The sequence below is a fragment of the Paenibacillus vini genome, from assembly GCF_018403325.1.
In the GTDB taxonomy this organism is placed as follows: Bacteria; Bacillota; Bacilli; order Paenibacillales; family Paenibacillaceae; genus Fontibacillus; species Fontibacillus vini.
Map to the genome: position 1 here is coordinate 115,343 of NZ_BOSL01000001.1, position 57,501 is coordinate 172,843.

Genomic DNA, 57,501 nt, shown 5'->3' on the forward strand with positions numbered 1-57,501 from the left:
CGTTTCTATGAGAGTTTGACTTTAGCGGCCGTATTCTTTGAGAAGGATGAGAAAGAGCGCAAGCAGATCAGGCGGACCCTCCGCCTTCAATTGCGGAGAATGAAAAGTTGGAAAGGATTTCTTGGCAGTACGTCCTCGGCGTATCTCCTGATGAAGGCGGAAGTGGAACGCATTGCCGGGAATCCGATGCTTGCGGTACCCGGGTATATGGCTGCGATCGGGCAGGCGAAGGATGAAAAGTATTCATTAATGGAGGGGATCGCTTGCGAACGGCTTGCAGTCTGCTATAGAGACGATCTATTCAGCCGGACCGGAGCCGCGATCGCCTTGGTGGACGCCAGCGCTGCTTACGCTGAATGGGGCATTACCTCCAAGGTGACCGGGAGCAGAACCCAACATACCGAGATGGTGGATCGGGTTTCTACGCAGCAGGAGAGGCCAGCCTTGGGGAGGGAAATTAAAAGCGATCATACGCGTATGGATTTGCTCCGGCAAAACGCTCAAGCGGAAAGTATAGGAGCAGTGGGCGAAAGCGAATACGAACTTTTGCGGCAACTTGTTGACGGACCCGGCAAGCCCAAGCAGGCTAGCTGGACGACAAGTCTTCTGGAAGCGTCGCTTCAACAATCAGGCGCTGATCGAGTCCTCATGTTGAGCCACCAAGAAGGCGGGTTCGCTATTGAAGCGAATGGGATGAAAATACAAGGGAAGGAAGCGGCATCCGAAAAGTATGCAGAGAGCGTTCTGTGCCATACTGCGATGACGGGTGAGCCGCTTGTTATCGATGATGCAATCCGGAGTTTCTGGATCAAGGATCCCTATATTGAAGCACAACAGCCCCGATCGATCTTGTGTATGCCGATAGCAGTTCCAGGAGAGCGGATTTCTTACTTGCTCTACTTGGAAAACCGGCATTTGCCGGGTGTGTTTACGGAGCGGGATGTTAAGGTGTTGGAGCTTGCAGCAACGCGCATCATTTATGTCAAACTGCTGGAAGATGAAGCTGGGGGCGCCAAAATGGAGGGTGCCGAGGAAGCGGCCCCTGCTTCGGTCTCAACAGTCGATCCACAGGAGTTGACTGATCCACTGACCGAACGAGAGTATGAGATTTTAAGGGCGATTACGGAAGGATTATCGAACCGGGAAATTGCTGATCGACTCGGCATAGCTGAAACAACAGTCAAGACGCATGTATCCAGAATTATCAGCAAGTTGGACGTAAAGCGGAGGGGGCAAGCCGTCGTACGAGCGAGAGAGCTAGGATTGATAGAATGACAAACGAGGGAGCGAGCCTTATAGGGGCCGCTTCCTTCGTCTTTTTAGGGTGGAATCTCCATGCTGGATCTTTCTTTTTTTGCTGAATACTACTTTAGTAGGACTTAAATCACTTAGGATTGTATTACTATGTCTAAATAGTGTCGAATGATAGGGGATCCAGTAAGGAGATAAGCCTAACTGATGAGGTGAAAGGGGAACTATATGAGGAACATGTTTAGTCGTTTGTTAATCGCTGTTATGATTATGACTTTAATTGGAGGCACTGCTGCAGGGGCTGCTGGAATTCAAGACGATCCGTCTCGGGGTGGCCGTCAGGAAGCTCTGTCCAGAGTATCGGAATTTGCGGGAAACGGTAATTTTGACGATTGGGATGGAGCTGCATCAAAGGCTTCTTTCCGTGCACCTCAAGGAATTGCCGTCTTAAAAGATGGTTCCGTGCTTGTGGCGGACACTCAAAATCATCTCATTCGTCAAGTAAAGAATGGAGAGGTCTCTACTTATGCAGGTTTAGTGCTTGATGAAGACAACGTCACTCCTGAGGGAGCTTGGCAGGACGGGGCTAAGCAGGATGCCGTATTTAACGGTCCTTCGGGCCTAGATTCAGACACAAATGGCAACATCTACATAGCGGATACGGACAATCATCGGATACGAAAAATATCTAAAGACGGAATGGTCACCACGGTTGCCGGTGATGGCATCATCGGCGATGAGGACGGCACAGGTACAGGAGCGAGATTCTACCATCCTCAGGATGTGGCTGTTGCTGCAGATGGAACGCTGTATGTCGCGGATACGTTAAATCATTTGATCCGTCAAATCTCGCCAGAGGGGCAAGTGACCACGCTTAACGCCTCGTCTGACCGCGTGATAGAGGTTGAAGCCGGCTATGTGCTTCCTGTAGGGGACTATGCGGATGGTGAATTGTCGGCATCCAGGTTTAATGAGCCTACCAGCATTGCAATTGACCATAAAGGCAATCTTTATGTAAGCGATACAGGGAATCACGTGATTCGCTATATTGATCTGGCCAAAGGTATGGTTACTACCGCAGCGGGCTTGGCCCCGGGGGAGAGACCAGTATATGCGAATGGAAGCTTGTATGCCGAAGGCGGGTATGCGGATGGATCAAGTTCAGAAGCGCGTTTTCTGTTTCCTAAGGGAATTGCTGTAACGCAAGAGAATGGACTGGTGATCGCCGACAGCTTGAACCACACGATCCGTTATCTTGTTGATGGATATGTGAGTACAATTGCGGGTGTGCCTGCGCAGTTTGGTCAAGTAGATGGCATCAACGGTCACAACCTGCTTCACAATCCTGCCGATGTAGCGGTGCTGCCAAGCGGTAGTCTGCTCATTGCGGATAGTTACAATAATAAAATCCGCGAGCTTGAATATTATCAGCTTCCATCCAATCTGCCCCGCAATGAGCAGGTGAAGGTGGTGGTGGAGAATTCGGTCATCAGTTTTGACGCGCAGCCTGAGGTGGTAAAGGGTCATACGATGGTACCCGTGAGAGCCTTAAGCGAAAAGTTAGGCTACAAGGTTGGATTGTCGGATCACCAGCGTATCGAGTTGACGAAGGATGAGGTAAGCATTCAACTGCAGTTGGGAAGTGAACTGGTATCCATCCGGAATGCCGCAGAGAACACGGAAGAGCAACAGGTGATTGAGGCAGTGCCTTATACAAAAGATGGCCGTTTCTACGTTCCGGTCAGATTGTTCAGTGAAGTATTCGGAGCGGATGTGCAATGGGACCTCTCTACGAAAACCGTTATTCTGCGTGAAATTGAGGAAGCTGTCGATAAGTTGCCTGCCGTAGATCGCAATTCGCGCGTGGCGGTGCTGGATCAGATTAAAGGAACTGTCTGGATCAATCAGGCGGGAGGTTCATTGACTTATCGGGCCTACAATGGGATGAAGCTTCACCAAGGGGATCATATTGTCACGGAAAAGAATACGTCTGCGATCATCAAAACAGCCGACCGTGAGGATGAAATTACGCTTAGCGAAAACTCGAAGCTATATATTTCAAATTTGAGTTCAAGTAATACCCTTCATACTAAGCACACGAGCTTTATGTTATGGAGCGGGCTGGCTTCGGCCAATGTATCCTCGCTGGTAAATGCCAAGGATACCTTCAACATTCTGACGCCGACGGCTGTGACTAATGTTCGCGGCACAAATTTTATGGTGAGCATCGATCCGGTTACGGGGTTGCCGACGCTTTCGGTGAACAGCGGCCTGGTCCAGGCAAGCGGTAACGGATCCAGTCAGAATCCGGCACTTGTATATCCTGCGCAGCAGGTGAACCTTTTCCCGGGGCCAGATTCGACAATGCCAAGTCTGCCATCTATAGTTGACCCGGCTGATTTCGTTAATCAAGCCTCACCGGCTGTCATCGAAGCCTTATTAAAGGCTAAGCAGAAAATAGATCAGGAAAATGCGGAAATGTTGGAGAAAATGCGCAATGAAATTACCGGCTCTATATCTGGCGACAATTCGGGTGGCTTGACTCAAGATGATCTGGAACGATACCAGAATAACTTAGATAATCTGATTGCGAATATTTTAAGTCAGGCTCTTGATCAGAAAAAGATCGAATCAGGCCCATTGCAGGCACTTATCGATGAGTACAATAAACAATCCGGTAAAAAGATTGATTTAAATAATATCCAGCCGCTTCAATTGTCGGATGAGGAGAAGCTGGAGCAGGAAATGCAGAAAAAATTAGCAGAAGAACAAAAAAGGCGAGTGGAAGAGCAAAACAAGGAGCGTCAACTTGCCGAGCAAAAACAATCCCTGATCGCCAAGCTGGAAGCGGAAAGAAACCGGATCGAGCAGGAAAATAAAAAGAGACAGGAAGAAGCTGCTAAGAAGGCAGAGGAGGCGTATAAACAAAGTCTACCGGATGCTGAAAAGCAAAAATTCGAGGAGCAGCAAAAGGCTCTAGAGCAGAGAAGGCTTCAGCAGGAGCAAGCACGACAAACGCCGGCACCAACGCCAGCGCCTTCGCCGACAACACCGACAACGCCGTCAACGCCGACAACACCGACAACACCGACAACACCGACAACACCGACAACACCAACAACACCGACAACACCAACAACACCAACAACACCAACAACACCAACAACACCAACAACACCGACCAATACTGCCCCAGCGGTGGTTGAGCGTATATCCGATATCATGGTGAACGTTGATCTTCCTTACGAATTCAATTTAAGCGGGGTATTCCAGGATACGGATGGCGACGAGTTAACCTTCACAGCCCGTTCGAGTGATGAGGCAGTTGCAGAAGCAGCCGTGGAAGGAGCTATGCTGATCATTAGGCCGACCGGGAAGGGTTCTTCGGACATTCATATTACGGCTGATGATGGAAAAGGCGGAGTAGCTGAAACTTCCTTCCGTGTCGCGTACTATGGAGAAATCCAAGAGTTGAGGGCTGAAGTAACGTCAGATTTCATTGGACTCTATTGGGATGAGTATGGGGAAGAAGAGATAAGCTATATCATTTATATGAATGGCGAGCAAGTCGAGTTCACAAGCGACAATCATGTTTTGCTTACGGATCTCGTACCGGATACGGTTTATGATCTGCGTGTAATCGCAGTTATTGGTGACGATGAGATCCAGGCGTTCGGCGACTATTCGGTAAGGACAAACCCGCTACCCATTGACCCTGATTCTACGTCTTAACATTCACTAGCAGCTATTAAAGGGCACCCCTTCGGGTGCCCTTTTGCTATATACGCTCATGGAGCACTGATATCCGTGAAGCGAGAATCGTAAGAAGTTGGGTATAATGATATGATGTAGTAAGCTCGGCAGTACGGGCATCTAATACAATCTAATACATGCAAAGGACGTAAACGATCATGATCGATATCACTATTCCAACCCCTGATGTCACTATTACCAAAAAGGTTGACCCTCAGGAAAGCAACATTTACGGCTTCACCGAATTTCACCTGATCACCAGAGAGTTAGGTGGGATTTTCATGTTTTACAACGATAAAGATGAATTGTTGTTCGTAGGAAAGGCCAGAAAGCTAAGACCGAGAATCAAAAAACATTTTGAGGATTCCGTATCCCCGATCAGAATGCATAGAGACGAAGTAACGAAAATTGAAGTTTGTATCGTGGAAGATCCGGTCCACAGAGAAATTTATGAAACTTATATCATTAATGAAGGCAAGGCCAAGTATAACGAAGACAAAGTATTTTTCAGGCAGGCCTAAATGACAAGCAACTCTAAACAACGTTACCGTTTCAGTGAAGCACCGATCTGGCAAGTCCAACGGGAATATTATGAAGAGAAGGGAACGAAGGCCTGGAATAATGACCAAGTTCCCCAGTATATAACGAGTAATCCCATGATCGCTACTGCCTATGCAGAAATGATCTTTGGTTTTCTACAAGATCGAGTGAATAGGGGAAATGGCTCTGAGCCCGTGTATATTGTGGAGCTTGGGGCAGGAGCGGGGCGTCTTGCTTTTCATGTGTTAACCGAATTGTGTGAGCTGATCGACTACGCCGGGATCCCGCTGCCGTCGTTCCGCTATATCATGACCGATTTGGCGATGGAGAATATTATGGCATGGAAGGCGCACCCCGCGCTTCAAGCGTTTATTGCCGCGGGAGTACTGGACTTTGCGCGTTTTGATGCTGTGAATGATTCCGTACTGAACCTCATGGTATCAGGCACAACGATTAGCGAAGGAGATGTAAAACAACCATTAATCCTTGTGGCCAACTACTTCTTCGACAGCATACCGCAAGAGTTGATTTATATTGGCGATGGGAAAGTTTATGAAACGGACGTTTACATTGAACAATCCAAACACCATGATTCACTTAAACCAGCGGAATGGTTGGATCAAATCACTTTACGCTATGAGCATCGGCCAGCGCCCGAGTACGAACAGGAAACCTATCCTTACCGAGATGTAATATCCCTCTATCGCGAACAATTGGAAGACTCGCATATTTTATTTCCTGCTGCCGGTATCGCTTGTCTGGATCGTTTGAGCGGGTTATCCGAAGGCGGATTTCTATTGATAACCGCAGACAAGGGAGATCACTTGCTGGATAGCTGGAAATTTGCAGAGCCACCCGAGCTGATTTTACATGGAAGTTTTTCCTTAACGGCAAACTACCATGCAATGAACTATGTCTTTGAACAAAAAGGGGCTGCGGTGCTATTCCCTCCGCATCATTATAAAAACATTAATGTGGGCTGCATTCTCCATCTGGAACAACCCATGGATTATCCCAACCTGCGATTAGCTTACCGTCGTTCTATTGAACGTTTTGGCCCCGATGAATTTTTCAGTATGAAATGGTGGGTGGATCACCATCTGGATAGCATGGGGTTGCAGCAAATCTTAAGCTTTTGGCGTTTGGGCGGTTATGATGCGGAATTTTTCATTCAGAGTACAAAGCGGATTTCCAGCCTGTTACCTGAATCAAATGAAGACGAAAAGCAGGATTTGCTTAGAGGTATTCAACGGATGTGGTCCTCGTACTACGTCATGGAGCAACGATATGATTTGGCACTCGATGCCGGATTGATCCTGTTTGAGATGGATATGTACGAACACTCCAAATATTATTTGGAGATTTCGGTACACGAAGAGCAAGACGAAGTCGTATCAACGGTATTTTATTGTCTAGCCATTTGCTGTTTCGAGTTAGACTTAGTTGAAGATGCAAAGAGGTACTTACAAAAGCTGTTGGAACTTGAGCCTGAAAATGAAGAGGCATTAGCGCTATTGAGCTACTGATTCGGGGATCTCGCCGGCAAAAATTCCAAAACGCTACTGACATAATGTTGTCAGTAGCGTTTTTTTATAATTGGACATGAAATATAAAGGAGATGATATTTGTGAATTTCGCTTCTGTACGCATCATTACTGACGACGTGGATCGTCTCGTCGGGTTCTATGAGAAAGTCATGGGGGTCTCGGCGGTGCGGCCCGCGCCCGTTTTTGCCGAACTCATTGTGCCCTCATGCACCCTTGCCATCGGCCATTCCCAGACAGCGCAGCTATTCGGCGCCGGCTCCGTAGTGGCGGCCAACAATCACAGTGTTATCATGGAGTTCCGCGTCGACGATGTCGAGGCCGAATATGTGCGCTTGAAGTCGTTTGTCGATGATTGGGTCATGGAACCGACCACGATGCCGTGGGGGAACCGTTCTATGCTGTTCCGCGATCCTGACGGCAACCTTCTAAACCTCTTCGAGCCAGTGACCGGGGATGCGATTCAACGTTTCAAAGATAGAAATTGACGAGAACACCGGTTGCTAAATCTAAGATCCGCTGGGCAATCCAGATGGGTACCAATTTAATCGTCAAATAAACAATCCCCTACTTAAAGCTTTGGTCAGGCAAGTTGAGCTGTAGGCCGGACGACCAGCTCATTCACGTCGACGTCTGCCGGCTGCTCTATCGCGTAGGCGATGGCGCGGGCTATGGCAGTAGCCGGGAGGGCGTCGCGGCGGTAAGTTTTCATCATTTCCTTGGCTTCGTCGTCTGAAATACTCTCTGCAAGCTCGGACTCCGTCACTCCCGGAGAAACGAGCGTTACCCGGATGCTGCTGCCAACCTCCTGCCGTAAACCTTCCGTGATGGCACGAACGGCGTATTTGGTCGCACAGTATACTGCTGCCGTCGGTGAGACTGCGTAGGCACCGATGGAAGCCACGTTAATGATGTGGCCGGATTGTTGTTCGTTCATAATAGGGAGACCCGCAGCAATGCCGTGAAGAACGCCACGGATATTGACGTCGATCATTCGGTTCCATTCGTCGACCTTCAAGGCTGACAAAGGAGAGAGAGGCATCACACCGGCATTGTTCACTACTACATCTACACGACCAAAACTGCTTTGTGCCAAGTGGATGATTTCCTGCATTTGATCGATATTTGTAACGTCCAGCTGCTGATAAACGGCGGAGCCTCCCTCGGCCTCAATGAGGGATGCCAGGGCTTTCAGCCTCTCCACGCGCCTGGCACCCATGACGACATGGGCCCCTCGGCTGGCGAGAAGTTTCGCCGTCGCTTCGCCGATGCCACTACTTGCTCCTGTAATCAAAACTACTTTCCCATTTATTTCGGGCATTGAACATTTCCCCTTTTGAATTGATTATTTTTCACGGTAGAGAACCATGCCGGCGTGATAGAGCACCGAATCGCGGAAATCGCCGTCTGCTGTAAATCCTGTATCATCCACATACTCGATATGATCGCCTACGATGGTGTATCTGCCTTGGTAGGCGCTCTTCCGCTTTCCCCGGGCTTCGTCATACCGCCCGTTCGGCAGTAGTTCATGCCGGATGTAACCGTCTTCTGTCACCCACATACCGACATAGGGATGAGATTGTTCCTGTTGAGTACTCATTGAATGTTCTTCCTCCATTTTGTGATTCCAGGCAAAATTCTGCCCGTCATTCGTTTCTCGGTTGCCGTGGTTCGCACCTTTTACATGTTCATTATCGTTCTTTCGGCAAGAAAGGCGGTAGCCGGATCATACACAGTGATTGCCTAATCCTCCAGAAAGGAATAAAGTTTAGTTATTCTTATGGAATAGAAAGGGGAGAAAAGGATGGATGAATGGTTTGAGAAACAAAGGAGAGAAATGCTGCGGATCATCGAGAAGTTCACACCGGAGGACGGAACGCATGATACGAAAGTTCCCGGTTTGCGCTTGATTCGTTCTTCCCGTTTATCTGAGCCGGTATACTCTGTCTATGAGCCTTCCCTTTGCGTGGTGGCGCAGGGTTCCAAGGTGGTGATGCTGGGGCAAGAGGTGTATCAGTATGATCCGAGCAGCTATTTAACCGCTTCGGTACATCTGCCGATTACAGGGCAAGTGGTAGGGGCGTCGAGTGAGTCACCGTATTTAAGCCTGCAGATTCTTTTTGACATGAATCAAATGCTTGATGTCATTCAGGTATCCGGTGAGGTTATCCGGCCAGAAAAGGAGACCAGCCGGGGATTGAGGGTAAGCCGGGTGAACGATACGCTTCTAGACGCCGTGTTGCGGCTTTTGAAACTTGTCGAAACGCCGCGGGATATCCCGGTGCTTGCGCCTTACATTATGCGGGAAATCATTTACCGGGTGCTTCAGAACGAGAACAGCGCTGCGCTGATGCAATTTGCAATGACCGGAAGCCATGCACATCGAATTGCGGGGGTCGTTGAGAAGCTTAACCGCGAGTTTGCCCAGCCTTTGCGCGTAGAAGAATTGGCAGCGGAGGCTCGTATGAGCGCTTCATCTTTGCACGAATATTTTAAGCAAGTCACGGGGATGAGCCCGATCCAGTTTCAAAAGCAGATTCGATTGCAAGAAGCGCGCCGGCTGCTTTTCTCCGGATCGATCGATGCGGCCGAAGCTGCGTTTCAGGTCGGGTACGAGAGTCCGTCGCATTTTAGCAGGGAATATGCGCGGATGTTTGGGATGCCACCGGTTCGGGACGTACGCCGATTGCGGAGCTCTATTGTTTGATCAACATGCGATTTCACGGAGTCCATGATGGCATAAATTCATAAAACTTAACCAAGAGCACGCCAAAGCGTGCTCCTTTTTTATTCTCGCCGATAGACCCGTTGAGCTGATCTGATTTCAATTGTAATTAGTTTCCTAAACAGTATCATAATTTGGAATGATTAATGATTATTATAAACACATCAGATAGGAAACAGCATTTGCCCAAATCAAAAAGGCTTCGTATATGGGGAGATGTGGTTTCCGATTGTTAAAGATAAAACTAGATCAGAGGAGGAATAAAATGAGTATGACTATAGCTCATGAAAAAAATGCGAAAGTAGAATCACGCCCAGTTGGAAGGTTGACCGCCTATTGGACGGTTACCATTATACTCGCATTCTCAATTACATTAAGCGGTATCGGGCAACTGATGCGATATGGGGGGAATGTCGATCTAGTGACCGATATTGGTTTCCCGTTATATATCACGAACATTCTTGGAGCGTGGAAGCTGCTAGGGGTCATTGCAATCTTAATGCCAGGCTTGCCCCGACTTAAGGAATGGGCGTATAGCGGAATCTTTTTTCTAATGACGGGGGCGGCTTTATCCCATGCGTTCGCTAACGATTACGGCGATTACGGATTCCATATCATTCTCCCGCTGTTCTATGCCGCGCTTGGCATCGCCTCCTGGGTGCTGCGTCCGAAAAGCCGGAGGCTCTAAGGGACTAATGTTCAATATAGTTAAGCGTTGGCCGAATCATTCGGCCGCCATTAGGCGAAGGAGGCACCCGGCTGGGTGCCTTTTGTTTCGCTCTGCAGAGGGTAAGTTGTACGTTTTTCCCAGTCAGAGAACAAATGTTTGTGTTTTTCCTTTTCTTTTGAACAAATAATTTGTATCATGAAAGAAACGTGTACGAAAGTGGGGCCTTGCAAACATGATCCAATTGACAAACCGCCAGGCACGGCAATTTCTGTTGTTGAAGCATGGATTATTAGGCGAGTATAAATTTAGCGGGAAGCAAGGCGTATTGGACTTTACCCGGCAGGTTGGCTGCATTCAATACGACCCCATCGATGTTTGCGGAAAAAACGCCGAATTGGTGCTGCAGTCGCGAATTAAAGGATTTACCAAGGGAATGCTCGCCGGGTTGCTGTATGAGGATAGAAGCCTTGTCGATTATCCCGATAAGAATCTGGCCATTATTCCTGTCGAGGACTGGCCTTATTTTGAGCGATACAGGCAGGCCGCGAGGCAACATGCGGAACGCTATCCGGAAATGGAAGCGCTGGCAGAGCAAGTACGGGCTCATATCCTAAATCACGGTGTTCTAAGTTCGGATGATTTGAAATTGGATGGAGATTTCACTTGGCAATCGGCCATCCACTGGAGCGGCGGAAACAATTCATCCCGGTCGGTGCTGGAACAGATGTATTCGACGGGGGAGCTGGTCATCCATCATAAAAAAGGAACGCGTAAATACTACGACTTGGCCACAAATTACATACATCCAAATTTGCTGAATGCACCAGAACCGCTGGTGGATGAGCTCGAGCATCATAAGTGGCGGGTATTGCGCCGGATCGGCGCTGTCGGCCTTTTATGGAATCGTGCGTCGGATGCATGGCTGAATATATGGGGATTGAAAGCAGCACAGCGCAACGAGGCTTTTCGCCAGCTATTAGACGAAGCCCGCATTGTTGCTGTTGCCGTGGAACATATCAAGGATATGCTGTATTGCCGCGCCGAGGATTTGCCGCTTATGGAATCCGTCCTGCAAAACCCGGAGCCGAAATTCCGCTGCGAGCTGATTGCCCCGCTGGACAACTTGATGTGGGACAGAAAGTTGATCAACGAATTGTTTGGCTTCGATTACACCTGGGAGATTTACACGCCGGCTATCAAACGGAAATTCGGCTATTATGTGCTGCCTCTTTTATATGGAGAGAGCTTCATTGGACGAGCCGAGATCATCGTGGAGCGAAAAACCGGCACGCTCGTCGTTAAAAACATCTGGTACGAGAACGGAGTGAAGCAAACAACACAACTACGTACAGCCTTGAACCGTTGTCTCCAAAAGTTTGCGTTATTCAACGGGTGTGAGACGATTTTGGCAGAGTCTATAAACTGATATTTTTTAGATCGGACTTTGGAATCATTTTCCTCCCTGGACTTGCATGAATCGTGCGGAAATCTCTATAGTAGAGGGAACGACATACGAACGGAGTGGTAGGGAGAAATGGGGAACGAAAGCGTACTTCAGCAAAATTTAGATGAAAAAAGTGAATTTCAAAGGTTGTTCCAAATGTATCTGCTATTTGAGGAGAAGGTGGAGCGGCCGAATGCGGAAGTTGTCCGGAACGCGTTAGAATCCCGATGCGGAAAAACGGATACCGTGTCTCCAGACGACACCTTGTCCTCGTTTGCTGTAGAGGCTTATAAAGTAGCCTACCAGGAGGGGGAGTTGCCGGCTCAGGTCATGATGGCGGACGTGACTCCATTTAAACAGGAGACGATTACCGACTTGGAGCGAACCCAGTTTTGGACGATGCCGGATGCGGAGGACGTCCTGCAGGAATGTCACTATAAGCTGCTGATCAGCGACTTTATGGCGGCGGGGCTGGACTATAAATCGCGCAGCGCCTTATTGGCGGATTGGCTGGAGGCAGCCGTAAGCCTGTTCCCAACCTGCAAAGCGGTCTGGATTCCATCCAGCGGGAAATTGCTGTACCCGTCCGAGGTTACGGATAACCCATTCGAGGGTGCTGCTAGGTTCTTGCAGTTCGGCATGAATATCCGTTATTTTACGATCCATGGGACCGAAGACAGCTTGATCGATTCGCTTGGCCTCTTTGCGCTTGGCCTTCCGGATGTCCAGTACCATTTTCACACCTTGGATCCGAACGAAGTGTCCCAACATGCCTTCAATGTCGCTGCCTACTTGTTTGAAGCGGAGGTACCGGTGAGCGACGGGGAGACGATCGCCGGCTTGCTGGACGGGGAGATGGCGCCGGATGTGCAATGGCCTTGCAGATTTGAAATGTCGCTGATCCAGCCTTCGAGAGAAGTGATGGACGTCTGTCCGGGCGAATATGCGGCAGGAGAACGAGAATAAAGATAGGGGAGCATGCGGCATGCTTAAACGGGTATTGGGCAAAGAAGAAGAAACCATTCGGGCGTTCGCAAGAGAGCTTGTTGATTCCATCGCTGATGGAAGGTATGAGCATATTGCTCAAAAAGTTGACGATATGCAGGATTGGAACGTTGAGCTGTTAAAAGAGGTCATCGAGGGTTTTAAGGAAGATAATGAGCTGGAACAGATCGATAGGTTTGATGTGGAATGTACTTTCAGGCCTGTTTATAAAGATGGCAGTGTCTATCAACAAGAGTCTTTTTACCACTTTAACGATGGAAGCGGAATTGCCTACGAATATGCACTGACGACGGATGGCGAACCCAATGATTTGACGTTGAGTGTTGAGTTTCGCTTTGAGGGTGACGATTTGAAAGTCATTTTTGAGAGTGGGATTACCGTGCTTTAATGACTACGTATTTGATGTTAAAACTCTGCAAAGGAGTTATAAGGATATGCCTTTACAGCTTCATAGGGACTCGATGAAGTACCTGGCGACGGCTTCTCTTCGCGAAAACGATCCTAAGTTTATCTCTGCAATAAATAATATAGACTATGAGTTTTTAACAACGGAAGAGGCAAAATGGATAGAGCAGCTGTATTTGAAATTGAAAAATATTGCGCTGCGAAATAAAATTCTGTATGATCTCATCCACTGCAAGGAATTGGAGCTGGCCCCTTTTTTTCGAAACGCCTATAAAAAGGAACGCTACCTGGACATGAGACTCCTCGCGATCCGTGGACTGGCGCATTATGCCTCGGAAGAAGAGATCAACAAGATCGTCGATCATTTCCTTAAGATTTTGATCAAAAGGCCGGAGACTACCCCCTATAACTACCAAGAATATGAGTTTTTAAGATCTGCTTTCGGGCTGCCTTTCTTAATTAAAACCTACGGATATCCCTGTTTTGAAAAAGCACTTCAACAAGTCGAGAAGCAGTATGAGGATATGCCGGAAGCATTCAAGGGGCATTTTACGTTTGATGAAGACGGAAAGGCCGTACAGTTGAGAAGTCCACACGAAACGAAAGTAATGATGGAGCGCTTTTTTGCGTCACAGTCCAATCACTAATTTTTAAGAATAAGCTCTCGGAATTGTGTTTTTTCTATTCCAAAGCATGCTTTGAGAAATAAGGACTTTTCGAAAGTAGTGTATGACTGGCAATGCTGCTGAAGGCTAACCTTAGTAACGATGAAAAATAGGGAGTGGATGCACACTCCCTATGATCTAACAGGTCTGTTATCAAAAGTCTACTTAACTTGCCGTCTTATTGACAAAATCAATCTCATTTCTGATCCCTTTGTGGGCGTCATTCCACAGGCCCTTTGTCAGGCGAATGCGTAGCAGACATGTGTTTGGGTCTTCGTCGTTATTGGCTTCGTAATACCACTCGGCAAATATTTTGCGCAGCTTTGTCATCATCTCCGCGTTTTTCTCGTCACACACCCAGCCCAGGTTTTCACCGATTCCATCGGCCGTAAAGTTTTCGACGATAATACAAACGGCGACTTCTGGGTTTTGGGCGATCTGCTGCATCTTGTTGGAAGTCGCGTAGGTGACAGTGTAGAACGCGCCGTCTTCATAATAGGCATCCACAATGCGGGCGGCGGGACGGCTTTTGCCATCGGCCCCCGGTTCAAGCGCGATGGTTGACAGAGTGATCAGGCCGTCCTTGTTGCCCACTTGATCGTCCAGCAGCTTCATGGCTTCGTCGTACTTGCTCACTTTATTACCTCCCAAAGTGTAATAAGGTATACATGATTAAACATATCATTGTAAAATCTTATAGCATGTGAAAAATAATACGATAAACTGCAATAAGGCTATGGTGGGTTAATGAAGAATCCCGATAATGGGATAATAAGTGAGTAGAAAGGAGCATCATCCTATGGAAGTAACCGCACAGGAAGTGGCTGAATGGATGGTTAAGGAAATCAGGTCTGCGGGAACGCTATACCAGACCGATGCGATTGAATATGTGAAGACCCATTTCGGCGAACAATTCGTATTCGTGAATGAGAATGGAAATACATCGCTGTCTAAAGAGGTGAAGAAGGCCTTCCGCAAACTCCACGGCGGCAGAATTGCTTGGGACCGCGACGGATTCTTTTGGGCTTGGACCTGAGGAGTATTGTGCCGATTAATTAGCGCTGATGAGCTACTGATACGGGGATCACAAAGTCTAAAATCACGACAGAGAGACAAAACAGAGGAGGCGAAAGGTCGGCCACGTGAGTGGTCCGTTCGCCCTTTTGTGGTCTTATTAAAATCTATACTTCAACGGTTGTATCATACTTTAGCAACTTTTGTTTACTATATATTTTTTCGAAAAGAATTCCTGTTAAATAATAAAATACGAGGCCAAAACAAATATGAATAAATGTAAATTTAAGACCAAATGATGTGAATTCATACACTAAAACTGGTAATTTCACTGTTGACCAAGCCCCTAAGAAAAATACTATATAGCGGACGCTAGCCCCCTTTTTCAATAACAGAACTGCAATTGGAAAAGCTATATAAAGGGGACCTGCTGCTACTGTTGCTAATATTAAGGTGAATATGACACCATATATACCTGATTTTTCGCCCATATATCGAATAAGTGTTTCTTTCTTTACCCATTGATCCAATAACCCGACTAATATGAAGATAGGAGGAAGAAGAAGCAACATGTCTAAGATACTTTCACCAGTTAGCTGAACTGTTTTTATAGCGATAGCTTGATTCATAAATGCAATAAAAAGTAATCCTAATAATAAAATGAAAAAAAGACGATATCTTTTTAGCTTTATCATGTCAACACCACCCAAATTATCAATGCAAATAGAAGAGACATTAATATGGAAGAAATATTTCGAGCATAAGCAAAGCTTTTTCCAAAAGTTTTTTGCTCCATAGCTAACGTCACAAGTCCTACAGACATCATAGTCGACATTAATACGGCTACTTGTGGAAGGGCGGCTCCATTTTGAACTAAAGTATGCCCGAGAGGAAAGACTATAAAGCTTGGAACTAAAGCAATTGAGCCAATAATTGTAGAATAGATGATACCTAGAAAACCAGAATTTTCACCAATAATTGAAGAAATGAATGACGGTGTCAATAAAGATAATGCCAGCCCGATAAATAACATGATTGCTAATAAATCTGGTATAACATTGAGAAACATTTTCCATGATTTTATTAATGCCGTTTTTGTTTTGTGTTTGTCTTTTATGAAGGAAATTCCCAAATATATAATGGCTATACTATAGAGAACGATGCCACTAATCATTGTTTTGAACCTTCCACTTCGTATATTTCTCTTGAAAAAATGCTAAATTTCTCATTTTTTCTTCAATATCTACTTGAAAATCCTCCAGTCTGTCCTTTCCAACTGTAGTGATTTTATACATCCTTATCGGTTTGTCTTGAGTAGTTGTATTCAAATAGGATTCAACAGCGCCTTCTTCCTCTAATTTTTTTAGTGTCCGATATAATATGGCACTATCAATAGGGTTGACGGGAAGCTCTTCCTCACATTTCTGTAGAAGTTTCCCCCCATAGTTATCTCCCTCTGTTAAAAACAGCAAAAGAAATGCACCTGTATGTCTCCCTGTATGTTTCATAAAAAATACCCCCCCCTAAATTTAACGAAAGTGATTTGTGGAAACTGTCATTAACAGTTTAGTGTCAATAACACTATACTGTCGATAACAGTATAGTGTCAATATTTTATATTGCAGCTGGATATAGAGGATCATGAAGATGGGGAATAGGAACTATTAATTGCTCATTTGATGGCAGATAGAAGGAGTTGGTAAAAAAAGCAAATGAAGATCTATTCGTTTGTGCTAAGTGCCAACAAGTGTTTTAGGTTATCATCAATAAATTGATTATCGGCACGATTGATGCCGCGACCTGCAAAGTGACCCCAGATCGACGGGATGGGCTTAAGGATAGCATTAGGTATTAGGTTAGCTTCGTATTGATTATCATCCGCTGTGCAGAAGAGATCCGTGCTCCCGGGCATGATGCAGGCAAGAGCGCTGATGCTTTTAAGCGCCTCATGGAAATCACCGTTATAGGAGGGGTTAGCGCTAATATCTGCATGTTGGCCTGTCCATAACATGGCCAGGACATTGTGCGGATCCATCTTCATAAAGCTAGCTTCCCACACGCCAGTAACAAAATCCTCCAAGGAGTCAAATCCCATCTCACGATAAAGCTCCTCTCGGTAAAACGCATGCGACAATCCCCATCCCGCATATACGCGGCCAACGGCCCGCATGTTTTCAGAAGTCAGCTGGTCTAGCCTGCTTAGATCGAAGCCAACTGCAGACATCAGCGAAGCTTTCAAACTGTCCAGAACCACGAATGTATGAGGCCAAGGCTTGGCTATTCCCGCGAAAGGTGCAATGCGTTCCACCATTTCCGGATAGCTTGCTCCCCATTGATATGCCTGAATACCTCCCATAGACCATCCAACGACCAGAGCAATTTTTTGGATGCCGAATTTTTCGGTCACCAGCTGATGCTGGAATCTTACGTTGTCATAAATGGTAACCTGCGGAAAATGGGCCCGGTCGAATGGCGGTGGTGTATTGCTGGGAGACGAAGATAATCCGTTACCCAACAGATTGGGAACAATGATGAAATACTTTTCAGGATCCAGTGCCATCCCGCTGCCAATCAACCATTCATTTTGAAAGTGCTGATCGCCAAAAGCAGTTGGATAGACGATGACATTGTCTTTTTTATCATTTAAACTTCCATACGTCTTATAAGCAAGAAAAGCGCCGGGCAACGTCACTCCTGATTGTAAGGCTACGTCCCCCAGATCAAAAATTTCATAATCCATCGCAGGATCACTCCCTTCCAAATGAAACCACACGTTCATCGGATGATTTCTTGTACTTAGTATAGATCCGTGGTACTTTCAATAAAAGTGAATGAAATTAAAGATAGCATTCAATAATATTGAATTAAAAGGGAGGGAGTAAGATGGAGTTGCGCCAACTGAATACATTTCGCACGGTTGCAGCAACATTAAATTTCACTCGGGCTGCGGAAGTGCTGAATTACGTCCCTTCCAACGTCACGATGCAAATTAAAGCATTGGAGGCTGAGCTCGGTGTTCGTCTCTTTGATCGCCTGGGAAAGCAGCTCGTTCTTACAACCGCGGGTAAGCGCTATTTAACTCATATCCAAGGCGTTCTTGATAAATTGGACGAAGCTCGCAGCGACGTTCATAACAATGAAAATCTAAGCGGCACCCTAACGATAAGTGCCAATGAGGTGATTTGCGCCTATCGGCTTCCGGCTGTCTTTCAGCGGTTTCGTTTGCAGCATCCGGGCGTTCGTCTGATCTTCCGCTCCGTTCCCAATCAAGAACTCAAGCAAACACTCTTTGAGGGAACTTCGGATATCGTTTATATGTTGGATGAATCCATTCGCTCAAACGGTCTGACCGTGGAACCGTTGTTGGAAGAAACTTTCCGCTTGTTCGCTCCTCCAGACCACCCGCTCGCAAAACGAACTGTGCTGCAGTTGGAAGATTTTCACGGAGAAGTGTTCCTGACGAATGAAAAGGGGTGTCCCTATCGGACCATGTTTGACCGGTCATTTGAAAAAGAGGGCATTGACAGCATTACGTATTTAGAATTTCAAAGTGCCGAAGCCATTAAACAATGCGCAATTTCGGGGATCGGTATTGCCTTTCTTCCTGATATTGTAACAGCAACCGAAGTTGAACGAGGAGAACTTGTTGCCCTTCCTTGGCAGATTCCGGACCTACACGTGTATACACAGATGTTGTGGCATAAAGACAAGTGGCTTTCACCAATCATGTTATCTTTCATAGAAGCAGCTAGGGATGTGCTAAAGCAATAGCCTTATCCCTTCTGCTCCCGCTGTTACGAAAAAGGGGGAAGGATCGATCTTTTACCCGGTTTAACTCTTGCTCCTTATGGGATACTACTCTATGGTACGCACAAACCCGAAGGGAGCTTCTATATAATGAAAAGGCTGATATTCAGCAGTATATTTTGCATACTCCTCTTGCTTCACACACTTTCTATGGAGGCTTCAGCAGGAATTTTGACATCAAGACCAGCGGACCCCTCGTTGCTAAGTTCACTTCGTCAGGGGGGTTACATTCTTTACGTTAGGCACGGAGAAGCAATCGTAGGAGAGGACTCTCCGAGCCTTGATTTCAAAGATTGTTCTACCCAAAAAAACCTTTCAGAGACGGGGAAAAGGCAAGCTGAAAAGTTCGGTGAGGCGCTACGCAGTTTGCAAATTCCCGTACAAACCCCGGTTCTAGCGAGCCCGTTTTGCCGAACAAAGCAAACTGCAGCATTGGCTTTTGGTGAGGACAAGGTGGAAACCGATCCGTTCTGGGTGAAAATATATAATTTAAGTGATTCCTTGCCTCCTGCCGAACAACAAGGGATATTAAACGACTTCACTTCCGTATTGGAGGAATTACCTCAACCTAAGACCAACAAAGTTATCATTGCTCACAGTTTCCCTCAAGGTATTGGTCTGGGAGAGATCACCAACCTAGGAACCGTAATTGTGAAACCAAGAGGACGGGGCCATGGTTATGAGGTTGTAGGCCGGTTAACTTTAGATGAATTGACAAGCTTACGTTAAGAAAAGAAAGAACTTGTGAAACCCGAAAATCGGACACTTCAGCGGCATTTCGGCTTAATCACAAGCTTACAACCTTCGTCATGGACATAATTATATAGCACTGCTATAATGGGAATATGAACACATATGACAAAATATTGGCGGCTGCTCTTAAGGTACTCGAGGAGGAGGGCGGAGCCCAATTCTCGACGCGAGCCGTAACTGCGATCGCGCAGGTCACAGCTCCTACACTCTACCACCATTTTGGCAATGCCGATGGACTCCTGAGTGCAGCTATAGTAGAAGCGTTCAAACAGTTATTTGAAAGCAAGATTGCCGCTGTGGAATCGACCATTCCAGAGATGGCTCTTCGCCAAGGATGGGATGACTATGTCCGCTTCGCGGCAGCCCGTCCCCGGATTTATGCGGCGATGATGGGGCGATTGCTCGAGGGTGCCCATATCGAGGCGGCAGATCAATCGTACCAAGCACTAGTGCAAAATATTCAGAGAGTCGCCGACGCAGGCAAACTGGCTGTTTCAGCCCAGACTGCGGCAGATCTGGTCTGGGCTTCCGCCAATACGGCCTCATGGCTGTACGTGACGGCCCAAATTCGCAAAGCACCTCCGCCCAAGCCCGACGTCGTTGATCTCATTCGGGAAAGTGTAATGCAGATTATTTTGATCCCAAGGCCGGACGCCGATTCAAAATGAGGAATTCGATGACAGATCCTGGAAACGCCAGGCAAGCCTTAATTTAGAAGACGCTTAAGAAAGATCGTTTATCCAACCTGGACCTCCAGGAGGGTGGCGATCTTTTTTATGTTTGAAGGCAACGCCCGCCAAAACGATGTTCAGACCGCAGGACAACACGTTAGAAACTATATAGCACCGCTATAGACAGTTCAGTATATCGGTGCTATAATACCGGTATAGCGGTGCTATACAATGATTCATATCTTTTCAAACTTAGGAGGGTTACGATGTCATCCAAAACTCAAGAAATGGTCGTTGTCACTGGTACGTCCAGCGGCATCGGTAGGGCTACCGCGGAACAACTCGCCGCTCAAGGCTTTCACGTATTGGCGGGGGTTCGTCGTCAGGAAGATGCCGACAAAATCAAACGCAATAATATTGAGCCGGTGATCGTCGATATCACCAATATCGACACCCTAAAGGCGTTGACCGAACGGGTGGAACAAGATCCGCTTGGTCGTCCTTTGCGGGCGGTGGTCAACAATGCCGGTATCGCCGTTAATGCACCTCTCGAAATGGTTCCTCTTGATGAATTGCGCCGCCAGATCGAAGTCAGCGTGATCGGACAGGTGGCAGTGATTCAGGCGCTCACTCCTGCCTTGCTGAACAGCGGCGGACGCGTAGTCAATATCGGATCCGTTGGCGGTAAAATCTCGATGCCCGGTTTCGGGATTTATTCAGCTGCAAAGTATGCGATGGAAGCGATCAATGACAGTCTCCGCAGAGAGATGTCCTCGTTTGGACTCAAGGTCATCATGATTACTCCGGGTGGTGTCAGCACCAGCCTGTCGGAGAAAGGGATTACGACTGCGGATCGGCTGTCCAAGTTGATGACGCCCGATCAGCACAGACGCCATGATCGTCTTTTTGGCGCCGTGAAAGCTCAGGCTGAATCGTGGGCAACGGACGGTATCCCTCCTGAGAAAGTGGCGGAGGTGGTCTCACGGGCCATCCACGCAAATAAGCCGCGCACCCGCTATACGGCCGGCCGCGATTCGGCACTGCTGACCCGACTGGTCCGTATTCTCCCGGATAAACTTCTCGATCGGATGCTCCGCAGCCAGATGAATCTGCAATAACGAGCATTTTTGAATAAAGACACTTGGCATGCACGATTATGAATTCGATCAAACGGTATCCCATTTGATAATAAAGTCTTTAAGTAAATGAATTAGGAGGAATCAGCATGAACGATACAAAGGACCGTTACGTTACCGTACTCTGGGAGGCGAGAGCTAAGACAGGAAGAGAAGCCGAGATGAAGGCATTCATGACGGCTGCCGTTACCCCGTCTCGCAACGACCTTGGTAACATTGACTACGAGGCTCACGAGGTAGAAGGTCAGCCTGGCACATTCATCATCTACGAGCGCTGGGAGAATCGGGAAGCTCTCGATCGGCACCTGAACGCCCCACGGATGCACAAACTGGTGCCCCGGCTCTTAGAACTGATGGAAGGATCCATTGAGGAAGGGATTCGTATTCTGCAACCGTTCCGCCCAGCACAGTAAAATGTAACGTTGGGTGGTCCGAGTTCAGGGGGAGGCAAGACCGTGGCAACGATTGATGATTTTGCAGCACTGGATATTCGTGTCGGAACGATTAAGGAAGCGGAGTTTTTTGAAGAGGCAAAGATTCCGGCGATCAAGCTTAAGATTGATTTTGGACCGGGGATCGGGTTGAAATCCTCAAGTGCACAAATCACTAAGCGTTACAAGGTGGAGGAAATGGTAGGAAAGCAAGTGATAGGAATCGTCAATTTCCCTCCTCGGCGCATTGCGGGATTCAACTCGGAGGTATTAATTTTGGGAGGAGTCCCGGCAAAAGGAGATGTGGTTCTATTAAAGCCGGATATTAACATACCTAATGGTACTCCTATTGCGTAAAAATAATTAGGCTATAATCCAGCTTGTATAGTGAAAGAAACGTGAACGAAAGAGTGGCCTTCCAGAGTAGTGATGGTCGTCTGTCCGGGCGAATATGCACTGAAGACGGAATAAGCAGTACTTTTAAGAAGTCCACCCAGTCCGATCACTAATCGTGTCCTCCAAACAATAAAGAGCAGCACGGGAGCGTCAATCCCACGTGTTGCTCTCTTTTCTGAACCTGACGTTGCTTCGACATTCAGTTCAGGATCAGCTTGATTTCATTTGCCTTCTGGTCGAGTTTATGTGCAGCTTCCTCGATGCCCTGGAATTCTCCCACGGCTTGCTGAAGCCGTCGATGGCTTTCAGCGGCAACGAGGCGGTTGCTTTTGGTGCTTCTTCCGATTTCCCGGACGCGTACCTCAATTCCTTCCACGTATCCATTTGCTTCTTTGGTCGCTTGTTCGACTTGAGCTGCAAGCTTGCGAACTTCGTCTGCAACGATCGCGAACCCGCGCCCGTGTTCCTTCGCGTGGGCAGCCTCGATCGCCGCGTTAAGGGCAAGAAGGTTTGTCTGTGAGGCAACGTCTTTAATCGTCCGTACGATCCCGCGAATGGAAGCGGACTGGCGTTCCAGTTGGAGCAGAACGGCCATATTCTCCTCAGCACCGGTTACAACATTGTCGACGGCTTCCTCGATTTCTTTGCTGCGCGCCATGCCTTCTTCGGAACGAGTTAGCAGTTGCCGGGACAATTCCAATAGATCCCCCGTCAACCGGTTAGCCATCTGTTCCCGTTCGTCGATGTTCGTCGCAATTTTCAAGATGCTTGCCGGTTTCCCTTGTTCATTGAAAACCGGTGTATAGGTTGCCTCGAGCCAAACATGACGGCCATCTTTTCGTACCCTTTGAATTTTGTCCTGAAATGCCTTACCCTGACGTAAGCCTTCCCATAGCTCCAGGTATTGCGGGCTGTTTCTATATTCAGGCGTACAGAATAAGGAATGGTGCATTCCTTGCATATCGGATGTTTGATAACCCATAGTCCGCGCAAAAATATCGTTGGCATATTGCACGCGGCCCTCCAGATCGAATTCAATCATGGCGAAGGAGCTTTTGATAGCTGCCATCATAGCATAGAGCTTGTTTACCTCGTTCGTTTCTGCCAAAGCGGTTGTATGTTCACGATTCATCATATTGAACTCCTCATGTATGTATAGATTTTATGGATATAATTATACAAAGTCTATACAAGTTTAGCAAGTTCATAGGTTGAAATGAGACTAACCGAATAATTTTTGCCTAATATCTCCTCTTTTTGTATCAATTATGTATAATTAAATAGAGGAGGGAATGTAGAAATGTATAGTATGAAAAAGGCTTCCGAGCTGTTGGGCATCCCGGCGGTGACGATTCGTGCCTGGGAGAACCGTTACGGAGTCATTACTCCAAGTCGGAGCGTTGGAGGACACCGCCAGTTAAGTGATAAAGATTTATCCCGGCTTCGCTTTCTCAAAAATCAAATCGAACAGAATGGATTAAAAATCAGCGAAGCGGTCAATCTACTCCAGCAAAGCGAGTCTATCCCTCCAAAGCAGGCTGCTGAACAAGAAGAGGGCAGCCGTTCATTCGACGGTTTAGTCGACAAGCTATATATGGATTTAACTCAATTTAATACCACACAAGCAGACCATACGATAGATCTGGCCTTTGCACTATATGATTTCGAGGAGACGTTTCGCCATATTTTCGTTCCTGTTTTATATCGGATCGGAACCGATTGGGAGGAAGGAAAGATCAGTGTATCGCAGGAGCACTTCGCCTCAGAAACGATTACCAGGAGATTATCCGCATTGTTTCGGGTGTTCCCCGTTAATCCCGCTCTGCCTGTGGTAGCAGCTTTTTGTCCGGAAGGAGAACGCCACCATCTCGGACTCATGTCGTTTAGCCTCTTTTTGCGTAAGCGCGGGATCAATGTATTGTATTTGGGGCCGGATACTCCACTGAGGGATTTGGACAAATTAATTGAGAGTCAGCACGTATCGTTCATCGCGGCTTCCGTTACCAATGTACGTTATGCGGGCAAGCTTATCGAGTGGATCAAAGCGACCACCATAAATTACCCCCATTTGCGGTTTCTGCTTGGAGGGGCGGCCTTCGACCGGGTGGAAGAGCGTCTTGTTCAAGCTAATGTGCGCTATCTTTCTGCAGATCAATGGGACGATTGGTACAATACATAAATGAGTTTTTGTCGATGAATGGCTTGGCGGCGTCGGTATTCAAAATCAAAGACAATGGACTAAACCAAGGTTAGGTAAAAAAGACCCCAGTTCGGGGTCTTTATACGTTATCGGTAAAAGTGATACGGGGAGCCGTATTCTTTGCAGATAGTTTGTCAATCGTCTCCAACAGCCAATCCCGGTCACAGCGGAATAAAGCTATGCGGTGCTCAATGGTGAGATTTACGCCAATGGCATGCTCGACATGTTTAGGAATATTTTCGTAGGTGAACAGGAGTTTCTCAACCGCTTCTAATTTTTTCTTTAGATATCCAATCACTTCCTCGGTTGGCAACTGGTCGATAAAGCATAATCCGATATCCCCCCGTGGGAGATAATCGTCCACATGAACGAGAGATTGTCGCAATAATTTATAGAACTTCTCTTCCCCCGTTGGAGTAATGGAATATACCTGCCTGGATGGGCGGTTCCCCTCTTGCTCGGTTGTGGCCTCAACTAAGCCCTTCTCATGCAGCTTTTTCAATAAGGAATAGGCGGTGGCCTTTTTCATATCGGATACTCGCCCCAAGTTACGCTCGATAAAATCGTTGATTTGATATCCGTGCTGGCTATTCGATTTCAATAATCCAAGAATTAAAAGTATACGCTCGTCCAAAGAGATCACCTTCACATTAATTAATCATTTGCAATTAGTCACGTTTGACTATCTAAAATAATATTGCTAAAATGTAATCACGAATAAATAGTCACGAATGACTATATTCTTTTATTATACACAGGAACCCAAGGGTTCTCAATATTCATATCCTGAATGGGGTGGGAGTTATGAAGCGTGAATTAAAAGCGAGTTTGATCATTTTCGCCATTGGTGTGTTTATGGCAGCGCTGGATAACGGGATTATTACTGCGGCTTTAACGACATTAACCAAAGCTTTTAACGTATCTCCGACATGGGGTGCATGGTCGATCACGGTGTATACATTAGGTTTGGCCATCAGTGTTCCGATTATCGGGAAACTGTCCGATCGATACGGGCGTAAAAAGCTGTTTATTCTGGAAGTCATCTTATTTGGTTTAGGGTCGTTGCTAGTGGCCCTCAGTCCCACCTTTACCTGGTTTTTAGTGTCCAGATTCTTTCAATCCATGGGCGGAGGCGGTATTTTCATAATTGCTAGCTCCTTTGTCCTCAATACGTTTCCCAAAGAGAAGCAAGGTCAGGCGCTCGGTATGCTGGGCGGAATGAACGGGATTGCAGCCATACTTGGCCCAAACATCGGCGCGTTTATTATCGATATGACGGGAAGCTGGCATTGGCTGTTCCTCATTAACGTACCTGTGGCTATTTTACTGTTACTATTCGGGGTCAAATATATTCAGGAAGTACAAACCCTTACCAAATCGCGTATGGACTGGGTCGGCGTATCGGTGCTCAGCTTAGCGATGTTATCCATGATGTACGGTTTAACGATGCTGGATGGCGTAAACTTTGTGGACAGTTTGACTTCACCTGCTTTCCTCGGATTTTTCGGCGCTGGGGTTGTACTGCTGATCATTCTGTATTTTGTGGAAAAAAGGGTGGAAAAAACTTCGATCGACCCGATTTTGCCGACGTTTTTGTTTAAAGATAATTCCTTCCGTTGGACGCTTGTCTTTGCGATGTTCTCGGGTGCCATTATTGCGTCAATTATCTTTGTTCCGGGATTTGTGGAGCAGTATCTCGGCGTGAGCACGGCGGAATCGGGCTATTGGTTTACGCCGCTCGCACTCGCTTCCGGACTTGGGGCGGCTTTCGGTGGACGATTGGTGGATAAGAAAGGTGCTGTCTTTACGTTGCTCGCTGCGAGTGCTATTGCTACAATCGGATTCCTGCTATTCCCGCTATGGGTAACGACGAAATGGGAAATGGTGATTGCCAGTCTCTTTGTCGGCGTAGGTTTCGGTTCGATGATGGGAGCGCCGGTCAATGTGTTAGCAACGGAGAAAGCAGGGGAGAACAAGGGGGTTGCCCTCTCGACGGCTTCGCTTGCTCGCCAGATCGGCATGACACTGGTTCCAACATTGCTTGCTGGATTTATCGCCCGTGCGTTTATGAATATGGGAAATGTCATTCAGAGTAATCTGAAGGAAGCAAATATCCCTTCAACCGGTTCGGATATGATGATGCAAATGCCGGCTCAAATGGATTACAACTCGCTGCAAGCCGGGTTCGATCAGATCCCGGATCCAACGATAAAACAGATTATGCTAGATTCGCTTCATCAGGTCGTAGGGAATGGCTATAGCGGATTATTTATGACCTCGGCGATGATTTGTGCCCTATGTATTGTGCTGGCTGCGATTATTGGGTTGGTACGTAAAAAGGAAAAGAAGGTTGGTTTGAAGGCGGAAATACCTGCAAACCAGTAATTTATATTATGAAGAAGCAAGTGGTGATCATTCACCGCCTGCTTCTCTTTCTTTTTCGCGCAATGACCCGAGGCTTTCTTCTAGGGCGTGCCGGCCGGCGCCGTCTTCTCCCCAGCAAGGGGCTTGGCTTGAGCTTTCGGCTTCGAGAAGAGCTTCTCTGTTCCGTGAAAGGTAGCGTTGGCGTTGGGGGCTGGATCGGTACGTCCAGGGAGCGGCGTCTTCAGCGGGCAGGGGAGCGATAGTTTCGCCTTTGCGATGTGGGAGCTGGGACTTCCGCATAGGGATGTTCTCTCGCAGCCAACCGTGCCATTGCAATACCTTAGTTTACGCCCGGAGACAGGCCGAAGTCGTCGGCATTGATGATCAGGTGTTTCATGATAGGATCGCTCCGTTCTCTAATCTGTTGTTTTCCATATTGAAATGCAGCGGCTCGGCGGATGGATTGAAGCAGATGTCTGTTAAATCGAAGAGCATGCCCATGCGGTTTCAATCCTCACGAGTCTCCCGGAAAGGACAAATTATTTTAAAGGCAGTAAAAGGAAACCAGAGTCTGTCATCGAATCCAGTTACATATGGACTGGAAAAAAACGTTGTTCAAGTATAGTATGCGGATAACAGGCAACCGGTGGGATGCCGAGGACTTGACTCAAGATGCACTCTTGAAGGTCACAGAGGCGGTCCGCAAAAATCCGGAGAGACCGGTTACAAAGGCTTATTTATACCGTATTGCAAAACATGCGTGGATTGACGGGCAAAGAGCACAAAAAATTAGAACGGTGCCCTATGACAGAACGATGGAAGCGGCTGCTCCCGATTTTATGTTATCCAGCAGAGAATTGTTGGAGCAGCTGGCGGAGCGCCTTTCTCCCCGTATGGGTGTTATTGTGCTGCTAATGGATGTGTTTTACTTTACGGCAAAGGAGACTGCCTCGATCCTTCGGTCGAGTGAGGCGGCAGTGCAAGTTGCTATAGGAAGAGCTCGGCGACGTCTCAGAAAATTAGCTGCAGATTCAAATATCACGAAGCCTCTTGTTCATTCAAAAGGCGAGGCCATTGCTGATTTTGATGCGTTGGTGGATGCTTTTCAGAGAGGCGATCCGGAGGGGATGTATCGGGCCTACATCGGGTTGGCGCATGAAGGCGTACGGCTAGACCAGCTTAAGATGCAAAACGGCAAATTGTATTTTACGTTCAGAGATGTTGATGGCAACCTTTTTCACGTCATTTCTAAATAATTGTTGAGGACCTGTTTGGTTTATACAAGATTTATCGTTCATTAATAAGGTAGGGATGATAATAAAGCGAAGGGATGATCAGAATGTCAGTAATTCAAGGAAATGCTCTGAAGGCGGTGTGTTCAAACTATGTGCCCGTGAAAGATCCGTTGAAGTCGGCGGCGTGGTGGCAGCGAAATTTTGGTTTGGAGTTCGCGGTTCCATACAATGAGGCAGAAGCTCAAGTCATTTTAAAGCTTTCTGACGGACAATGGCTGCATTTGGTGGAAACTGAAGGAACGATCGATAATCAGTTCCCGAACAAAGCAGGGTATGAAATGTTTAGGTTGACCTTTGAGGTGCGGCAAATTGAAGTATTGTATGATCATCTTAAAACAAATGGAGTGACCGTCGAAGATCTGGAGGATCGTGACAGCTGCGGCATCAACTTTGTGTTTTCTGATCCCGACGGCAACAAATTTGATGTAAACGAATGTATCGATGTTCATCGCTCACCTGAAGAAGCAAACCGGGTCAGAGCTCACTTGTTCGATATTGTGAGTTGAAGTTGTGCAGCCCAATAACATGCGGTTGAAATATAAGTAAGAACGTTAGTAACAGCATGCTGAGTCAGACCACAAATAACGGCAAGCTTCTAAACAAGAGGGTAACTGTGGCTTTAAAAGTCAATGATCACGTTACCCTTTTTACGTTCGGTCTCTACATATTTGTGGGCGTCTGGCAGATGCTCCAATGGATATCGACGATCGATCACGGCATTCAATGTTCCATTGTTGGTGAGCTCCATGAGATACGTTAAGTTTGCTTTGTTTTGCATAAGCCCGGCTGTGGCCAGAATAGCTCTTTTGCCTTTAAACAGAGATGTCCACATCATTTGCATTAGGGTAGACAAGTTGGGTGAGGTAGTCAGATACAGTCCCTCGGCCGTAAGCACACGCCTACATTCCGGGAAAGAGCGTTTGCCTACAGCATCAAACACGACATCATAAGCTTTGTCTGCTTTCGTAAAATCCTCATGGGTATAATCAATAACGAAGTCCGCCCCTGCATTTCTTACCAGACTCTCATTAGCACCAGAGCAAACACCGGTTACTTCAGCGCCATAGGATTTGGCCAATTGTACAGCGTAAATACCGACGGCCCCGGAGGCTCCATTAATCAGCACTTTCTGGCCCTCCCGCAGTTTTGCCTTATCTCTATGAAACGTTAATGCCGTGGCGCCACCGTCACAGACGCCGACGGCTTCTTCAAAGGTAATATTGTCCGGTATAACCGTAAGGGGGCTCTCTTCGGAAAGACACTTATATTCGGCGAAAGCACCGAAGCTTTTGACGCTCATTCCCAAGATGCGATCCCCTGGCTTAAAATGCTGTACTTCCTCCCCGACCGCTTCGATCACACCAGCTAATTCGGTTCCTCCGATTGCAAACTTTGGTCTGGATAGCCCATATAGCAGTTTAATCATAAACGGATTGCCCTTGCGAAAAGCACAGTCCGACGGCCCTACTTTGGCAGCATGAATACGTATGAGCAGCTCTTTGCTTCCCGGGGACGGTTTCGGGATTTCTTGCAGAACAATCACTTCCGGTGGACCATACGAAATTTGAACCATGGCTCTCATGGGTTTCCCCTCCTAACGGTAATTTGACTGCAATGGACATTTACAAGAGGCTTCTTAACGTAAGAAAATAGATAGAGCAGGTAGAAGCTGAGAAGGAGTTGAAGGCAAGAGACAATGAAAGATATTCTGTACAAATACATGTCGAGATGGACTTCTCTTAGCAAGGAAGATCAGCAAGCCATAGTGAACGAAATCCGTGTGGAAGAGTTTGCTAAGGGAACCGTTCTCTTTAACCAAGGAGATAGTCCGACAGCATGCTATTTCATCTTGAAAGGCTGCGTACGGCAGTATTCGATAGATGAGGATGGCAGAGAAGTTACGTCTAATTTTTATACCGAAGAGCAAGCCATCGCGATTTTCAATCAACATAAATCAGATAAATCTTCCGATTACACTTTCGTGTGCGTAGAAGATTCGGTTATGGTCGTTGGCGCTCTGGATAAAGAGAAGGACATGTACACCAAACACCCTCAATTGGAAACAATGACCCGCAGGATGATAGAGGAGAATTTTAGCCAAGTCCAAGAGGAATTCGCTGCATTTATCGCTTCCTCTCCAGAAGAACGCGTCAAGACACTATTAATGAAACGCCACTCTCTTATTGACCGGGTACCCCAACATCAACTGGCCAGTTATCTCGGCATTACTCCAGAGTCGTTAAGCCGAATTAAGAAGAGAATCCAGTAAGATCTTAACTAGTTCTAACACCATAATTGTAAGCAGGGGGAGGGTTCCTTGCATTGACTTAAGTCAATAGCCGAGTGTGGATGGGAGCTGAGGGAGTAAGAAAGCTTTGCTTGACGAGATGAAGGACTTTATGCAAAGTTACTAGTGTCGCAAAGATACTAAAGACATAAGCGAGAGAGGGTGATACACCATGAAGGCGAATCGGATGGAGGCATTCAGCGACGGGGTACTGGCGATTATCATTACGATCATGGTACTGGAATTTAAAGTGCCGGAAGGCTACGACTGGTCTGCGCTGATCGAGCTCGGCCCAAAGATCCTTAGCTACATTTTTAGTTTCGTATATATCGGCATCTACTGGAACAATCATCATCATCTGCTGCACATGGTTCGAACGATGAACGGACCGTTGATGTGGCTCAATTTGCTGCTTCTATTCTGGTTATCCCTTATCCCGTTTACGACAGCCTGGATGGGAGAAAGCCATTTTGCAGCCACTCCTACTGCGTTGTACGGTTTTATACTTCTACTCGCTGCATTGTCGTACTGGCTGCTTCAGCGGGCGATTGTTAATCAGCATTCCAGCGATTCCTCCTTCTTTTTGGCAATGGGGAAAGACTGGAAGGGGAAATTATCCCCTATACTCTATTTAGCTGCAGCTTTGACCGCTTATGTGACTCCTTGGATATCCGGCTTCTTTTTTGTACTCGTTGCCTTGATCTGGTTCATGCCTGATAAACGGATCGAGCATATTCTGAAAGGCCGCTAAAGCGAAGAGAACAGCCTGCAGGCTGTTCTCTTTATTTATGGGCTTTAGCCCGATGAGTGCGCAATTCCTTCAAATGCACTTCTAACTAAACTCTCCACGTAGGGGTCGTCCAAGGATTCACCTGTTACAAGCAAACGATAGAAGATCGGCCCGTAAATGAGATCAATGCATGTGCCAATGTCGAGATTGTTTTTCAGTTCCCCGCGTTGAACCCCTTTTTCCAATAGACCTCTTGCCTCAAGACGGCGCGGACGGAAAAACCGATCGCGATAGGCCTCCGCCAATCCCGAATCGAACTGTCCCTCACCTAATAACTCCTTAATGATAGCCCCCTCCCGGCTTGTCAAAAACCCGGTTAAATTCGTGGCGTGAATTACAATATCATTAAATGTTGTGCCTGTATCAGGCACGGGTAATCTGTCCGTGGCGGCATGCAGGAAACCATCCATCACCACGGAAGCCTTGTTAGGCCACCATTTATATATTGTGGCTTTACTAACTTGGGCACGATCGGCAATTTTATCCACTGTCACGGCTTGAAAGCCATTTTCCAGCAATAATTCGTAAGATGCGGAAAGAATAGACTTTTGAGCTTCTAGATTACGCGGCCGGCCTCTTTTTCCATTCATCGTCATCATCAACCTCTTTCGTCATACCTATCTGATCACGAAAAACAAACTATACGTTCAGTATATCAATTGGACATCAAAAAATAAATTGTGGCTGCCTATTTACAAAACTATACGTTCAGTATATTATTCAATTATAAAATTACTAAACTGTACGTACAGTATTTAAAATGGAAAAGGAGCTGCTTAAATGCCTACTTTAAAAAAGCAAACGGTCGAAAACAACATTTCAAAATGGTTAACTCTGCTTCTGGCTGCCGCATGCGGCATCATTGTAGCAAATCTTTACTATGCGCAGCCCTTGGTTGGGGTCATCAGCTCTTCCATCGGGTTGTCCGCAAACAGTTCCGGCTTGATCGTGACATTAACACAGATCGGTTATGTAGTCGGCTTGTTATTTATCGTACCTTTGGGAGATATCGTTGATAATCGGAGGTTGGTTGTGACATCTTTACTTCTGACAGGTGTGGCTCTTGCAATCACGGCAATGTCAAAACAAGCTGCGCCATTCCTGGCGGCTTCGTTTGTTATCGGGATAGGGTCAGTCGCCGCGCAGGTACTTGTGCCTTTTGCGTCATATCTTGCATCTGATTCTTCACGCGGCCGTGTTGTCGGCAATGTCATGAGTGGTTTGTTGCTGGGCATCATGCTCTCGCGTCCGTTGTCGAGTCTGGTGGCCGACTTCCTGGGCTGGCATGCCGTATTCGCTTTGTCTGCCGCAGCGATAATTATTTTGGCAATCGTACTGTCAAAGGTGCTGCCAGCAAGAAAGCCCATGACGGACACACGCTATACCGCTCTGCTTGGTTCGATGTGGCACTTGCTGCGCACAACCCCGATTTTACGCCGCCGGGCTGCTTATCATGCATTTGTGTTTGCGACTTTCAGCTTATTTTGGACAACAGTTCCGTTACTGTTATCCGGCCCGGTCTTTCACTTTTCACAGATAAACATCGCGTTGTTCGCGCTTGTTGGAGTCGCCGGTGCAATAGCCGCGCCTATAGCAGGGCGGCTGGCCGACCGCGGCTGGACGAAGCCGGCTACGTGGATTGCACTCGCCACTGTCGCCGGTTCGATGTTGTTGCCTCTTGTAATCCGTACGGGTTCAATTACCGGAATTGTGATTCTCGTCGTTTCAGCTATTTTATTGGACGCCGGCGTATCCGCAAATCTTGTGCTTGGACAACGTGCGCTCTTCTCGCTGAGTCCGGAAATTCGCAGTCGGTTGAATGGGCTATTTATGGCTATCTTCTTTTTTGGCGGTGCTATCGGATCTGCAATTGGGGGATGGACCTATGCTACAGGAGGATGGAGTGCCGTGTTATGGATTGGAATGGCTTTCCCGATCGCAGCTCTCCTTTATTTTGCGACTGAGAAGAAGTAAATCTATTTCACTTAGCACTGGTAAGACCTAAACTGGTTCGAACACCATAATTGTAAGCGGGGGATGTTTCCTTTATTAGTGTTATAAGATCCTAGAAACGGCGCAATCCAAGAATAAATGCAGCCAGAGAAGCCAGGGAAGCGATCGTCCGCACATGATTCCAAGCTACCCAGCGAGATAGATAGTGCTGCCAGACTTCCGCACCTTTTGCGCTGTCGGGATTGACGGCGGCGAGCGCATTGTTAAGGGGCACGTTAAAGACGATCGTGGCGAGAAACGCGCCGACGAAATAGAGCAGGCTGCCGATCAGCAGGTATATTGCGCCAGGCGTATCGAACCGATAAAGCGATACGCCGGCCAGGACGAGAGAGGTAAGCGCCGTCCCCATGAAAACGAAACTGAAAAACGTCTGCAGGATGGTCGTGTTGATGGACTGCATTGCGGCAATTCCTTGCGCCGCCGGGAGCCGGGCAAGCGCGACCATCACGAAGGTTGAGAAAGCAAAGAAAATGCCAGCGATCAACCCCGAGCCGAGCGCTGTGACATAGGTGAGGATGATAATCCAATTATCCATGAACATTCATCTCCTTTTCAGCCCTTCGATTTCTTGCAGTCCCAATTAGCATAGGAATGGAGATCAGAAGACTGATTACAATCGGAATAATAGATCCCTCGAGTCCAAAGTCGCCCCCTGTGAGAAGTGCGGGACCGTGAACCTTAACCGTAAATAGACCGGCAGAAGGGTGTCCGGAAACAGGGATACCAAGCAAGCCTTCGACGGCATTCCAAGCAAAATGCAGTCCCATGGCAAACCACAAGTTCCTCCGCCACAAGAAAGCGGCTCCGAGCAGAACACCTGCTTCCAGGACAATGGCGAACGCGCTCCATAATGTTGCCCCTGTATTTCCGAGATGGGCAACTCCAAAGAATAGGGAGGTCACAGCAAGGGCGAGCGTTTTCCCTCCTATTTTATCAATGGCTTGAAGCATAAGTCCACGAAAGATAAGCTCCTCGACAATAGCAGCTGATAAAGCTGGTGTAATGGAGAATATTAGAATAGAACTCGTATCCGCAGAACTTGCCCACTGAAAGGAGTACCCTCCCAGAGCCATAATAATTAAAGCGGACCCTATGATAAATATGGACCCTGTCAGTACGCCCAGAACAGTTTCCATCCCTGCGCGGTGTATTGATATTTCCGGAGTGGACCGCCGGGCCAGGTATGTCAGCGTGAGCTTATATACTAAGATGGCCAGGCAACCCATCACTAGTGTAGATATGAGGGAAGCTATACCTTCTGCTTGCTCTGTCAGCTGCCGGAATAACGTATCTATGAGAATAATACCGATAGCCCCCGCAATCATCCAGACGATGGGGAAGCGCCAAAATAAACCCCAAGCACTTAACTTCCTGCCATCCTGCAGTAACTCGTTATTTCCAGACAACTTTTTCTTCATGACTCATATCGCCTCTTCCGTTGTTTGATGCTATGAGTATAGGCTGAAAAAGTCATAGAGAGGCAGTGCGCTTTAGTCATAATATATTTTTAATGATCCATGATTCCTGAATCTCGGGCTTTACGGGTGGCTTCCCGCCTTCCTTTTACGTTAAGCTTCGAATAGATCGTTGAGATGTAATTTTTAACCGTCCCTTCACTGAGATACAACACCTCGGCAATTTCTTGATTACGCAGGCCGGCAGCCAGCTTATGCAATACATCTACTTCACGGGCAGTGAGCCCAAATTCATTACTTTTCGCAGGGGTGGTATTGTTCATGTTCTTGATCATTTTACTTGCCATTTCCTGCGAAATTAAAGTTCCTCCCGCCTGAACCACCCGTATGCCTGCAGCCAGGTCCTTGGGATGAATGGCTTTGAGCAGATAACCTTCTGCGCCATAGCTTAACGCCGCTAATACATATTCCACTTCTTTATAGGAGGTCAGCATGATGATTTTGGTGGCAGGTATTCGCTCTTTAATCAGAGCTGTTGCGGCTACGCCGTCCATGACTGGCATGTTGACATCCATCAACACAATATCCGGCTTCAACTGCTCGCAGCCTTTTATGGCTTCTTCTCCATTTTTGGCTAAGCCGACAATTTCCAAGTCCTCTTCCATGGACAGCACGATATGTAAGCTCTCGAGAATTAACTCTTGGTCATCCGCAATCAGCACTTTAATCTTCGCCATGCGGTATCACTCCTTTTAACGGGATTTCGCATCTGACTTCGGTCATTACTGGAGTTTCCTCCCCGGATGATAGCAGCAGGCTGCCTCCCAGCCGCTCAACCCGATGCTTCATCGTGGTCAAGCCGAAGCCATAATTTAAGCTGTCGATCGGTATACCGTTATTTCGAACGGACAATTGCAGATGGTTCTCAAAATAGGTAAGCTCCAGATGCAGTTGAGATGCTTTTCCGTGTTTTAGCGCATTTGTAAATGACTCCTGGATGACCCGCAGAACCGCTTGCCGTACTTCAAAACGTAGGGGACGCTCTGTCTCCGGCAGACTCAAAGTCAGGGCTGTACCCGTGTGCTCCCGGAAACGGACCGCAAGGGATTCAACCTGTCGGATCAGACTGGATTCCTCTTCTTCCCCCATCTCGTGTACGATGTTTCTCATTTCATCCAGATTTGTCTCAGCCAATGTTCTTATGCGAATTAACCGATCTTTGGCCTCGGCGGGCTTGCTGTCCATAAGGGAAATAGAAGCATCAAGGCTCAGAATGAGGGAGATAAAGGAATGCCCTAATGTATCATGAAGCTCCTTGGACATGCGGTTGCGCTCTTCAAGCAACGTCATTTTCTCGATCTCGGCCGAGTAATGAGTGAGCAGCTTATTTTGCTGTTCCACTTCGGCTACCAGTTTATTTTTCTGATGATACGCATTGGCGACGAAGCTTGCCCACATACCGATGAAGCAGAACAGCAGATTGTCTGTTCCGATACTTAGGGTTTGCTCCCAAGGTAATCTTAGGTAAGACTGAAAGGAAAAAGGAATCGAAACAAGCAAGGGAATGATCCAAAGGGTTTGCTTGGTCAATAAGTACCCCATTGTAAGACTCGGCAGCAAATAGTCCGCTTTTGAAGTCAGATCCGGATCAATAACTGAATTCACATAATAAGAACCGCCAAGCACCAGCTCCAGGATGCAAAACCAGACTTTGTTCATCCGGCGCCCAGGAAACCAGAATAGCAAAGGGACGACCAGGGCTAAGCTCAACCAGATCAAGTTTAATAACGTTCGGTTCGAAAACTCACTTACTGCCAGGACCCGAAGTAACAGCAAAATATAATGGTATGATCGAAGAGCGAATATACCCCAATCCATAAAAGATAATATTTTTTTCATAGCATCATCATACAGGAAATCCCAAAAAATAGGGTAAAATTTTAGGGATCCCGTGCTCTATAAGTAAGACATTTTCAGATATCGGGGCTACGATTGCTGATAATTTTAATGTAACCATGCCACGGTTTGGCCAGAGTCTTCTGCAGGCGCTTAGATAAACTTGATATGATTTTCAAAAGAGGGGCATGTGGCCTCTCTTTTTTGTTGTGTTGCATTTCGGCACCGAAATATCTACAATTACGTTTAAGAGATTAAACCAACGAACTAATAGGACGGGTGACTCGCATGAGCCGGCAAACCGAAGAGATTTTACAGCAATTCAAAGCTTGCATCCCTTTATTGGAAGTACTGACCGATGAAAACCGTCAGGCTATTATTATGCTGTTAGCGCAAAACAAACAGGGTCTTAATGTTAATACCATAGCAGGCCATATCAATTTATCCAGACCGGCAGTATCCCATCATTTAAAGGTGTTGAAACAGTCCGGTTTTATCAAATCCGAGAAAAAAGGCGTAGAGAACTACTATATACTAACTGTCCGTGAACCGCTTGGTCAGCTTAAATCATTAATTACTGCCGTTGAAGACGAATGCAATGGGCCTCAGTGATTTTATTTACTCCAATTGGTTCGTTTGTTTAAACTAATAATCATAAAAGGGGCGATATGAGATGAAGGCTATAACCATAGAGAAATACGGAAAAGAAGTTCCCTTAGTAATGACAGAACAACCCATGCCGAATATCGGAGAACAGGATGTGCTCGTGGAAATTCATGCAGCCAGCCTAAATCCAATTGACTATAAGATCAAGGAAGGAAAAATGAAGCTTCTATTGAATTACCGGTTTCCTTTAATTTTGGGAAATGACTTCTCCGGAGTTGTAGTTAAGATTGGCGATCGGGTGACTACATTTAAACCCGGAGATGAGGTTTACGGCAGACCCCGCAAGAACAGAATCGGAACATTAGCGGAGTTTATTGCTGTTCATGAGGAAGATATTTGTCTAAAACCGCAGAATCTAACCTTTGAAGAGGCGGCATCGATTCCGCTAATTGGACTTACGACTTACCAAGCTTTTGTTGATATACTGCATCTTCAAAAAGATCAAAAAATATTGATTCACGCAGGGTCGGGAGGCGTTGGAACCTTCGCCATTCAATTGGCCAAGCAGATGGGTGCTTTTGTTGCCACAACCGCAAGCGAGAAGGGCTTTGATTTGGTCAAATCGTTGGGGGCCGATCAAATTATAAATTATAAAAAAGAGAATTTTGAAGAGGTCCTTACCGGATATGATGCTGTTTTTGATACTTTGGGGGGAGAAGCCTTGGAAAAATCATTCCGCGTCCTGAAACCTGGCGGACAAGTTGTGTCCATCTCCGGCATGCCCAACGCCAGATTTGGCAAGGAAGCGAAACTGGGCTGGCTGAAGACAACCCTTTTGTCCATCGTGAGCCGGAAGATCACAGCCATAGAGAAGAAGAGCCAAACCAGATATCACTTCCTTTTTATGAAACCAAGCGGAGAGCAATTGAAGGTTATCAAGGAATTTATTGAAGGAGGACTCATTAAGCCTATTATTGATAAGGTGTATCCTTTGAAAGATGCCGGGCAGGCCTTTAATTACCTGGAAAGCGGAAGAGCCAAGGGAAAAGTAGTCATTAAAATAAAATAGATGGAAGAGACCGTCCATAACCGGCTTCCCTATCAATCATATTGGCCTCTAGCTTTCTCATGATTTAGCAGCCATTCTTTGCGTGCGACTCCGCCGCCATACCCACCGAGTCCGCCGTCGGAGTTGATCACGCGGTGGCAGGGAATGACGATCGCGAGCTGATTGGCCCCGTTCGCTTGCGCTACAGCGCGATAGGCAGTAGGCTTACCAAGCGCCAGTGCGATGTCGGCGTAGGATCGAGTTTCTCCCGGTGGAATTTGTCTCAGCTGTTCCCACACGCTCTTCTGAAAAGGCGAGCCCATAAGATGGAGAGGCGTCTGGAACTCGGTAAAAGATCCATCGAAGAATTGAGTCAGTTCTCGCTCAATAGACTGAATTGGTGCTGTTTGTCCGGGGATAATGGCCGCTTTTAATCGTGTCCGCAGCCTTTCAACTTCGCGTTCTAACCCTCGACGATCTACAAATTCCAAGAGATAGAGCTCCTTTTCATCCGCTATAGCAACCATAGGGCCGAGTTGCGTGTCCAACCATGTTGCTTTAAGAATACGACTATCATCCAACAGCGTAGGAGGTGCGCCCATAATGCGGGAAAATGCATCCCGAAATCCGCTGCTGGAATCATAACCTGAAGCTAATTGTGTATCAATAATTTTCCCTCCTGATCGGATGCTCTTCAAAGCCAAGCCCATTCGACGGGCCCGAGCGTATTCCACAAAGGTCATGCCGAAGCGCTTTTTAAACTGACGGCGGGCCGTTGATTCATCGATGGATAGAGCCTGGAAGTCCCTTGCCTTCCATCGCTTTTCGGGGTTTACCTCAACCGCTTCGACGAGTAAGCGAATGATATCCGAGACTTGATTCGGATGGGACAAGGGCTGGCAGCGCTGACAGGGACGGAAGGAAGCCAGAAGAGCTTGCTGGGCTGTCTCGTAAAACTCGCAGTTATCGTACTTCGGCTTCCTGGCCGGACAAGTAGGTCGGCAAAACACGCCCGTGGACGTGACGCCTACATAGAAGACACCTTCGTAGTCCGATCTTTTTTCGATAAGTGCTTTATAGTATTCGGCCTTGCGTTCCTCGTTAAGGATCATAATTCCACCTACATATTAAGATTGGGATGAGTTTATTATATATCGCCCGGACGACGGCCGTAGCCGAAAATCAGGCATCTATTTTTTTGATTGACAAAGGGAAAATGAAGGAAATAAAATACGGATAGTACCCGATTGGTATTTCAAGTACTATTGGAGGATCCGGATGGATAAGGATAGTAAGAAAAGAAAACGAATTTTGGAGTACGCCCTGCAGCAGTTTGTCACTGTCGGTTACTCTAAAGTTTCGACATCACAGATTGCGTCCGACCTGAAAATGAGCAAGTCGACCTTTTATAAATACTTTACAAGTAAGGAAGAGCTGCTGTTTGCAGTAATCGATGACTTTTACAATTTATTTGAGCAAGAAGTCCAAAGCATTATTAACGACGACAGGGTGGAGATCACTGAAAAGGTGCAGTTGTTTATCCTAAGTGTCAGGAGGCGGTTTAGCCAATTGCACGTCTCGGTGGTCGAAGACTTACGACGGGCCGTCCCGGAAGCCTATGCACATCTTGAGGAACGCCGGAAGAGCATCATAACGGGTACGCTCATCGGCATGTTCGAACAGGGGGCGAGGGATGGATTTTTCCGTTCCGATATTCCGCCGGTTATTATCGCGAACGTCTTGATTCAAGCGATGCAGCATTTGGAGCATCCGGAGGTGATCGGCCGGCTGGAATACAACTTCGTTGATATGTTTCACCAAGTGTTCTCGGTCATTATGGAAGGCAGCTTATCGGAGGAGGGGCGTGAACGTTTCCGTTCATGATCTCTATTATTTCGAAGTTTGGCGGAAAGTGGGGAGCTTGAGATGAAGGCAATCATTATCGGTGCGGGGATCGGCGGGCTGTGTACAGCCATTGCTTTGGGTAAAATCGGGATCAATGTGAAAGTGTTCGAAAGCAAGCAAGAAGTACGTTTTGCAGGTGCCGGACTCGGAATCGGGGCGAACGCCGTCCGGGCATTGCAGAAGCTTGATGTAGGCGAGCAAGTTCTTCGGGCAGGGAAGCTGTTGGAAGAGCTGCGCATCCTTACGCCCGCAGGGAAAATACTGCAACGCACGGCTACAGCCGCCATTAGCCGCAAATACGGACCCGATAATGTTACGATTGAACGGGGAAATCTGCTAGAACTGCTCTTGTATGCTTTAGGTCCGGAGCAGATTGTTCATACCGGGAAGACTTACAGGCATTTTGAACAAGATGATTCCGGGGTGAAAGTGTAGTTTGAAGACGGTTCGACGGAGGAGGGGGATTTCCTGGTCGCCGCAGACGGTGTTCATTCCCGTATTCGCGAGGCTCTGCTGCCGGACGCAAAGCCGCAATATGCGGGGTACACTTGTTGGAGAGCGGTTGTACAGGCAACCCAGGACTTGCCTTCCTATAATCCGGATATATTTATAGAAACCTGGGGCCGCAGAGGACGATTTGGTCTGGTTCCCTTGCCGAACAACCGGATTTACTGGTTCGCCTGCTTGAATGCCAAATCTCCGAACTCCCAGATAAGAAGCTATACTACACGGGACTTACTGGAGAGATTTGAGGGATATCATGAACCGATACCTCAATTACTGGCGCAAACCCCAGATCATCCATTGCTCCAACATGATATTTACGATCTGCCGCCCATTCGCCGTTTTGCGTTCGGACGCATCGCTTTACTCGGTGACGCGGCACATGCCATGACGCCCAATATGGGCCAAGGAGCCGGGCAGGCTATTGAAGATGCTGTCATCCTGGCAAATCACTTGAAACACAATTCTGCCATTACAACGGCGCTGCAAGGATATGAACGCGAACGTGTCGGCCGAACCGGGAGAATTACCAGAATGTCCAACCGGATCGGAATGGCGGCACAGCTGCAGGGACGCGTTTCGGCCGCCCTTCGGGATGCTCTGTTTCCAGCTATTCCGGCAAGAGTCTTGGAGAAGCAGCTGGAGGATCTATATGAAGTAAGACTTGGAGAATAATTTGAAATGATTCACTTTTAAAAATATAAATAGAACAGCAGGAGAAGAGGGAGAAGAGTGAGTCAAGAAGGGGTTCGAGTAAAATCATTTACGGCCACAGAAGATAAAGGCAGCTTTCTGCAGGGAGTGAAGGATTGTATTCCAACCTTGCTGGGTTATTTGAGCATCGGATTTGCGGCGGGTGTTCTGGAGAAGACCGCGGGTATGAGCATCATGGAAATCATACTGCTGAGTGTATTGCTGTATGCAGGCTCCGCACAGTTTATTGCGGCCGGAATGATTGCTGTAGGGAGCTCGGCAACAGCGATTATAATCACGATATTTTTTGTGAATTTACGGCATATTCTGCTCAGTGCGGCGCTGTCACCCTATTTTCGGCAGCTTACCATGTTTAAAAATATGCTGATCGGCTCACTTTTAACGGATGAGACCTTTGGTGTTGCGATTAATGAGGCTGCAAAAAGAAAGCAGATTCATGAAAAATGGATGCACGGTCTAAATCTGACAGCGTACCTCAACTGGATCGTCGCCAATATTGCAGGCGCCTATTTGGGGCAATGGATTTCCGACCCGGAAAAATTCGGGCTGGATTTTGCTCTGCCCGCTATGTTTATCGGTTTGTTGATCCTCGCGATGGTTAGCCGTAAAAAGGTGAAGCTTGATGTTATCGTGGCGATTTGTGCGGTGTTCATTACGGTAGGCGTTGCGCTGATATTCCCGGGAAATGTGGGGGTTATTGTAGCTACGGTAGTCGCTTCTACGATTGGAATGGTGATAGATAAATGGAAGTAAGATGGGATGTCTTTTTGATTATTATCGGGTCTGCGCTGGTGACATTCTTACCTCGGGTATTGCCACTTATGGTGTTGAGTCGAATGGAGCTCCCGGAATGGGGAATTCGCTGGCTGAACTACGTTCCCATATCCGTCATGGCGGCATTGGTTGGACAGGAGTTACTGTTGCAGGATGGGCAGTTTTCTCTAATGAACAATATTGAGCTGTTGGCAGCGATCCCTACGGTTCTTGTCGCTATGAAGACGAAAAGTCTGCTCGGAACAGTAGTGGCTGGGATGGTTTCGATTATGGTTTTACGTTACTTCTTATAACAGGATAGTCGCAGAATAGATAGAAATTTAACGAGGGGGACAAGAACCGGCCCCTTCGTTTTTTTGTTGGATGGGGCCGGATGCCGCACAAACCTCAATCGTTGTCACCTTCCTCCTCCTCAATAAAGTCTTTGGCCGCTCAAGATACCTCTCACGCTTTCCGAACAAGGGGCGAGTAAAATACGTCACTATGCATATGCTGAATTCTACCCCAGTTACCGGGATTGGTCGTGTCCGGAGAGCGGCGCTCAAGAATAGCCTGATATAGATCGGTTTTTTCTTCCAAGTGGGCAACGTGCCGTTTGGCTTCTTCGAGCTTGGCGAGAGCCGCTTCTTTATGCTCCATCATGAGTTTGTAGCGTTGCGGAATGGTTGAATCTCCTTCGAGGCATAAATCGACGTACATTTTAATGACTTCAATCGGCATACCGGATTGCTTGAGGCATTTGACGCCATGCAGCCAGTTGATGGATTCTTCATCGAACATCCGGATATTATTCTCATTGCGCTGTACGCTTGGCACCAGGCCTTTATCCGTGTAAAAGCGCACGGCGTGCTCGGTAAGTCCCGTGATCTGGGCAGCTTCTTTGACCGTATGCATGTAAAATCCTCCTTGGAAAATAAATTTCTAAAGACGCTTGACTTCGTGTAACACGAAGGTTCTAAGCTGATTGTATTGTAAATCGGCTGCAAGCGGAACCCCAATTTGCAGTATCAATCTCCCGGGGTTGGCGTCTATTTGCAGTTATACATTTAAACAATAGGAGGAATTACCATGCAAACTGTAACATTGAACAACGGAGTGAAAATGCCGATCATCGGCTTCGGTGTCTACCAAGTTCCGAACGCTGAAGAATGCGAGAACGCCGTATATGAAGCATTGATGGCTGGTTACCGCCTGATCGACACCGCCGCTGGTTATTTAAACGAGGAAGCGGTCGGACGCGCGATCAAGCGCAGCGGCGTACCGCGTGAGGAGCTGTTCATCACGACCAAGCTCTGGGTTCAGGATGCCGACTACGAGAGTGCCAAGCTGGCGTTTGCCAAGTCTCTGAAGAAGCTGCAGCTCGACTACCTCGATCTGTACCTGATTCATCAACCGTTCGGCGATTACTACGGCGCTTGGCGCGCGATGGAAGAACTGTACCGGGAAGGCAAGATCAAGGCGATCGGTGTCAGCAACTTCCTACCCGATCGTCTAATGGACCTCATTGTGCATAACGAAATCGTACCTGCCGTCAACCAGATCGAAACGCATCCGTTCTACCACCAGGTCGAGAGCGCCGCTTTTATGAAAGAGCAAGGAGTGCAGCACCAGTCATGGGCACCGTTTGCTGAAGGACGGGGCAACATGTTCGGCAATGAAGTACTGGTTTCAATCGCCGAAAGACACAACAAGTCCGTCGCCCAGGTCGTGTTGCGCTGGCTGGTTCAGCGTGGAGTCGTGGTCATTCCAAAGTCGGTGCGCAAAGAACGGATCGTTGAAAACTTCGACATATTCGATTTTGAGCTCAGCGCGGACGATATCGAACAAATTTCCACCCTCGATACGCAGGAAAGCCTATTCTTATCGTACCGTGATCCGGAAGTCGCCAAGATGATTGGCAACTGGAGAGTCGAACTGTAAGCCTTGAACGACTGAAAGGACAGGTTGCGTACCTGTCCTTTTTTTATCCCTATTTACAAGGGTGCGATATTGCAACTATTTGTCTCTTTTGATGGATATGGGATCACAGATTTTATGGGATAGAATCCTGGTATTTGTCGATATACAGCGTGCCGTCCAATTGGAGCTCTGCATAAAATACTTGATCCAAAGAATCAATTTTGGCTTTCTTTAGTTGTCTATCGAGCCAGACCTCGGAGACATCCAATTTTTTAAGATTTTTTTCTACGATTTTACCATCAACGACAAGCTCAGTCGGGATTCTTTGAATAGGCGTAATGTTTGCTTTTATATCTTTTTTTGTTGAGGGCAGTAGTTCTTCTTTCTTCAACACGCTGAGTTGACCATCAGGTTCCAGAATTGCAAATTCAACTTCTTCGGGTGAAAAGACGTCCTTGTTCCGAAGCAACATGCTTAAATCGTCGATGTTGAGATGCTGCTTTGCCAATGCCTTTTCCAGAATCATTCCTTGTTTGATGAGAATTGTAGGCTGGCCGTCCAGAATTTCACGAGCTTTGACGGACTGCAATCCGATCCATGCGATGAGGAACGCCAAGAGTGACCATAAGACCAGGCTGGATATTCCCTGCAGGAGCGTGATGTGTCTGTTGACGATAATCTCGGCCGTAGTGGAGCCAAAGGTAATCCCTGTTACATAGTTGAAAAAAGTTAAATGTCCGACCTGTTTCTTACCGAGCAGGCGCGTCAAAACGAGTAAAGCAACGAAGGATATTGCCGTACGAAACAGAATTTCTCCATACGTCATGTGCTGAGCTCCTTGCATAACAGATAGTTTAGATTGGCCTTCATTTCCATTTCTTATACTTGCAAGTGAAGGGGAACCTACTATTTGGAGACAGCGCAGTGAACTCATAATCTCATTGATGGAGGATAATGGGAGTTGCTATAATAGTTCTATGTCAACCTCAATAAACACCACCAAATTATATATCCCTGCGCTTCGGTCGAGGACGGTACTACGCCAGCGTTTAACTGAAAGATTGAACAAGGGTCTGCACCGCAAATTGACCCTAATCTCTGCACCGGCGGGCTATGGCAAAACGACTTTAGTCTGCGAGTGGCTAGCCGGTTGCAAGCGGCCGGCCGCGTGGCTTTCGCTTGAACAGGGAGACACCGAACTAACGCGCTTTTTAACGTATATGATTTCCGCTCTTCAGACTATAGAGGAGAATATAGGAGCAGGCGTGCTTTCCGTACTTCACTCCCCCCAACCGACGCCTACGGAGTCGATTTTGACAGCTCTTCTAAATGAACTTGCAGCCATTCCATCTCCTCTTATCCTTGTCCTTGATGATTATCATGCGGCGAGCTCAAGAGAGATCGATGAGGCGGTAAGCTTCCTGCTGGACCATCTTCCCGCACAGCTGCATCTTGTCATCACGTCCCGCGAGAACCCTGCCATTTCTCTGCCGCGGTTGCGAGTTCGGGATCAGCTAACCGAACTGCGCGCTGCAGATCTGAGATTTACGCCCACTGAAGCGGAAGCCTTCTTTAACCATGTCATGGACCTTCAACTCTCCACGGATCATATATCCGAGTTACAATCACGCACCGAGGGATGGGCTGCGGGCCTGCGTTTGGCCGCGCTGTCTATTCAGGAGGACTCCGATGCCGATCGGCTCCTTCAGTCCTTCACCGGTAATCACCATTTCGTGCTGGATTATCTGGCAGAAGAGGTTCTGCAACGCCAGCCTTCAGCCGTGCAGGATTTTTTGCTGCGCACCTCTGTCCTTGAGCGATTATGCGGATCTTTATGCGATGGCCTAATGGCTAATGCTGAGGCTTCCGGCAAAGACATGCTAATCGAACTCGAACGTAGAAATTTGTTTATTGTTCCTTTGGACCATGAACGGCGCTGGTATCGCTATCATCACTTGTTCGCGGATATCCTCCGTAGACGGCTAATGGAAAGTATGAGTGAGAGTGATATCTCCGAATTACACCAGCGAGCGAGCATGTGGTACGAAGACCAAGGCTTTGAGATCGAGGCGTTTCACCATGCCGTCAAGACTCAGGACATCGCGCGAAGCGCACGTCTGCTTCAAGGCGGCGGGATGCCGTTGCATCTGCGCGGAGCTGCAAGAATGGCACTCGACTGGCTGAAGTCGTTACCCGCCAAGGAACTGGACGTAAGACCGGAATTATGGGTGTATTATGGCTCCGCCCTATTGATTGCCGGTAAGCCGACGGAAGTTGAACACAAGCTCCGGGCAGCGGAGGCCGCCTTGGAAGGCATGGAACAAGACGTCGGAGACAAGGAACTGATCGGATGGATCGCGGCCACTCGCGCGACATTGGCCTCCTTGATGTTAGCCGATAATTACAATGGTGCAGAACAGAATCTACAAGCGGCTGAAGCGGCTATGCAAGTCTCGGAACTCGAAGATAAGACGGCTGATCTTGTTGGATTGATTACCCCTGCCCGAAATGCGGTGAAGAGTGAAACGGACGGAGTAGACCAAGTCATCGCCCAATCACGACGAGCGCTTGCCTATTTGCGACAGGACAATCTGCCTGCCCGAACGGCATCCGCTTGGATGCTGGGCGTCGCTTGTCAGCGGCGGGGGAATTATACCGAAGCATGTACGGCTTATAACGAAGTTATAGCGAATTGCCGAATCATCGATCATCAACTCATGGCAGTGATGGCCATGATCGGAATCGCCCAGATCAGGGAAGCGGAGGGGCGGCCCGATCTGGCAGCAGAGCGTTACCGGGAGGTTCTGAGAGTGGCAGGGAATCTGCCTCACCCGGCTATAGAAGAAGCTAAGATGAGTCTGGAGCGTATAAACCGCGTCCTTGAGGGCGGACTGAACGGTAACCTGATTGAGCCGCTTAGCCAGCGCGAAATGGAAGTGCTGCAGCTCATCGACCAGGGACTCTCCAACCGGGAGATCGCCGACAAGCTATTTCTGGCACTGGATACGGTCAAAGGCCATAATCGGAGGATTTTTGAAAAGCTTAATGTGCAACGACGTACAGAAGCGCTCGCCCGCGCCCGCGAACTGAATTTAATAACGAGGACTCCAAAACCACACTAAAGTGTCTATAGGTCCCATCCTCTTTGAGCTATACTGCAATCAATTAGCTGGGAGAGGGGATCAGGCATGAAAAGGACGGAGAGAGTGGTAGGGGCATTGTTTTTGTTATCGACATGCTCATTTCTGATAGGCAGCGGGATGTTGGAACCTATTTTGCATCGAACGGACTTGCTTGTCAGTGTGGATTCGGATCGAATGAGAGTTTTTGCAGCGCTGTTCTTAGAGCTCATCAATGCCATAGCGGTTGTGGGGATTGCCATGTTGCTGCAGCCGACGTTAAAGAAATATCATGAGGCGTTTGCGTTCGGTTACTTCGCTTCTCGTGTCATGGAGTCGTCATTGTTGATGATAAGTTTAATCGGTCCGCTGATCCTTCTCGCGTTAAGCAAGCAGACTGTATCCGCAGGAACCTCCGGGGATGCATACCTGCAAGCGTTAGGAAATTTAGCGGTGGAGGCCCACTATTTGCTGTTCGATATAGCCATGCTCGTGCTGAGTTTAGGAAGCTTGTTATTTTGCTGTATTCTCTATCGATCGAGACTAGTTCCACGATTGTTGTCCATTATCGGCTTGATTGGATATACCGGTTTGTTAGCAAGCAGTTCTCTGTCCGTAGCCGGACTGGATGTTGGGGAGGTTCTTTACATTCCCGGAGCGATATTCGAAATCGCCTTACCGGTTTGGCTCATAGTTAAGGGATTTAATCGGCATACTCAAGCTACCGCTAAATAAGGCAATACCAAAAGCTCCTCACTCGGTCAAGGCCGGATGCGGAGCTTCATATTTTTATTGGTGCGTGAGTGTTCTATCGCATTGGCGGCCTTCCTATAGGGTTGTTATATTACTTATATAATATGACTCAGGGAGGAATAGCCGTGAAACTGGGAGCTACGTTATACATTAAGAATACGGTTGAAGCTGTAGAGTTTTACAAGGAAGCCTTCGGAATGACGCTGGGATATAACGAGAAATTTCCGGATGGAACATTCATGCACGCGGAGTTGCTAAGAGACGGACAACAAGTATTCGCTGTCAGCGAATCTCAAAATGACGCCTTTGTTCAAGTTATGTTAGCATCCTCATTACAAGAGTCGCGTCCGACCATGAGTTATGGAATTAATTTTGATAACGAAGATGAAGTAAGCAAAGCATTCTCCATGCTGGCAGAAGGCGGAAACGTTCTTTTTGAGTTAGGTTCTCTCCCTTGGAGTTCTTGTTGTGCTGAAGTAATAGATAAGTATGGCGTTTATTGGTACATAAGTGTGTAAAAATTACTGAGTATTATGCTGCGGTGGAATCGGCGCGGCCGCATTATTTCCGGTTAATAAAAGTAACTGCCGAGACAACTTCCTTTAACAATCCCCCAAGTGGGTATCGCTCCGATACCCACTTTTTTGAGTCAATTCGAATAATACAACCGTATTAACCGATAGTGACCCAAATCTACAAATCACCATCCCCAATGTATTATTATTTTTATATTCCGGCGTTGACATGGAGGACGGCATGAAATTTGAACCGATGTATCAAGATGGGAAGTTAATTCTACCGAAAATCGAATTAGATATGACATCGAACCATTCGATTGGCATTATAACGGACTTGAAGCGAAAGCAGCTTTTAATGAATCAATTGCAGGATCATTCCCAATATTATTTATTTCGAGCCGGGCAAAACGAGTATATGCGTTTAACGGTGGAAGAGCTGATCACTTTCCTGATCAAGGTAACGGAGAGGAATGACCATGTCGTTCAGTTAATGGATTATTTTGCTTTAAAAGAAGAAAAGAAGGTAAGAGTCCGGAATCTGCCTTCATCGAAAAGGATGTATGTAACCTTGCTGCGTGCCTTTTTTGCGCATCAGCCTACACTTGTCCTGGAGGAACCCTATTTTTATTTGGAAGAAGAGGATCGTCGCCATTTCAAACGGATTTTGGATGATCTTTCGAAAGCGAAGAGAATCATAATTTTAACTTCTAATTTAGAGGATGCTCTCGTTTCCTGTGATGCCATTTACCGATTGAATGAATTGGGGTTTCACCCCTTGGATATTCGGGACTCCGAAGAGGAGAAGCAGGAAGTGCAGGAACAAGACCAGGCCAATATAACCTTGCAGAAGATTTCTACAAAAAGAAACGACAAAGTGATCCTGTTTGATCCGCCTGAAATCGATTATATAGAAAGCATGGACGGCTCGATCCTTGTTCATGTGGGTGGAGAAAACTATGTTTGTGCTTTGACGTTATCCGAGCTTGAACAGAGGTTGTTAAACTTCGGATTTTTCAGGTGCCACCGATCCTACATCGTGAATCTGCAAAAGGTAAGAGAAATTATTACATGGACGAAAAATAGTTACAGCTTGCGCCTACATACCGGTAAAGATGCCGTGGTTCCATTATCCCGTTCAAAATTGCAGGAATTAAAGACCCTTCTTAATATTTAAAAACTTCTATTTCCGGGGCAATATTGAAAACCAATTAGGACTTTCTGGGTACCATTCAGGCGATAATAGCTACATTTCGGCGGATTTTTATGGCTGGAAGCATGCCATCTTTATATGCTTAAGGCATCAATCCTAAGGAAGTGGTGTCATGGATATTATCCAAGTAGAACGTATTCGCAAGCGATTTGGAGATAAGGATGCGTTATCGGACGTGTCCTTTTCCATTCCGAAAGGGGAAATCTTTGGTTTCCTGGGTCCGAGCGGTTCGGGCAAAACGACATTAATTAAGATTTTAACGGCGCAGTTAAATCCGACAAGCGGGCAGGCGAGGGTATTTAACGAGCCATCGGAGATGATGCATCGATCTGCACAGAAGATGCGCTTTGGCATTTTGACGGATAACAGCGGTTTATACGAGAGATTAACGATTGAGGAAAATCTGGAGCTATATCGTCAGCTATATGATCTTCCTAAATCCTCGATCGATAAGGTGCTGCATTTTGTGAATTTAAGCGGTGAACGCAAAAAGAAAGTCAACCGCTTATCGAAAGGGATGCGCCAGCGTGTCATGCTGGCATGTGCAGTGATCCACGAGCCGGAATTATTATTTCTGGATGAGCCTACTTCGGCTTTGGATCCAGTAAATTCGGCACATATTTATAAGGGATTACGCTACTTAAATGAGAACGGGACAACGATTTTTTTAACGACGCATGATATGGCTGAGGCGGAATTGATGTGTAATCGTGTAGCCATTTTGTATCAAGGACAAATCCAAGCCATCGGATCACCCAAGGAGCTTAAAAAACAGCATAGAGAAAACGTCATGTGCGTTGAATTAATCAATGGGGAAGCCTATGAGCTTCCGATCGATGAGGGAACGGCGGATCAAATCGCCGATTGGATGAAGCGAGGGGTCATTGATCGATTGGAGACGAAAGAGCCAAGTCTAGGTGATATTTTTATTAAAATGACAGGAAGTGAGTTACTATGAGTATCTCATTAAAACGAGCTCAAGCGATATTTGTAAAGGATTATAAAGAGTTCTCACGTAATTACGCGGTCTCTATTATGTTGCTTTTCCCAATTGTTTTCGCATTTATTCTTCGAAGCGCACCCACGCCTTTGACAGGAGCGTTTGCCTTAGTTCTGAATACTTCGTTTGTAATATTACCGTGCTTTACACAAGCATGCTTGGTTGCGGAAGAAAAGGAGCATAACACCTTACGATCCTTAATGATGACTCCGGCCTCGACCATGGATGTTTTACTCGGTAAAAGTGCCTTAACCTTTGTAATGTCTGCTGTTGTTCTAGGTATTACTACGTTTATATTTGGCTATGAGCCAGCAAGTATTTGGGCGTTTACGGCAGCGATTATTTTTTCGATTATTCTATACACCGCAGCCGGGACGATATGTGGTCTATTCTCCAAAACGTTGCTTGAAGCTACATTATCTATAATGCCCGTGCTGATTATATTCACTGTTGCGCCATCCGGAGTATTACTAGCGGATGATTTTCCAATCTTCAAAGTACTGGATTACTTGCCAAGCAGCCAGCTTGTGCATTTGCTGGGCATACAGGGCACGGGCTTTACGACAGGAGAATTATTGAAACCCCTGCTTATTATTTTGGCGTGGACCGTTGCATTAACGATCTGGTCTGTTGTTCTATATCAGCGACGGTTAAAGGACGAGTAGAAAACGGAGGGGGATTCCATGAATTTAGCCGTTAAATGGATGCAAGAATTCAAGGACCGCGATAACCAGCTCAGGTTGAAGGGCTATCGGGAAAAGGCGGAGCTCATCAGGAAGCGGAACCTGGAAGCATGGGACGATCAGCGGCTGCAAGCGGAATCTCTCCGGCTGAAAAAGGAAGCAAGATCGGGCACGCCTTTGGATGACCTGCTTGTAGATGCCTATTCGCTAGTCTGCGAGGCTGCCAAGAGAACGCTCGGATTACAGCCCTATGATGTCCAGATCATGGCCGCTATCGCACTGCACGAGAGATTTCTGATCGAGCAGCAAACCGGTGAAGGAAAGACGCTCTCAGCGGTGATGCCCGCTTATCTCAATGCACTTACCGGCGAAGGCGTTCATGTGCTGACGTTTAACGATTATTTGGCATATCGGGACGCGGAGTGGATGGGCCCGGTCTATCGCTTTCTCGGGTTATCGGTAAAGTCGGTTCAAGCGGGCATGAGTTTGCCCGAGAAACGGGAGGCCTATTCCGCGGATATCACCTATGTTACGGCCAAAGAGGCCGGGTTCGATTACTTGCGCGACACGATCGCACTGAGCGTAACCGATACCGTGCATCGTCCTTTCCATTACGTCATCGTCGACGAAGCGGATTCGCTGCTTCTCGACGAAGCGCGGGTGCCGCTGGTCATCGCCGGTGAGCCGGGTTTTTCCAAAAGTGACGGCACTCGCTTCGCAGAAGTGGCTCGGCAGCTTGAGCAAGATGTGCATTACGACTTCGACGAGTTCCAGCGGAATGTTTATTTGAACGAAGCGGGCGCTGCTAAAGCGGAATCCTTGCTGGGATGCGGCAATTTGTACGAAAGCCATAATAGTCATTTATTATCGACATTAAATTGCGCGCTGCATGCGGAGTCTTTATTGAAAAGGGACGTCGATTACATCGTCCGGGACGGTAAAATCGAGCTGATCGACGAATATACCGGCCGCGTGGCCGAGAACCGGCATCTGCCGGACGGGCTGCAAGCCGCGCTTGAAGCCAAAGAAGGGCTGGAGCACTCGTCCGGCGGGAGAATTCTCGGTACGATCACCCTTCAACATTTTCTTAGCCTATACCCGAAGATTTGCGGAATGACGGCTACCGCGCACGTTTCCGCCGTTGAATTCGAAGATATATATATGCTGCAGGTCGTGCAAATTCCGCCGAACCGGCCGAACATACGGATCGACCATCCGCACCGGATTTATACCCATAAAGAAGCTAAGCTTAAGGCGCTTGTACAGGAAATCTCATCGATCCATAAGACGGGGCGTCCGATTCTGATTGGTACATCTAGCGTCGAGGAGTCTGACATGCTTGCGGAGAAGCTTGCGGCTCTTGGCGTCCCTTGCCATGTGCTGAATGCGAAGAACGACGCAAAAGAAGCCGAAGTCATTGCCAAGGCGGGAGAGATCGGCGCCGTGACAGTGTCTACAAACATGGCGGGACGCGGGGTCGACATTCGGCTCGGTGGCGGTGACCCCGCGCAAGCAGAAGCTGTCGCCAAGCTGGGCGGGTTGTATGTAATCGGTACGCATGTGCATGAAAGCTTGCGGATCGACGACCAACTGCGGGGGCGCGCCGGCCGCCAAGGCGACCCGGGGGCATCCGTATTTTTCGTAAGCCTGGAGGACGAGTTGATGCTGAGGTTCGGCATGGATAGAGTGATCCCTTCCGCCTATCGCGATCTCAGGCAGGATGATCCTCTGGAGGAGTTGGCGCTTCACAGCAAAATCACACAAATTCAGCGCATTGTGATGGGCCAAAACTTCGATATTCGTCTGGAGCTGAACCGGTATTCAGATACGGTGGAGAAACAGAGACGTATTCTATATGAGGAGCGGCTCGGAATTTTGAAAGGTGAGACGCCTATGAGCCCTTCGGAGCAACGGGTACGGCTGTATTATATCGACAAGTTCTGGGCGGAACATCTGGCATACGTTTCTTACATCCGCGAAAGCATCCATTTGACGAGCCTTGTTAACCGCTATCCGCTGAACGATTTTCATGATCAAATTATTCAAGCTTTTGAGCAAATTCCGGCTGAAATCAACAGAGAGACCGCAAATATGCTCGCAAAGCTTGAAGGTTCGAATGATCCGGCGCAGTGGGAAAAGTTCGGTCTGAAGAGTCCGGCCTCCACCCGGACTTATATGATCAACGATCAATACATGGATTACTTGCAAAATCGCAGCTCCTGGGCTCCGGGGACGGTACTCGCCTTATGGCTCCGTCAAATGTTTAGACCGGTATTCGGGTGGCAAAAGTTTTGATCGGGGTGACAGTTCTCATCCAATAAATCAGCAACATTACCAATATAAGCTTTAGGTTGTTGAAAATTCAGCAAGTTTTCAGTCCCGGGATGGATGAATATTCCATCGCCAGACGGATAAATAACGCTGCCAGTATCCTTTATACTATGGAAAAGAAATATTTGACTTCGGTTTTGGGCTTTAGTTAGATCAAAAAATCACCGTTCAAGTGAGGTGAAGTTGAAAACTATGAATGCAGCTCAAGGTCAGCGAATTCCCTATGCGGTTTTCGAGAATATTCAATTTCCGATACTGGATATTACTCATCCCCTTTTCAACGCAAGCATCGATGAACAGGCGTATCATTTGAACTGTCTCAAATCAGCCCAAAGCATCGAATCATTAAAGAAAATGCCCAGCTTTATCCGAAACATCTTTGTGAAGATGTCTAATGTTGACAATTCCTATCTTAGCGGCATGCGCACTTTGTTATACAAACTTGGGCCCAACTTAAGCCAGGGGATAAAATTAGGATTTCGGGACAAGTGGGCGGTGAAGCAAACCTCTTTCATGGGACTTCGGATCAGATTGAGGGATCTTTGCCGACACCAGTCGAAAATCTTAGTTCCCCTGCTCAAGCAATTCCCGGATCGGAACCTTTGTTTCTTCAATATCGCTGGGGGGGCCGCTACCGACAGTATCAACACCCTGATTCTAATTCAAGAATCCAACCCTGAATTACTCAAGGGACGGAAGATTGAGATCCGCATTTTAGACATCGATACCTATGGCCCCAATTTCGCAAAACAGTGCATCGAGGTTTTGAAACAGCCGGGGGAACGCTTCCATGGCTTGGGCATTACCCTCATTACTATTCATTATGACTGGAGCGAACCGGGGGCATTACAAAAGGAGTGTTTGAAACGCTCCGGTTGGATTCAGATTTGTTCCTCGGAAGGCGGTCTTTTTGAGTACGGTTCGGATTCGGATATCGTTGAAAATTTAAATCATTTCTTTATTAACTCCCCGGCCGACGCCCGGGTCACGGGTTCATTAATTTTCGACCGGGCGCATGTAAATTCGGGATACCTGGGATTTACTGAGTTTATTGGCGTGCAGATCCGATACCTTGGGTTGGAGGGACTGCAACAAATTCTAACCCAAACCTCGTGGGTATTGGAAGAATCCCATGATATCGATACGATCTATACGCTATTTTCATTGAAGAAGGTGTGACGCCGTTCCTCCGATCACTAATACAAGCGAGCGCTCGACTCATAATCATCATGCACAGAAGTTTACAATCACCCCCTCAAATAGAGGGGGTTTTATGATATATGTCATAGATTTTTTTTATTGTTGATGTAGGGATTTGAATGTGTGTGTCGAATGAAAGAACTTATGTTGTCTGAAAGATTAGATGATTGAAGTGTAACCAGGGGAGGTTCATATGAATTTTGTGAAAAAGATAGGATCGTTTTTTCTAGTGTTATCTATCATTATAGGGCTGGTGTATTTAAAACCATTGGATAAGGTGTACGCTGCGCCTCCAACCGCTATCATTGATGTCGAAGACACGTCGCTGATCCTCGGCGAGACAACCACGGTGAGGATCACGTTCTCGGAGGCGGTGAGTGGCTTCACGTTAGCTGATCTGACTGCCGAGAACGGCACATTGAGCGGCCTCACTTCTTCCGATGGAGGCGTCACATGGACAGCGACTTTAACGCCGAATACGAATGTCGAAGAGCAGAACAATGTCATCACGCTAGACAACTCGGGAGTGATTAATGTCGGAGGCGAGGTGAGCCCGGGCATAACCACCTCCAACAATTATGCAGTCGATACGGTGCGGCCAAATGTGTTCATTACGACCGATCGCTCGCTAATAAAGATCGGCGAAACTATCACGGTGACATTTACATTTTCGGAAGAGGTAAAAGGGTTTGCACTAGCAGACCTGATTGTCCCTAACGGCACATTGAGCGGGCTTGTTTTGCCCTCCGGGGGCCGCCTCGGGACGGCGACATTTACGCCGGATATGAATATCAATGATCCAACCAATGTAATTACACTCGACAACACGCGTCTAACGGATCTCGCAGGTAATACAGGGGTAGGTACGACCCATTCCGACAATTTCAAGATCGATACGGATCGGCCGACGGCCACCATTGTGGTCGACGACACGTCGCTGACGATCGGAGAGCATGCTACAGTTACGATCACGTTCTCGGAAGCGGTGATAGGCTTTACGAATGCGGACCTGTCGGTGATGAGCGGAACAGTTGGCCCCCTCTACACTTCCGACAACATCACATGGACGACGACATTAACGCCGAATATGAATGTCACAACTGCCACCAATGTCATCACGCTTAATAACATGAGCGTGGCTGACTCCGCAGGGAATTTTGGGGTAGGAACAACCTCTAACAATTATGCAGTCGATACGGTTCGTCCAACGGCAACCATTACAGTCGCCAACTCCTCCCTAACTGCTGGAATGACTTCCACAGTGACGGTTGCATTTTCGGAGGCGGTGAGTGGCTTCACGTTAGCTGATCTGACTGCCGAGAACGGAACATTGAGCAGCCTCAGTTCGTCTGATGGTGGCGTCACCTGGACGGCGACGTTGACGCCGACTGTGAATGTCAGCAATGTAACCAATGTTATCACGCTCGACAACACGGGGGTAATGGATCTTGCGGGTAATGCCGGAGAAAGTACGACCTTGTCCAACAATTATGCGATTAGTACGGTTCGCCCCACAGCGGACATTCTGGTTGACGATACAACGCTGGCCATCGGCGAGACGTCCGTAGTAACGTTTACATTCTCGGAAACGGTGAGTGGCTTCACACTGGCTGATCTGACAATCGATAACGGCACACTGAGCGGCCTCAGTACTTCCGACGGCGGCGTTACGTGGACGGCCACGTTGACGCCGAACATGAACGTTACCGATACAACGAATGTCATCACCCTCGATAACTCGGGAGTGGTTAATTCCGCAGGGAATGCGGGGACAGGCACGACCGAATCCGACAATTATGCAATCGATACGGTCCGGCCCGCGGCGACCATTGTAGTCACCGACACGATTCTGAAGATCGGCGAGACTTCCGCAGTGACGTTTACATTCTCGGAAGCAGTGAGTGGCTTCACACTAGAGGACCTGACTGCCGAGAACGGTACATTGAGTGACCTCGGTTCTTCCGATGGCGGTATCACATGGACGGCGACGTTCACACCGGACATGAACGTTACTGAGGAAATTAATTCCATTACGCTCGACAACACGGGTGTAATGGATCTTGCAGGCAATACGGGGGCGGGCACGACCGGGTCCAGCAATTATAAGATCAATACAGTTCGGCCCACGGCGACCATTGTGATCGCCGACACGTCGCTGACTATCGGTGAGACATCCCTCGTGACAATCACGTTCTCGGAAGCGGTTAGTGACTTTACATTAACAGACCTGACTGTCCCTAACGGTACATTGAGCGGCCTCAGTTCGTCGGATGGAGATATTACGTGGACGGCGACGTTGACACCTCAAGCTAATGTAAGTGCTGCCGCCAATGTCATCACGCTTCAAAATAGCGGTGTGTACAATAGCGCAGGTAATGCGGGGCAGGGAACCACGGAATCCAATTCCTATTCGGTGCTGACAGTGCCGGCAACTCAGGGCGGCGGTTCTTCGAGTGGAGGGAGTGGTTCTGCTCCTTCCGTAATCACATCAACAGCTCCGAATAACAATACCATTACTGAAACAAATGGGAAAATAACGCTTCCGGCGGGCAAATCGGGAGTGGTCAGTTTGGGGAAAGATATCAAGATTTCGATTCCTGCAGGCGCTTCGCTCCAGGAATTGAAATTGTCGATTGAGAAAGTATCCAACCCTGAAGCCTTGTTAAGGAATAAAGAGGTGTTAGCAAGTCCAGTCTTCGAAATTCTGAAGAATTTCCCGGAGAACTTCAGCAGACCGGTCAAATTGTCCTTAACCCTCGATGCCGCA

The 57,501-nt window shown here is 47.5% G+C and carries 59 protein-coding genes and 1 pseudogene (2 of these 60 only partly in view); 41 read left to right on the forward strand and 19 right to left on the reverse strand.

Annotated elements, in window-relative coordinates; translation table 11 throughout:
• The 5 genes from KJS57_RS00520 to KJS57_RS00540 all read left to right on the forward strand — a co-directional run.
• Positions 1–1,275: the final stretch of an AAA family ATPase gene (locus KJS57_RS00520; RefSeq protein ID WP_213653349.1), read on the forward strand. The gene continues 3,024 nt to the left of window position 1, outside the view; only the last 1,275 of its 4,299 coding nucleotides appear in the window; its start codon lies beyond the left edge, outside the window; it ends in the stop codon at positions 1,273–1,275.
• A gap of 213 nt (positions 1,276–1,488) precedes the next feature.
• Positions 1,489–4,983: a stalk domain-containing protein gene (locus KJS57_RS00525; RefSeq protein WP_244861330.1), complete on the forward strand. Its 3,495-nt coding sequence runs from the start codon at positions 1,489–1,491 to the stop codon at positions 4,981–4,983.
• 179 nt (positions 4,984–5,162) lie between these two features.
• A complete protein-coding gene (locus KJS57_RS00530) occupies positions 5,163–5,525 on the forward strand; it encodes a nucleotide excision repair endonuclease (RefSeq protein ID WP_213653351.1) in 363 nt (120 codons plus the stop codon).
• On the forward strand, positions 5,526–7,070 hold the full coding sequence (locus KJS57_RS00535) for a tetratricopeptide repeat protein (protein ID WP_213653352.1): 1,545 nt from the start codon (positions 5,526–5,528) through the stop codon (positions 7,068–7,070). It begins immediately after the preceding gene.
• Between the two features lie 101 nt (positions 7,071–7,171).
• Positions 7,172–7,576: a VOC family protein gene (locus tag KJS57_RS00540; protein WP_213653353.1), complete on the forward strand. Its 405-nt coding sequence runs from the start codon at positions 7,172–7,174 to the stop codon at positions 7,574–7,576.
• Between the two features lie 95 nt (positions 7,577–7,671).
• Here KJS57_RS00540 and KJS57_RS00545 read toward each other — a convergent pair whose 3' ends face one another.
• Entirely contained in the window at positions 7,672–8,409 is a 738-nt protein-coding gene (locus KJS57_RS00545) for an SDR family oxidoreductase (protein WP_213653354.1), read from the reverse strand.
• 24 nt (positions 8,410–8,433) lie between these two features.
• Positions 8,434–8,688 carry an Atu4866 domain-containing protein gene (locus tag KJS57_RS00550; protein WP_213653355.1) on the reverse strand — a complete coding sequence of 85 codons (255 nt, stop codon included), beginning with the start codon at positions 8,686–8,688 and terminating at the stop codon, positions 8,434–8,436.
• Between the two features lie 204 nt (positions 8,689–8,892).
• Here KJS57_RS00550 and KJS57_RS00555 point away from each other — a divergent pair, with 204 nt between their 5' ends.
• From KJS57_RS00555 to KJS57_RS26345, 6 genes are all read left to right on the forward strand, one after another.
• The gene (locus tag KJS57_RS00555) at positions 8,893–9,795 is read left to right on the forward strand and encodes an AraC family transcriptional regulator (RefSeq protein WP_213653356.1); all 903 of its coding nucleotides are present in this window, start codon (positions 8,893–8,895) and stop codon (positions 9,793–9,795) included.
• 283 nt (positions 9,796–10,078) lie between these two features.
• Complete coding sequence (locus KJS57_RS00560) at positions 10,079–10,501, forward strand: DoxX family protein (protein ID WP_213653357.1); 423 nt, start codon at positions 10,079–10,081, stop codon at positions 10,499–10,501.
• Between the two features lie 214 nt (positions 10,502–10,715).
• Positions 10,716–11,909, forward strand: coding sequence for a winged helix-turn-helix domain-containing protein (locus tag KJS57_RS00565; protein WP_213653358.1), 1,194 nt, complete (start codon positions 10,716–10,718; stop codon positions 11,907–11,909).
• Between the two features lie 174 nt (positions 11,910–12,083).
• A complete protein-coding gene (locus tag KJS57_RS00570) occupies positions 12,084–12,893 on the forward strand; it encodes a DUF4261 domain-containing protein (RefSeq protein WP_213653359.1) in 810 nt (269 codons plus the stop codon).
• A gap of 19 nt (positions 12,894–12,912) precedes the next feature.
• Positions 12,913–13,320, forward strand: coding sequence for a DUF7668 domain-containing protein (locus KJS57_RS00575; protein ID WP_213653360.1), 408 nt, complete (start codon positions 12,913–12,915; stop codon positions 13,318–13,320).
• Between the two features lie 46 nt (positions 13,321–13,366).
• The gene (locus KJS57_RS26345; protein WP_244861331.1) at positions 13,367–13,984 is read left to right on the forward strand and encodes a hypothetical protein; all 618 of its coding nucleotides are present in this window, start codon (positions 13,367–13,369) and stop codon (positions 13,982–13,984) included.
• A gap of 183 nt (positions 13,985–14,167) precedes the next feature.
• On the opposite strand, the gene KJS57_RS00590 is transcribed toward KJS57_RS26345, so the two are convergent.
• Positions 14,168–14,638: a pyridoxamine 5'-phosphate oxidase family protein gene (locus KJS57_RS00590; protein WP_213653361.1), complete on the reverse strand. Its 471-nt coding sequence runs from the start codon at positions 14,636–14,638 to the stop codon at positions 14,168–14,170.
• A 163-nt stretch (positions 14,639–14,801) separates the two neighbouring features.
• Between KJS57_RS00590 and KJS57_RS00595 the strand changes: the two genes are divergently transcribed.
• On the forward strand, positions 14,802–15,038 hold the full coding sequence (locus KJS57_RS00595; RefSeq protein ID WP_213653362.1) for a DUF6953 family protein: 237 nt from the start codon (positions 14,802–14,804) through the stop codon (positions 15,036–15,038).
• Between the two features lie 145 nt (positions 15,039–15,183).
• Here the strand turns inward: KJS57_RS00595 and KJS57_RS00600 are convergent, their stop codons facing one another.
• The 4 genes from KJS57_RS00600 to KJS57_RS00615 form a co-directional block, all read right to left on the reverse strand.
• Positions 15,184–15,711 carry a permease gene (locus KJS57_RS00600; RefSeq protein WP_213653363.1) on the reverse strand — a complete coding sequence of 176 codons (528 nt, stop codon included), beginning with the start codon at positions 15,709–15,711 and terminating at the stop codon, positions 15,184–15,186.
• Positions 15,708–16,190 carry a hypothetical protein gene (locus tag KJS57_RS00605; protein ID WP_213653364.1) on the reverse strand — a complete coding sequence of 161 codons (483 nt, stop codon included), beginning with the start codon at positions 16,188–16,190 and terminating at the stop codon, positions 15,708–15,710. The genes KJS57_RS00600 and KJS57_RS00605 overlap by 4 nt, the downstream gene beginning before the upstream one ends.
• A complete protein-coding gene (locus tag KJS57_RS00610; RefSeq protein ID WP_213653365.1) occupies positions 16,183–16,524 on the reverse strand; it encodes a PadR family transcriptional regulator in 342 nt (113 codons plus the stop codon). Before KJS57_RS00610 ends, KJS57_RS00605 begins: the two co-directional genes overlap by 8 nt.
• 212 nt (positions 16,525–16,736) lie before the next feature.
• On the reverse strand, positions 16,737–17,756 hold the full coding sequence (locus KJS57_RS00615; RefSeq protein ID WP_213653366.1) for an alpha/beta fold hydrolase: 1,020 nt from the start codon (positions 17,754–17,756) through the stop codon (positions 16,737–16,739).
• 143 nt (positions 17,757–17,899) lie between these two features.
• On the opposite strand from KJS57_RS00615, the gene KJS57_RS00620 reads away from it, so the two are divergent.
• From KJS57_RS00620 to csaA, 6 genes are all read left to right on the forward strand, one after another.
• Positions 17,900–18,787: a LysR family transcriptional regulator gene (locus KJS57_RS00620; protein ID WP_213653367.1), complete on the forward strand. Its 888-nt coding sequence runs from the start codon at positions 17,900–17,902 to the stop codon at positions 18,785–18,787.
• Positions 18,788–18,913: 126 nt separating this feature from the next.
• Positions 18,914–19,552: a histidine phosphatase family protein gene (locus KJS57_RS00625; protein ID WP_213653368.1), complete on the forward strand. Its 639-nt coding sequence runs from the start codon at positions 18,914–18,916 to the stop codon at positions 19,550–19,552.
• Positions 19,553–19,668: 116 nt separating this feature from the next.
• Positions 19,669–20,244 (forward strand): TetR/AcrR family transcriptional regulator, encoded by a 576-nt coding sequence (locus KJS57_RS00630; protein ID WP_211024500.1) that lies wholly within the window; start codon positions 19,669–19,671, stop codon positions 20,242–20,244.
• Between the two features lie 269 nt (positions 20,245–20,513).
• Positions 20,514–21,365: an SDR family NAD(P)-dependent oxidoreductase gene (locus tag KJS57_RS00635; protein WP_211024502.1), complete on the forward strand. Its 852-nt coding sequence runs from the start codon at positions 20,514–20,516 to the stop codon at positions 21,363–21,365.
• Positions 21,366–21,472: 107 nt separating this feature from the next.
• Positions 21,473–21,796, forward strand: coding sequence for a putative quinol monooxygenase (locus tag KJS57_RS00640; protein ID WP_211024504.1), 324 nt, complete (start codon positions 21,473–21,475; stop codon positions 21,794–21,796).
• A gap of 42 nt (positions 21,797–21,838) precedes the next feature.
• Positions 21,839–22,171 (forward strand): chaperone CsaA, encoded by a 333-nt coding sequence (csaA, locus tag KJS57_RS00645; protein ID WP_211024507.1) that lies wholly within the window; start codon positions 21,839–21,841, stop codon positions 22,169–22,171.
• A 238-nt stretch (positions 22,172–22,409) separates the two neighbouring features.
• On the opposite strand, the gene KJS57_RS00650 is transcribed toward csaA, so the two are convergent.
• Complete coding sequence (locus KJS57_RS00650) at positions 22,410–23,342, reverse strand: methyl-accepting chemotaxis protein (protein WP_211024509.1); 933 nt, start codon at positions 23,340–23,342, stop codon at positions 22,410–22,412.
• A 168-nt stretch (positions 23,343–23,510) separates the two neighbouring features.
• Here KJS57_RS00650 and KJS57_RS00655 point away from each other — a divergent pair, with 168 nt between their 5' ends.
• Entirely contained in the window at positions 23,511–24,389 is an 879-nt protein-coding gene (locus KJS57_RS00655) for a MerR family transcriptional regulator (RefSeq protein WP_213653369.1), read from the forward strand.
• 100 nt (positions 24,390–24,489) lie between these two features.
• Here KJS57_RS00655 and KJS57_RS00660 read toward each other — a convergent pair whose 3' ends face one another.
• Positions 24,490–25,044 (reverse strand): helix-turn-helix transcriptional regulator, encoded by a 555-nt coding sequence (locus KJS57_RS00660; protein ID WP_211024513.1) that lies wholly within the window; start codon positions 25,042–25,044, stop codon positions 24,490–24,492.
• Between the two features lie 170 nt (positions 25,045–25,214).
• Here KJS57_RS00660 and KJS57_RS00665 point away from each other — a divergent pair, with 170 nt between their 5' ends.
• Positions 25,215–26,795: an MFS transporter gene (locus KJS57_RS00665; RefSeq protein WP_213653370.1), complete on the forward strand. Its 1,581-nt coding sequence runs from the start codon at positions 25,215–25,217 to the stop codon at positions 26,793–26,795.
• Positions 26,796–27,114: 319 nt separating this feature from the next.
• Here KJS57_RS00665 and KJS57_RS00670 read toward each other — a convergent pair whose 3' ends face one another.
• Entirely contained in the window at positions 27,115–27,285 is a 171-nt protein-coding gene (locus KJS57_RS00670; protein ID WP_211024518.1) for a hypothetical protein, read from the reverse strand.
• An 82-nt stretch (positions 27,286–27,367) separates the two neighbouring features.
• Between KJS57_RS00670 and KJS57_RS00675 the strand changes: the two genes are divergently transcribed.
• Both KJS57_RS00675 and KJS57_RS00680 read left to right on the forward strand, forming a co-directional pair.
• Positions 27,368–28,030, forward strand: a complete 663-nt coding sequence (locus KJS57_RS00675; protein WP_213653371.1) for an RNA polymerase sigma factor — start codon at positions 27,368–27,370, stop codon at positions 28,028–28,030.
• Between the two features lie 83 nt (positions 28,031–28,113).
• Entirely contained in the window at positions 28,114–28,575 is a 462-nt protein-coding gene (locus KJS57_RS00680; protein ID WP_213653372.1) for a VOC family protein, read from the forward strand.
• Positions 28,576–28,688: 113 nt separating this feature from the next.
• Here KJS57_RS00680 and KJS57_RS00685 read toward each other — a convergent pair whose 3' ends face one another.
• Positions 28,689–29,651: an NAD(P)-dependent alcohol dehydrogenase gene (locus KJS57_RS00685; RefSeq protein WP_213653373.1), complete on the reverse strand. Its 963-nt coding sequence runs from the start codon at positions 29,649–29,651 to the stop codon at positions 28,689–28,691.
• 114 nt (positions 29,652–29,765) lie between these two features.
• Between KJS57_RS00685 and KJS57_RS00690 the strand changes: the two genes are divergently transcribed.
• A complete protein-coding gene (locus KJS57_RS00690) occupies positions 29,766–30,338 on the forward strand; it encodes a Crp/Fnr family transcriptional regulator (RefSeq protein ID WP_213653374.1) in 573 nt (190 codons plus the stop codon).
• 190 nt (positions 30,339–30,528) lie between these two features.
• A complete protein-coding gene (locus KJS57_RS00695) occupies positions 30,529–31,107 on the forward strand; it encodes a TMEM175 family protein (RefSeq protein ID WP_213653375.1) in 579 nt (192 codons plus the stop codon).
• Between the two features lie 44 nt (positions 31,108–31,151).
• Here the strand turns inward: KJS57_RS00695 and KJS57_RS00700 are convergent, their stop codons facing one another.
• Complete coding sequence (locus KJS57_RS00700; RefSeq protein WP_213653376.1) at positions 31,152–31,745, reverse strand: TetR/AcrR family transcriptional regulator; 594 nt, start codon at positions 31,743–31,745, stop codon at positions 31,152–31,154.
• Between the two features lie 181 nt (positions 31,746–31,926).
• On the opposite strand from KJS57_RS00700, the gene KJS57_RS00705 reads away from it, so the two are divergent.
• Positions 31,927–33,120, forward strand: coding sequence for an MFS transporter (locus tag KJS57_RS00705; protein WP_213653377.1), 1,194 nt, complete (start codon positions 31,927–31,929; stop codon positions 33,118–33,120).
• A gap of 91 nt (positions 33,121–33,211) precedes the next feature.
• On the opposite strand, the gene KJS57_RS00710 is transcribed toward KJS57_RS00705, so the two are convergent.
• The 4 genes from KJS57_RS00710 to KJS57_RS00725 all read right to left on the reverse strand — a co-directional run bounded on the left by KJS57_RS00710 (position 33,212) and on the right by KJS57_RS00725 (position 36,293).
• Positions 33,212–33,694, reverse strand: a complete 483-nt coding sequence (locus KJS57_RS00710; protein WP_213653378.1) for an anthrone oxygenase family protein — start codon at positions 33,692–33,694, stop codon at positions 33,212–33,214.
• Complete coding sequence (locus tag KJS57_RS00715; protein WP_213653379.1) at positions 33,687–34,577, reverse strand: CPBP family intramembrane glutamic endopeptidase; 891 nt, start codon at positions 34,575–34,577, stop codon at positions 33,687–33,689. Before KJS57_RS00715 ends, KJS57_RS00710 begins: the two co-directional genes overlap by 8 nt.
• 89 nt (positions 34,578–34,666) lie before the next feature.
• On the reverse strand, positions 34,667–35,311 hold the full coding sequence (locus KJS57_RS00720; RefSeq protein WP_213653380.1) for a response regulator transcription factor: 645 nt from the start codon (positions 35,309–35,311) through the stop codon (positions 34,667–34,669).
• On the reverse strand, positions 35,298–36,293 hold the full coding sequence (locus tag KJS57_RS00725) for a sensor histidine kinase (RefSeq protein ID WP_244861332.1): 996 nt from the start codon (positions 36,291–36,293) through the stop codon (positions 35,298–35,300). Before KJS57_RS00725 ends, KJS57_RS00720 begins: the two co-directional genes overlap by 14 nt.
• A 465-nt stretch (positions 36,294–36,758) precedes the next feature.
• On the opposite strand from KJS57_RS00725, the gene KJS57_RS00730 reads away from it, so the two are divergent.
• Positions 36,759–37,082 carry an ArsR/SmtB family transcription factor gene (locus tag KJS57_RS00730; protein WP_213653382.1) on the forward strand — a complete coding sequence of 108 codons (324 nt, stop codon included), beginning with the start codon at positions 36,759–36,761 and terminating at the stop codon, positions 37,080–37,082.
• A gap of 61 nt (positions 37,083–37,143) precedes the next feature.
• Positions 37,144–38,145, forward strand: coding sequence for an NADP-dependent oxidoreductase (locus KJS57_RS00735; RefSeq protein ID WP_213653383.1), 1,002 nt, complete (start codon positions 37,144–37,146; stop codon positions 38,143–38,145).
• Positions 38,146–38,177: 32 nt separating this feature from the next.
• Here the strand turns inward: KJS57_RS00735 and KJS57_RS00740 are convergent, their stop codons facing one another.
• Positions 38,178–39,236, reverse strand: a complete 1,059-nt coding sequence (locus KJS57_RS00740) for a bifunctional transcriptional activator/DNA repair enzyme AdaA (protein WP_373316677.1) — start codon at positions 39,234–39,236, stop codon at positions 38,178–38,180.
• A 166-nt stretch (positions 39,237–39,402) separates the two neighbouring features.
• Between KJS57_RS00740 and KJS57_RS00745 the strand changes: the two genes are divergently transcribed.
• The 4 genes and pseudogenes from KJS57_RS00745 to KJS57_RS00765 all read left to right on the forward strand — a co-directional run bounded on the left by KJS57_RS00745 (position 39,403) and on the right by KJS57_RS00765 (position 42,314).
• Positions 39,403–40,008: a TetR/AcrR family transcriptional regulator gene (locus tag KJS57_RS00745; protein ID WP_213653384.1), complete on the forward strand. Its 606-nt coding sequence runs from the start codon at positions 39,403–39,405 to the stop codon at positions 40,006–40,008.
• 42 nt (positions 40,009–40,050) lie between these two features.
• A pseudogene (locus tag KJS57_RS26355) lies at positions 40,051–41,208 on the forward strand (FAD-dependent monooxygenase).
• Positions 41,209–41,265: 57 nt separating this feature from the next.
• Positions 41,266–42,000, forward strand: a complete 735-nt coding sequence (locus KJS57_RS00760) for an AzlC family ABC transporter permease (RefSeq protein WP_213653386.1) — start codon at positions 41,266–41,268, stop codon at positions 41,998–42,000.
• Positions 41,991–42,314, forward strand: coding sequence for an AzlD domain-containing protein (locus KJS57_RS00765; RefSeq protein WP_213653387.1), 324 nt, complete (start codon positions 41,991–41,993; stop codon positions 42,312–42,314). The genes KJS57_RS00760 and KJS57_RS00765 overlap by 10 nt, the downstream gene beginning before the upstream one ends.
• A 151-nt stretch (positions 42,315–42,465) precedes the next feature.
• Here the strand turns inward: KJS57_RS00765 and KJS57_RS00770 are convergent, their stop codons facing one another.
• A complete protein-coding gene (locus KJS57_RS00770) occupies positions 42,466–42,915 on the reverse strand; it encodes a MerR family transcriptional regulator (RefSeq protein WP_211024555.1) in 450 nt (149 codons plus the stop codon).
• A gap of 174 nt (positions 42,916–43,089) precedes the next feature.
• On the opposite strand from KJS57_RS00770, the gene KJS57_RS00775 reads away from it, so the two are divergent.
• Positions 43,090–43,941, forward strand: coding sequence for an aldo/keto reductase (locus KJS57_RS00775; protein WP_213653388.1), 852 nt, complete (start codon positions 43,090–43,092; stop codon positions 43,939–43,941).
• 112 nt (positions 43,942–44,053) lie between these two features.
• Here the strand turns inward: KJS57_RS00775 and KJS57_RS00780 are convergent, their stop codons facing one another.
• Positions 44,054–44,746, reverse strand: a complete 693-nt coding sequence (locus KJS57_RS00780; protein WP_213653389.1) for a DUF421 domain-containing protein — start codon at positions 44,744–44,746, stop codon at positions 44,054–44,056.
• Positions 44,747–44,897: 151 nt separating this feature from the next.
• Between KJS57_RS00780 and KJS57_RS26360 the strand changes: the two genes are divergently transcribed.
• The 9 genes from KJS57_RS26360 to KJS57_RS00825 form a co-directional block, all read left to right on the forward strand.
• A complete protein-coding gene (locus KJS57_RS26360) occupies positions 44,898–47,042 on the forward strand; it encodes a helix-turn-helix transcriptional regulator (protein ID WP_444544260.1) in 2,145 nt (714 codons plus the stop codon).
• 66 nt (positions 47,043–47,108) lie between these two features.
• Positions 47,109–47,774 (forward strand): DUF4386 domain-containing protein, encoded by a 666-nt coding sequence (locus tag KJS57_RS00790; protein ID WP_213653390.1) that lies wholly within the window; start codon positions 47,109–47,111, stop codon positions 47,772–47,774.
• A gap of 143 nt (positions 47,775–47,917) precedes the next feature.
• Positions 47,918–48,310, forward strand: a complete 393-nt coding sequence (locus tag KJS57_RS00795) for a VOC family protein (RefSeq protein ID WP_211024563.1) — start codon at positions 47,918–47,920, stop codon at positions 48,308–48,310.
• 238 nt (positions 48,311–48,548) lie between these two features.
• A complete protein-coding gene (locus KJS57_RS00800) occupies positions 48,549–49,484 on the forward strand; it encodes a LytTR family transcriptional regulator DNA-binding domain-containing protein (protein ID WP_213653391.1) in 936 nt (311 codons plus the stop codon).
• Positions 49,485–49,632: 148 nt separating this feature from the next.
• Entirely contained in the window at positions 49,633–50,478 is an 846-nt protein-coding gene (locus KJS57_RS00805; RefSeq protein ID WP_213653392.1) for an ABC transporter ATP-binding protein, read from the forward strand.
• Positions 50,475–51,185, forward strand: a complete 711-nt coding sequence (locus KJS57_RS00810; RefSeq protein ID WP_213653393.1) for an ABC transporter permease — start codon at positions 50,475–50,477, stop codon at positions 51,183–51,185. Before KJS57_RS00805 ends, KJS57_RS00810 begins: the two co-directional genes overlap by 4 nt.
• Positions 51,186–51,203: 18 nt before the next feature.
• Positions 51,204–53,498: a preprotein translocase subunit SecA gene (locus KJS57_RS00815; protein WP_213653394.1), complete on the forward strand. Its 2,295-nt coding sequence runs from the start codon at positions 51,204–51,206 to the stop codon at positions 53,496–53,498.
• Positions 53,499–53,726: 228 nt separating this feature from the next.
• Positions 53,727–54,713 (forward strand): hypothetical protein, encoded by a 987-nt coding sequence (locus tag KJS57_RS00820; RefSeq protein WP_213653395.1) that lies wholly within the window; start codon positions 53,727–53,729, stop codon positions 54,711–54,713.
• Between the two features lie 214 nt (positions 54,714–54,927).
• Positions 54,928–57,501: the 5' portion of an Ig-like domain-containing protein gene (locus KJS57_RS00825; protein ID WP_213653396.1), read on the forward strand. 723 nt of this gene lie beyond the right edge of the window; the window shows 2,574 of its 3,297 coding nt (coding positions 1–2,574); its start codon is at positions 54,928–54,930; its stop codon lies beyond the right edge, outside the window.

Coding starts and splice junctions, on each gene's coding strand:
- KJS57_RS00770 (WP_211024555.1), bottom strand. CDS start 42,915: ATGCATACGGTCAAAGAAGCTGCCCAGATCACGGGACTTACCGAGCAC.
- KJS57_RS00675 (WP_213653371.1), top strand. CDS start 27,368: ATGGACTGGAAAAAAACGTTGTTCAAGTATAGTATGCGGATAACAGGC.
- KJS57_RS00655 (WP_213653369.1), top strand. CDS start 23,511: ATGTATAGTATGAAAAAGGCTTCCGAGCTGTTGGGCATCCCGGCGGTG.
- KJS57_RS00815 (WP_213653394.1), top strand. CDS start 51,204: ATGAATTTAGCCGTTAAATGGATGCAAGAATTCAAGGACCGCGATAAC.
- KJS57_RS00705 (WP_213653377.1), top strand. CDS start 31,927: ATGCCTACTTTAAAAAAGCAAACGGTCGAAAACAACATTTCAAAATGG.
- KJS57_RS00525 (WP_244861330.1), top strand. CDS start 1,489: ATGTTTAGTCGTTTGTTAATCGCTGTTATGATTATGACTTTAATTGGA.
- KJS57_RS00710 (WP_213653378.1), bottom strand. CDS start 33,694: ATGGATAATTGGATTATCATCCTCACCTATGTCACAGCGCTCGGCTCG.
- KJS57_RS00775 (WP_213653388.1), top strand. CDS start 43,090: ATGCAAACTGTAACATTGAACAACGGAGTGAAAATGCCGATCATCGGC.
- KJS57_RS00530 (WP_213653351.1), top strand. CDS start 5,163: ATGATCGATATCACTATTCCAACCCCTGATGTCACTATTACCAAAAAG.
- KJS57_RS00650 (WP_211024509.1), bottom strand. CDS start 23,342: ATGAATCGTGAACATACAACCGCTTTGGCAGAAACGAACGAGGTAAAC.
- KJS57_RS00790 (WP_213653390.1), top strand. CDS start 47,109: ATGAAAAGGACGGAGAGAGTGGTAGGGGCATTGTTTTTGTTATCGACA.
- KJS57_RS00555 (WP_213653356.1), top strand. CDS start 8,893: ATGGATGAATGGTTTGAGAAACAAAGGAGAGAAATGCTGCGGATCATC.
- KJS57_RS26360 (WP_444544260.1), top strand. CDS start 44,898: ATGTCAACCTCAATAAACACCACCAAATTATATATCCCTGCGCTTCGG.
- KJS57_RS00820 (WP_213653395.1), top strand. CDS start 53,727: ATGAATGCAGCTCAAGGTCAGCGAATTCCCTATGCGGTTTTCGAGAAT.
- KJS57_RS00730 (WP_213653382.1), top strand. CDS start 36,759: ATGAGCCGGCAAACCGAAGAGATTTTACAGCAATTCAAAGCTTGCATC.
- KJS57_RS00725 (WP_244861332.1), bottom strand. CDS start 36,293: ATGAACAAAGTCTGGTTTTGCATCCTGGAGCTGGTGCTTGGCGGTTCT.
- KJS57_RS00715 (WP_213653379.1), bottom strand. CDS start 34,577: ATGAAGAAAAAGTTGTCTGGAAATAACGAGTTACTGCAGGATGGCAGG.
- KJS57_RS00615 (WP_213653366.1), bottom strand. CDS start 17,756: ATGGATTATGAAATTTTTGATCTGGGGGACGTAGCCTTACAATCAGGA.
- KJS57_RS00570 (WP_213653359.1), top strand. CDS start 12,084: ATGTATCTGCTATTTGAGGAGAAGGTGGAGCGGCCGAATGCGGAAGTT.
- KJS57_RS00550 (WP_213653355.1), bottom strand. CDS start 8,688: ATGAGTACTCAACAGGAACAATCTCATCCCTATGTCGGTATGTGGGTG.
- KJS57_RS00740 (WP_373316677.1), bottom strand. CDS start 39,236: ATGATCCTTAACGAGGAACGCAAGGCCGAATACTATAAAGCACTTATC.
- KJS57_RS00680 (WP_213653372.1), top strand. CDS start 28,114: ATGTCAGTAATTCAAGGAAATGCTCTGAAGGCGGTGTGTTCAAACTAT.
- KJS57_RS00745 (WP_213653384.1), top strand. CDS start 39,403: ATGGATAAGGATAGTAAGAAAAGAAAACGAATTTTGGAGTACGCCCTG.
- KJS57_RS00610 (WP_213653365.1), bottom strand. CDS start 16,524: ATGAAACATACAGGGAGACATACAGGTGCATTTCTTTTGCTGTTTTTA.
- KJS57_RS00690 (WP_213653374.1), top strand. CDS start 29,766: ATGAAAGATATTCTGTACAAATACATGTCGAGATGGACTTCTCTTAGC.
- KJS57_RS00600 (WP_213653363.1), bottom strand. CDS start 15,711: ATGATAAAGCTAAAAAGATATCGTCTTTTTTTCATTTTATTATTAGGA.
- KJS57_RS00765 (WP_213653387.1), top strand. CDS start 41,991: ATGGAAGTAAGATGGGATGTCTTTTTGATTATTATCGGGTCTGCGCTG.
- KJS57_RS00780 (WP_213653389.1), bottom strand. CDS start 44,746: ATGACGTATGGAGAAATTCTGTTTCGTACGGCAATATCCTTCGTTGCT.
- KJS57_RS00695 (WP_213653375.1), top strand. CDS start 30,529: ATGAAGGCGAATCGGATGGAGGCATTCAGCGACGGGGTACTGGCGATT.
- KJS57_RS00595 (WP_213653362.1), top strand. CDS start 14,802: ATGGAAGTAACCGCACAGGAAGTGGCTGAATGGATGGTTAAGGAAATC.
- KJS57_RS00630 (WP_211024500.1), top strand. CDS start 19,669: ATGAACACATATGACAAAATATTGGCGGCTGCTCTTAAGGTACTCGAG.
- KJS57_RS00735 (WP_213653383.1), top strand. CDS start 37,144: ATGAAGGCTATAACCATAGAGAAATACGGAAAAGAAGTTCCCTTAGTA.
- KJS57_RS00605 (WP_213653364.1), bottom strand. CDS start 16,190: ATGATTAGTGGCATCGTTCTCTATAGTATAGCCATTATATATTTGGGA.
- KJS57_RS00685 (WP_213653373.1), bottom strand. CDS start 29,651: ATGAGAGCCATGGTTCAAATTTCGTATGGTCCACCGGAAGTGATTGTT.
- KJS57_RS00625 (WP_213653368.1), top strand. CDS start 18,914: ATGAAAAGGCTGATATTCAGCAGTATATTTTGCATACTCCTCTTGCTT.
- KJS57_RS00565 (WP_213653358.1), top strand. CDS start 10,716: ATGATCCAATTGACAAACCGCCAGGCACGGCAATTTCTGTTGTTGAAG.
- KJS57_RS26345 (WP_244861331.1), top strand. CDS start 13,367: ATGCCTTTACAGCTTCATAGGGACTCGATGAAGTACCTGGCGACGGCT.
- KJS57_RS00720 (WP_213653380.1), bottom strand. CDS start 35,311: ATGGCGAAGATTAAAGTGCTGATTGCGGATGACCAAGAGTTAATTCTC.
- KJS57_RS00810 (WP_213653393.1), top strand. CDS start 50,475: ATGAGTATCTCATTAAAACGAGCTCAAGCGATATTTGTAAAGGATTAT.
- KJS57_RS00575 (WP_213653360.1), top strand. CDS start 12,913: ATGCTTAAACGGGTATTGGGCAAAGAAGAAGAAACCATTCGGGCGTTC.
- KJS57_RS00640 (WP_211024504.1), top strand. CDS start 21,473: ATGAACGATACAAAGGACCGTTACGTTACCGTACTCTGGGAGGCGAGA.
- KJS57_RS00800 (WP_213653391.1), top strand. CDS start 48,549: ATGAAATTTGAACCGATGTATCAAGATGGGAAGTTAATTCTACCGAAA.
- KJS57_RS00700 (WP_213653376.1), bottom strand. CDS start 31,745: ATGATGACGATGAATGGAAAAAGAGGCCGGCCGCGTAATCTAGAAGCT.
- KJS57_RS00560 (WP_213653357.1), top strand. CDS start 10,079: ATGAGTATGACTATAGCTCATGAAAAAAATGCGAAAGTAGAATCACGC.
- KJS57_RS00535 (WP_213653352.1), top strand. CDS start 5,526: ATGACAAGCAACTCTAAACAACGTTACCGTTTCAGTGAAGCACCGATC.
- KJS57_RS00665 (WP_213653370.1), top strand. CDS start 25,215: ATGAAGCGTGAATTAAAAGCGAGTTTGATCATTTTCGCCATTGGTGTG.
- KJS57_RS00805 (WP_213653392.1), top strand. CDS start 49,633: ATGGATATTATCCAAGTAGAACGTATTCGCAAGCGATTTGGAGATAAG.
- KJS57_RS00545 (WP_213653354.1), bottom strand. CDS start 8,409: ATGCCCGAAATAAATGGGAAAGTAGTTTTGATTACAGGAGCAAGTAGT.
- KJS57_RS00620 (WP_213653367.1), top strand. CDS start 17,900: ATGGAGTTGCGCCAACTGAATACATTTCGCACGGTTGCAGCAACATTA.
- KJS57_RS00635 (WP_211024502.1), top strand. CDS start 20,514: ATGTCATCCAAAACTCAAGAAATGGTCGTTGTCACTGGTACGTCCAGC.